This window comes from Streptomyces sp. NPDC001156, from assembly GCF_053598275.1.
The window spans coordinates 1-57,671 of sequence record NZ_JBSFJX010000005.1 but is presented as its reverse complement, the minus strand read 5'-3'; the positions used below and the strand labels follow the sequence as shown (position 1 = coordinate 57,671).

Annotated in this window: 44 protein-coding genes and 1 pseudogene (1 of these 45 running past the window's edge); 26 read left to right on the top strand and 19 right to left on the bottom strand. The window is 71.4% G+C overall.

What is annotated here, in order from left to right; genetic code table 11:
- The 4 genes from ACWDA7_RS04325 to ACWDA7_RS04310 form a co-directional block, all read left to right on the top strand.
- A protein-coding gene (locus tag ACWDA7_RS04325; RefSeq protein ID WP_450602688.1) for a peptidase C39 family protein crosses the window boundary here: on the top strand, positions 1–1,115 show its 3' portion. 247 nt of this gene lie to the left of the window's left edge; 1,115 of the gene's 1,362 nt are visible here — the last part of the coding sequence; the start codon falls outside the window, past its left edge; the stop codon is at positions 1,113–1,115.
- 147 nt (positions 1,116–1,262) lie between these two features.
- Positions 1,263–1,409, top strand: coding sequence for an SCO1431 family membrane protein (locus ACWDA7_RS04320; protein ID WP_450602687.1), 147 nt, complete (start codon positions 1,263–1,265; stop codon positions 1,407–1,409).
- Between the two features lie 128 nt (positions 1,410–1,537).
- The gene (locus tag ACWDA7_RS04315; protein WP_450602686.1) at positions 1,538–2,200 is read left to right on the top strand and encodes a TetR/AcrR family transcriptional regulator; all 663 of its coding nucleotides are present in this window, start codon (positions 1,538–1,540) and stop codon (positions 2,198–2,200) included.
- 281 nt (positions 2,201–2,481) lie between these two features.
- Positions 2,482–3,690: an acyl-CoA dehydrogenase family protein gene (locus ACWDA7_RS04310; protein WP_450602685.1), complete on the top strand. Its 1,209-nt coding sequence runs from the start codon at positions 2,482–2,484 to the stop codon at positions 3,688–3,690.
- 449 nt (positions 3,691–4,139) lie between these two features.
- Here the strand turns inward: ACWDA7_RS04310 and ACWDA7_RS04305 are convergent, their stop codons facing one another.
- A complete protein-coding gene (locus tag ACWDA7_RS04305) occupies positions 4,140–4,568 on the bottom strand; it encodes a hypothetical protein (protein ID WP_450602684.1) in 429 nt (142 codons plus the stop codon).
- Positions 4,569–4,837: 269 nt separating this feature from the next.
- On the opposite strand from ACWDA7_RS04305, the gene ACWDA7_RS04300 reads away from it, so the two are divergent.
- The 4 genes from ACWDA7_RS04300 to fxsA all read left to right on the top strand — a co-directional run bounded on the left by ACWDA7_RS04300 (position 4,838) and on the right by fxsA (position 9,092).
- Complete coding sequence (locus ACWDA7_RS04300) at positions 4,838–5,278, top strand: Lrp/AsnC family transcriptional regulator (RefSeq protein ID WP_359397817.1); 441 nt, start codon at positions 4,838–4,840, stop codon at positions 5,276–5,278.
- A 47-nt stretch (positions 5,279–5,325) separates the two neighbouring features.
- On the top strand, positions 5,326–6,951 hold the full coding sequence (locus tag ACWDA7_RS04295) for an amidohydrolase (protein ID WP_450602683.1): 1,626 nt from the start codon (positions 5,326–5,328) through the stop codon (positions 6,949–6,951).
- Between the two features lie 594 nt (positions 6,952–7,545).
- Entirely contained in the window at positions 7,546–8,340 is a 795-nt protein-coding gene (locus ACWDA7_RS04290) for a polyprenol monophosphomannose synthase (protein ID WP_450602682.1), read from the top strand.
- Positions 8,341–8,516: 176 nt separating this feature from the next.
- Complete coding sequence (fxsA, locus tag ACWDA7_RS04285) at positions 8,517–9,092, top strand: FxsA family membrane protein (protein ID WP_450602681.1); 576 nt, start codon at positions 8,517–8,519, stop codon at positions 9,090–9,092.
- Between the two features lie 125 nt (positions 9,093–9,217).
- Here fxsA and ACWDA7_RS04280 read toward each other — a convergent pair whose 3' ends face one another.
- The 4 genes from ACWDA7_RS04280 to yczE form a co-directional block, all read right to left on the bottom strand.
- On the bottom strand, positions 9,218–9,592 hold the full coding sequence (locus ACWDA7_RS04280; RefSeq protein ID WP_009187548.1) for an RNA polymerase-binding protein RbpA: 375 nt from the start codon (positions 9,590–9,592) through the stop codon (positions 9,218–9,220).
- 255 nt (positions 9,593–9,847) lie between these two features.
- Entirely contained in the window at positions 9,848–11,194 is a 1,347-nt protein-coding gene (locus tag ACWDA7_RS04275) for an MFS transporter (RefSeq protein WP_450602680.1), read from the bottom strand.
- Between the two features lie 46 nt (positions 11,195–11,240).
- Positions 11,241–12,008 carry a glycerophosphodiester phosphodiesterase gene (locus tag ACWDA7_RS04270; protein WP_450602678.1) on the bottom strand — a complete coding sequence of 256 codons (768 nt, stop codon included), beginning with the start codon at positions 12,006–12,008 and terminating at the stop codon, positions 11,241–11,243.
- Entirely contained in the window at positions 12,005–12,658 is a 654-nt protein-coding gene (yczE, locus tag ACWDA7_RS04265) for a membrane protein YczE (protein WP_450602677.1), read from the bottom strand. The genes ACWDA7_RS04270 and yczE overlap by 4 nt, the downstream gene beginning before the upstream one ends.
- Before the next feature lie 111 nt (positions 12,659–12,769).
- Between yczE and ACWDA7_RS04260 the strand changes: the two genes are divergently transcribed.
- Positions 12,770–14,269: an SCO1417 family MocR-like transcription factor gene (locus tag ACWDA7_RS04260; protein WP_450602676.1), complete on the top strand. Its 1,500-nt coding sequence runs from the start codon at positions 12,770–12,772 to the stop codon at positions 14,267–14,269.
- Between the two features lie 46 nt (positions 14,270–14,315).
- Here the strand turns inward: ACWDA7_RS04260 and ACWDA7_RS04255 are convergent, their stop codons facing one another.
- Complete coding sequence (locus ACWDA7_RS04255; protein WP_450602675.1) at positions 14,316–15,869, bottom strand: hypothetical protein; 1,554 nt, start codon at positions 15,867–15,869, stop codon at positions 14,316–14,318.
- A 37-nt stretch (positions 15,870–15,906) separates the two neighbouring features.
- Positions 15,907–16,101 carry a hypothetical protein gene (locus ACWDA7_RS04250; protein ID WP_359397800.1) on the bottom strand — a complete coding sequence of 65 codons (195 nt, stop codon included), beginning with the start codon at positions 16,099–16,101 and terminating at the stop codon, positions 15,907–15,909.
- Positions 16,102–16,438: 337 nt separating this feature from the next.
- Here ACWDA7_RS04250 and ACWDA7_RS04245 point away from each other — a divergent pair, with 337 nt between their 5' ends.
- The 5 genes from ACWDA7_RS04245 (at position 16,439) to ACWDA7_RS04225 (ending at position 21,876) form a co-directional block, all read left to right on the top strand.
- Positions 16,439–16,831: an ankyrin repeat domain-containing protein gene (locus ACWDA7_RS04245; RefSeq protein ID WP_450602674.1), complete on the top strand. Its 393-nt coding sequence runs from the start codon at positions 16,439–16,441 to the stop codon at positions 16,829–16,831.
- A gap of 300 nt (positions 16,832–17,131) precedes the next feature.
- On the top strand, positions 17,132–18,550 hold the full coding sequence (locus ACWDA7_RS04240) for a HEAT repeat domain-containing protein (RefSeq protein ID WP_450602673.1): 1,419 nt from the start codon (positions 17,132–17,134) through the stop codon (positions 18,548–18,550).
- A gap of 139 nt (positions 18,551–18,689) precedes the next feature.
- Positions 18,690–19,817 (top strand): glycosyltransferase family 4 protein, encoded by a 1,128-nt coding sequence (locus tag ACWDA7_RS04235; protein ID WP_450602672.1) that lies wholly within the window; start codon positions 18,690–18,692, stop codon positions 19,815–19,817.
- On the top strand, positions 19,814–21,025 hold the full coding sequence (locus ACWDA7_RS04230) for a glycosyltransferase (RefSeq protein ID WP_450602671.1): 1,212 nt from the start codon (positions 19,814–19,816) through the stop codon (positions 21,023–21,025). Before ACWDA7_RS04235 ends, ACWDA7_RS04230 begins: the two co-directional genes overlap by 4 nt.
- Positions 21,022–21,876 (top strand): SGNH/GDSL hydrolase family protein, encoded by an 855-nt coding sequence (locus ACWDA7_RS04225; protein WP_450602670.1) that lies wholly within the window; start codon positions 21,022–21,024, stop codon positions 21,874–21,876. Before ACWDA7_RS04230 ends, ACWDA7_RS04225 begins: the two co-directional genes overlap by 4 nt.
- A 9-nt stretch (positions 21,877–21,885) precedes the next feature.
- Here the strand turns inward: ACWDA7_RS04225 and ACWDA7_RS04220 are convergent, their stop codons facing one another.
- The 4 genes and pseudogenes from ACWDA7_RS04220 to ACWDA7_RS04205 form a co-directional block, all read right to left on the bottom strand.
- Positions 21,886–22,755 (bottom strand): 5-oxoprolinase subunit C family protein, encoded by an 870-nt coding sequence (locus tag ACWDA7_RS04220; protein ID WP_450602669.1) that lies wholly within the window; start codon positions 22,753–22,755, stop codon positions 21,886–21,888.
- Positions 22,752–23,369, bottom strand: coding sequence for a 5-oxoprolinase subunit B family protein (locus ACWDA7_RS04215; RefSeq protein ID WP_450602668.1), 618 nt, complete (start codon positions 23,367–23,369; stop codon positions 22,752–22,754). The genes ACWDA7_RS04220 and ACWDA7_RS04215 overlap by 4 nt, the downstream gene beginning before the upstream one ends.
- Positions 23,366–24,118, bottom strand: a complete 753-nt coding sequence (locus ACWDA7_RS04210; RefSeq protein ID WP_450602789.1) for a LamB/YcsF family protein — start codon at positions 24,116–24,118, stop codon at positions 23,366–23,368. Before ACWDA7_RS04210 ends, ACWDA7_RS04215 begins: the two co-directional genes overlap by 4 nt.
- 111 nt (positions 24,119–24,229) lie before the next feature.
- Positions 24,230–24,962 (bottom strand): annotated as a pseudogene (locus ACWDA7_RS04205) (MFS transporter); the annotation flags it as partial.
- A gap of 211 nt (positions 24,963–25,173) precedes the next feature.
- Here ACWDA7_RS04205 and ACWDA7_RS04200 point away from each other — a divergent pair.
- From ACWDA7_RS04200 to ACWDA7_RS04185, 4 genes are all read left to right on the top strand, one after another.
- Positions 25,174–25,881: a GntR family transcriptional regulator gene (locus ACWDA7_RS04200; protein ID WP_450602667.1), complete on the top strand. Its 708-nt coding sequence runs from the start codon at positions 25,174–25,176 to the stop codon at positions 25,879–25,881.
- Between the two features lie 179 nt (positions 25,882–26,060).
- Positions 26,061–27,587 carry a hypothetical protein gene (locus ACWDA7_RS04195; RefSeq protein WP_450602666.1) on the top strand — a complete coding sequence of 509 codons (1,527 nt, stop codon included), beginning with the start codon at positions 26,061–26,063 and terminating at the stop codon, positions 27,585–27,587.
- A gap of 37 nt (positions 27,588–27,624) precedes the next feature.
- A complete protein-coding gene (locus tag ACWDA7_RS04190; RefSeq protein ID WP_450602665.1) occupies positions 27,625–28,512 on the top strand; it encodes a hypothetical protein in 888 nt (295 codons plus the stop codon).
- A 71-nt stretch (positions 28,513–28,583) separates the two neighbouring features.
- Positions 28,584–33,227 carry a hypothetical protein gene (locus ACWDA7_RS04185; protein WP_450602664.1) on the top strand — a complete coding sequence of 1,548 codons (4,644 nt, stop codon included), beginning with the start codon at positions 28,584–28,586 and terminating at the stop codon, positions 33,225–33,227.
- A 12-nt stretch (positions 33,228–33,239) separates the two neighbouring features.
- On the opposite strand, the gene ACWDA7_RS04180 is transcribed toward ACWDA7_RS04185, so the two are convergent.
- Positions 33,240–33,812 carry a hypothetical protein gene (locus ACWDA7_RS04180; RefSeq protein WP_450602663.1) on the bottom strand — a complete coding sequence of 191 codons (573 nt, stop codon included), beginning with the start codon at positions 33,810–33,812 and terminating at the stop codon, positions 33,240–33,242.
- A 420-nt stretch (positions 33,813–34,232) separates the two neighbouring features.
- Here ACWDA7_RS04180 and ACWDA7_RS04175 point away from each other — a divergent pair, with 420 nt between their 5' ends.
- From ACWDA7_RS04175 to ACWDA7_RS04155, 5 genes are all read left to right on the top strand, one after another.
- Positions 34,233–37,022, top strand: coding sequence for a nitrate- and nitrite sensing domain-containing protein (locus tag ACWDA7_RS04175; protein ID WP_450602662.1), 2,790 nt, complete (start codon positions 34,233–34,235; stop codon positions 37,020–37,022).
- A complete protein-coding gene (locus ACWDA7_RS04170; RefSeq protein WP_450602661.1) occupies positions 37,019–37,459 on the top strand; it encodes a roadblock/LC7 domain-containing protein in 441 nt (146 codons plus the stop codon). Before ACWDA7_RS04175 ends, ACWDA7_RS04170 begins: the two co-directional genes overlap by 4 nt.
- A gap of 9 nt (positions 37,460–37,468) precedes the next feature.
- Complete coding sequence (locus ACWDA7_RS04165) at positions 37,469–37,864, top strand: DUF742 domain-containing protein (RefSeq protein ID WP_450602660.1); 396 nt, start codon at positions 37,469–37,471, stop codon at positions 37,862–37,864.
- A gap of 195 nt (positions 37,865–38,059) precedes the next feature.
- Complete coding sequence (locus tag ACWDA7_RS04160; protein ID WP_450602659.1) at positions 38,060–41,677, top strand: hydantoinase B/oxoprolinase family protein; 3,618 nt, start codon at positions 38,060–38,062, stop codon at positions 41,675–41,677.
- Positions 41,658–42,263, top strand: a complete 606-nt coding sequence (locus ACWDA7_RS04155; RefSeq protein WP_450602658.1) for a GTP-binding protein — start codon at positions 41,658–41,660, stop codon at positions 42,261–42,263. Before ACWDA7_RS04160 ends, ACWDA7_RS04155 begins: the two co-directional genes overlap by 20 nt.
- A gap of 104 nt (positions 42,264–42,367) precedes the next feature.
- Here ACWDA7_RS04155 and glpK read toward each other — a convergent pair whose 3' ends face one another.
- The 4 genes from glpK to ACWDA7_RS04135 form a co-directional block, all read right to left on the bottom strand.
- Positions 42,368–43,888: a glycerol kinase GlpK gene (gene glpK / locus ACWDA7_RS04150; protein ID WP_450602656.1), complete on the bottom strand. Its 1,521-nt coding sequence runs from the start codon at positions 43,886–43,888 to the stop codon at positions 42,368–42,370.
- Between the two features lie 788 nt (positions 43,889–44,676).
- Complete coding sequence (locus tag ACWDA7_RS04145; protein ID WP_450602655.1) at positions 44,677–46,317, bottom strand: EAL domain-containing protein; 1,641 nt, start codon at positions 46,315–46,317, stop codon at positions 44,677–44,679.
- Between the two features lie 222 nt (positions 46,318–46,539).
- Positions 46,540–47,730, bottom strand: coding sequence for a lipid-transfer protein (locus tag ACWDA7_RS04140; RefSeq protein WP_450602788.1), 1,191 nt, complete (start codon positions 47,728–47,730; stop codon positions 46,540–46,542).
- Positions 47,727–48,152 (bottom strand): Zn-ribbon domain-containing OB-fold protein, encoded by a 426-nt coding sequence (locus tag ACWDA7_RS04135; protein ID WP_450602787.1) that lies wholly within the window; start codon positions 48,150–48,152, stop codon positions 47,727–47,729. Before ACWDA7_RS04135 ends, ACWDA7_RS04140 begins: the two co-directional genes overlap by 4 nt.
- Before the next feature lie 325 nt (positions 48,153–48,477).
- Here ACWDA7_RS04135 and ACWDA7_RS04130 point away from each other — a divergent pair, with 325 nt between their 5' ends.
- Positions 48,478–49,014: an NUDIX domain-containing protein gene (locus tag ACWDA7_RS04130; RefSeq protein WP_450602654.1), complete on the top strand. Its 537-nt coding sequence runs from the start codon at positions 48,478–48,480 to the stop codon at positions 49,012–49,014.
- A 148-nt stretch (positions 49,015–49,162) separates the two neighbouring features.
- Here the strand turns inward: ACWDA7_RS04130 and ACWDA7_RS04125 are convergent, their stop codons facing one another.
- The gene (locus ACWDA7_RS04125) at positions 49,163–51,529 is read right to left on the bottom strand and encodes a glycoside hydrolase family 31 protein (RefSeq protein WP_450602653.1); all 2,367 of its coding nucleotides are present in this window, start codon (positions 51,527–51,529) and stop codon (positions 49,163–49,165) included.
- 213 nt (positions 51,530–51,742) lie between these two features.
- On the opposite strand from ACWDA7_RS04125, the gene ACWDA7_RS04120 reads away from it, so the two are divergent.
- Together ACWDA7_RS04120 and ACWDA7_RS04115 are read left to right on the top strand one after the other, a co-directional pair.
- Complete coding sequence (locus tag ACWDA7_RS04120; protein ID WP_450602652.1) at positions 51,743–53,710, top strand: acetoacetate--CoA ligase; 1,968 nt, start codon at positions 51,743–51,745, stop codon at positions 53,708–53,710.
- A 115-nt stretch (positions 53,711–53,825) separates the two neighbouring features.
- Positions 53,826–54,716: a hypothetical protein gene (locus ACWDA7_RS04115; protein ID WP_450602651.1), complete on the top strand. Its 891-nt coding sequence runs from the start codon at positions 53,826–53,828 to the stop codon at positions 54,714–54,716.
- Between the two features lie 159 nt (positions 54,717–54,875).
- On the opposite strand, the gene ptsP is transcribed toward ACWDA7_RS04115, so the two are convergent.
- On the bottom strand, positions 54,876–56,546 hold the full coding sequence (gene ptsP / locus ACWDA7_RS04110) for a phosphoenolpyruvate--protein phosphotransferase (protein ID WP_450602650.1): 1,671 nt from the start codon (positions 56,544–56,546) through the stop codon (positions 54,876–54,878).
- A gap of 78 nt (positions 56,547–56,624) precedes the next feature.
- Positions 56,625–57,074 carry a PTS sugar transporter subunit IIA gene (locus ACWDA7_RS04105; protein WP_450602649.1) on the bottom strand — a complete coding sequence of 150 codons (450 nt, stop codon included), beginning with the start codon at positions 57,072–57,074 and terminating at the stop codon, positions 56,625–56,627.
- Between the last annotated feature and the right edge of the window lie 597 nt (positions 57,075–57,671).

Sequence of the window (57,671 nt, the reverse complement as noted above, 5' to 3'; positions counted from 1 at the left end):
GCCGCTTCGACTACACCGATCCGCACACCGGCAAGACCGCCACCTGGGAGTACGCCGTCTGGACCTCCCCGGTGCACCGGCTGTCCGTCCCGTCCACCGAGGCCATCGCCTCCTGGAACGCCCAGACCCCGGCCGGCACCTGGCTCCAGGTCGAACTGCAGGGCGGCTACTCCGACGGCACGCAGACCCCCTGGTACGTGATGGGCCGCTGGGCGGCCGGAGACGAGGACATCAAGCGGACCTCCGTCGACGATCAAAAGGACGGCAAGAGCAGCATCTCGACCGACACCTTCGCCATCGCAGACGCGGCATCGGGCCTGCGGCTGGTCTCGTACCAGCTGCGCCTGACCCTCTACCGCACCCCGGGCACCAAGCTCACCCCGGTCGTGTGGCGGCTCGGCGCCATGGGCTCCGACATCCCCGACCGCTTCACCGTCCCCGCCTCCACGCCCGCGCTGGCCAAGGAGCTGATCGTCCCGCGGTACTCGCAGGAGATCCACAAGGGCCAGTACCCGCAGTACGACAACGGCGGCGAGGCCTGGTGCAGCCCGACCTCCTCCCAGATGATCATCGAGTACTGGGGGCGGAAACCCACCGCCGAGCAGCTTTCCTGGGTCGATCCGTCCTATGCCGACCCGCAGGTCTGCCTTGCCGCCCGCTCCACCTACGACCACCAGTACCAGGGCTGCGGCAACTGGCCGTTCAACGCCGCCTACGCGGCGACGTACAAGGACCTGCGCGGGGTCGTCACCCGGCTGTCCTCGCTCACCGATCTGGAGACGCTGATCGCCGCGGGCATCCCGGCCATAACGTCACAGTCGTTCCTCAAGGAGGAACTGACGGGAGCCGGGTACGGCACCTCGGGCCATCTGATGACCGTGATCGGTTTCACCGCCGACGGCGATGTGATCGCCAATGATCCGGCCTCGCCCGGCGACGAGGCAGTGCGCCGGGTCTACAAGAGGCGCGAGTGGGAGAACATCTGGCTCAGGACCAAGCGGTACAACGCCTCGGGCAAGGTCGTCTCCGGCACCGGCGGCGTCTGCTACCTGTACTTCCCGGCCCGTCCCACCGCGGGGCAGCGCAAGGCGCTCGCGGCCGTCGGCGTCCGCTGACGCACGAGGCCCCGGTCACTCGGTGCGGCCCGGGGGACCGGTGGCCGCCGTGTGAGCAAGCTCTCCGCCGCAGCGGCGGATTCCGGTGGCAAGGTGGACACATCGGAGGGGGGATTCCACCGTGCAGCCCTAGACCAGCGAGATGCCATGACCGCCAACTCAGCCAGCGCCGCCCGCGTCCGCACCCGTACGGGCGGTCCCAAGGACGACGGACCGAAGATCCTCGAGCATGTCGCGGGCTGGGCGCTCGTGCTGGTCCTCGCGATGTTCGTCACGCAGCTCGGTCTGCTGTGAGCTGAGTGGCCGGATCGCGCCCTGCTTTCCGAACAGTGTCCGACCGGTCGATCAGAGTCGAACATGATGCCGGTGTGGTTCTGCAATACTGCGGATACCCCGCCGGAAGTCGGAGACCTGGGTAGAAATTGAATATCAGTCAACAGGGAGGTGCGATATCCGCGCAGCCGCGCGGTACCGATCGCTCGCTGGCGCGCCGCGCCGAACTCATCGCCATCGGGCGGAAGTTGTTCGCCGACACCTCCTACGACGCGTTGTCGATGGATGACATCGCGCGCCATGCCCATGTGGCGAAAGGACTGATCTACTACTACTTCAAATCCAAGCGAGGCTATTACCTGGCCATCGTCGAGGATTCGGTGGCCGACCTCGCCACCTCCGCAGCCGGCGGTCTGGAACTGCCGCCGGTGGAGCGGGTGCATCGCACGATCGACCGCTATCTGAGGTACGCCGAGCACAATCAGGCCGCCTACCGGACGATCGTCAGCGGCGGCGTGGGTTTCGACACCCAGGTGCACGCCATCCGGGACGGGGTGCGCGAGGTGATCGTCGCCACCATCGCCGAGGGGGCCTACGGCCGGCGCGACATCCCCCCGCTGGTGCGTATGGGTCTGCTCGGATGGGTGTGCAGCGTGGAGGGCGCGACCCTCGACTGGATCGCCCGGCCGCAGCTGACCCGCGAGACCCTGCGCGACCTACTGGTGAAGACGCTCGGCGGCACGCTGCGCGCCATCGAGGAGCTCGAGCCCGCCTACGCTGCGCCGGCGCCGGCCCGCCGGGACGACACCTGAGGGGCGGCGGAAGCGACGGGCCCGAAATCTCTAAGGGGACTAGACCACTTGGGTGATTGGTTCGGACCAATTTCGGGCTCCGGATCTTTCTTCGAGTAAGCGGTCGTTAACTGGTGACTCGGTGCCTCCGATCGGGCATACTCCAAGCGCCACAACTGCTGGTCAGCCGCCTCCGAGACCCGGAGCGACGAGCATCGGCAAGGCCCAGTGAGACCCGGCGGCGCCACTCCCACCCACGGCAGGCGTCCGTCGATGCGCCCGACAGGGAGGAGAGCGTCGCCATGCCCGACCGCGCCCCGCAGCCGGTGGACCGGCAACTGCCCACGGACGAGTCCCGGGATCTGATCTCGCTCGTCCGTGACATCGCGCAGCACGAGATCGCCCCGAAGGCGGCCGAGGAAGAGGACGCGGGGCGTTTCCCGCGCGAGGTCTTCCGACTGCTCTCCGAATCAGGACTCCTCGGCCTCCCCTACGACTCCGACTACGGCGGCGGTGACCAGCCGTACGAGGTGTACCTCCAGGTCCTCGAGGAGCTTGCCGCGGCCCGCCTCACCGTCGGCCTGGGCGTCAGCGTCCACACCCTGTCCTGCCATGCCCTCGCGCACTACGGCACCAAGGAGCAGCAGGTCGAGCATCTGCCCGCGATGCTCGGCGGCGGCCTGCTGGGTGCCTACTGCCTCTCCGAGGCATCGTCCGGTTCCGACGCCGCAGCCCTGCGCACCAGGGCCGTCCGGGAGGACGGGGACACCTCCGGCGGAAGCGGAGCCGGCCGCGGGGGGGTCTGGTCGATCACCGGCACCAAGTCGTGGATCACCCACGGCGGGATCGCCGACTTCTACACCGTGATGGCGCGCACCGGCCAGGAGGGGCCGCGCGGGATCACCGCGTTCCTGGTGCCCGGTGACGCCGAAGGGCTGAGCGGGGCGGCGCCCGAGAAGAAGATGGGCATGAAGGGCTCGCCCACCGCGCAGGTCCACTTCGACGGGGTGCGCGTGTCCGACGACCGGCGCATCGGCGAGGAGGGCCAGGGTTTCGCGATCGCCCTGTCCGCGCTCGACTCCGGGCGGCTCGGCATCGCGGCCTGCGCCATCGGCCTCGCCCAGGCGGCCCTGGACGAGGCCCTCGCGTACGCCACCGGGCGGCGGCAGTTCGGCCGGCCGATCTCGGACTTCGAGGGCCTGCGCTTCATGCTCGCCGACATGGCGACGCAGATCGAGGCCGGCCGGGCGCTCTATCTGTCGGCGGCGCGGCTGCGCGACGCCGGCCGGCCGTTCGCCAAGCAGGCGGCCATGGCCAAGCTGCACTGCACCGACACCGCGATGAAGGTCACCACGGACGCCGTCCAGGTGCTCGGCGGGTACGGCTACACGGCGGACTTCCCGGCAGAGCGCTACATGCGCGAGGCCAAGGCCCTGCAGATCGTCGAGGGGACGAATCAGATCCAGCGGATGGTCATCGCCCGTCACCTCGCGGGTCCCGAGTCCCGCTGAGCTGCTCCGGGCCCGCAGTGAGCCGCCCCAGGCCTGCCGGAGGCGCCACCAGTCGCACCCACTCCGGGTCGTGGCGCCCCGGCAGCGTACGCCCGCCGTCGGCCCAGGTCCGCATCAGATCGCGGTAGATGGGGGGATCCTGGGGCTGCGCCGGCGCGAGCGTTCGTGTGGGTGTCGGCACGAACACCCGTCGCCGACGCGCGGGCGCCGAATACGTGGCAGTCATGCAGGGGGAACGCCGGTGCCCCTGCGCAGGTCACCGGCCCCGCTAATCGAGAGTGAGTTCCCCTCGGGCCCGTACGGGGGCATGGCGCGCGTTCAAAGGGCACAGCGACGGTATCGGCACGGCGGCCGGCCGGGGCGTGCCCGTTCTGCACCATGGGGGTCTGCGCTCCACGGTGCGGGGCAGTCATCGGGACCAGGTGCGACGCCAGGGGGTGCCGCGTGGGTCAGGCGGCCTGGTGCCGCATCACCGGCATGCGCATCGGGCGCGAACCCGCGCCGCCGACGTGCGAGAAGGGCTGCATCCGCCAGTCGAGCCCCTGAGGGAGCGTCAGCAGCAGGGCCGTGTCCTGCTCCTGCGGTACCGCGGACTCGTCCGCGGGCCGGGCTTCGGACGCCGCGCGCCCGGTGCCGCGGCAGACCGTGAGCCCGAACGGGTTCCACGGCGAGGCGCACAGCGCGTGCTCGGGCAGGAACTCCTCGTCCGCCAGGAGTGCGATGGGCTGCGCGCAGTCTGGGCAGATCACCCGGTACATCTCGAAGGTGTCGTACGCGTCGAGCTCGCCGTCGCCCGCTTCGACGCCCTCCGGCTCGGGCTCGACGACCGGCTGCTGCCGCTTGGACGCAGGACGACCAGAGCGCTTCAGACTGTGCATGGATTCTCCCCCTCGGGCTGGGCCGGCCAGGAGCTGTGGCCTCGACCACAGCAAGCACTTCCCGTCCGGTCCGGGCGGTAATCACGAAGACATCACGAAGCCTGTTCGGACACTGTGGCGTTGGTCACATGCCGTTCGAAGGTGCCGGATGCGACGAGCCCGGCCCCCGCCGGGGGCTCGGACGACGCTCCCTGCACCATCACAAACCGGGCATGACCTGCACCGCTCGGGTATCCGCGGGGAACGGGCGCACTGTAGGTTCTACCGGCATGGAGGAGCTGGACCGACAGATTGTGCAGCTGCTCGTCAAGGACGGGCGGATGAGTTACACCGATTTGGGCAAGGCCACGGGCCTGTCCACATCGGCCGTGCATCAGCGGGTGCGCCGGCTTGAGCAGCGCGGTGTCATTCGCGGGTACGCGGCGGTCGTCGACCCGGAGGCCATCGGGCTGCCGATGACCGCCTTCATCTCGGTGAAACCGTTCGACCCCAGCGCCCCCGACGACATCGCCGAGCGCCTCGCCGGCGTCCCGGAGATCGAGGCCTGCCACAGCGTCGCGGGCGAGGAGAACTACATCCTCAAGGTCCGCGTGGCCACACCCCACGAGCTGGAGGAACTGCTGGCGCGGCTGCGGTCCCTCGCGGGGGTGTCCACGCGCACGACGGTGGTGCTGTCCACCCCGTACGAGTCGCGGCCGCCCCGCATCTGACCGACCTGCGTGCCGGGCGGCAGAAGCGAGGCGCGAGACTGTTCCCCATGAACGAGCGCACCGCCCCGCCGCAGACCGTCCTGTTGCGCCGAGGGGAAGTCCACAGCCCCGCGGATCCCTTCGCCACCGCCATGGTCGTCGAGCGCGGTCAGATCGCCTGGGTGGGCTCCGAGGGCGCCGCGGACGCCTTCGCGGGCGGCGTGGACGAGGTCGTCGACCTGGACGGGGCACTCGTCACCCCGGCGTTCACCGACGCACATGTGCACACCACCGCCACGGGCCTCGCGCTCACCGGGCTCGACCTCTCCGGTGCGCCCTCGCTGACCGCCGCCCTAGAGCTCGTCCGTGACTTCGCCGCCGCCCGCCCACACGACCGCGTCCTGCTGGGCCACGGCTGGGACTCGGCCCGCTGGCCCGAACTCCGGGCGCCCCGGCGGGCTGAACTCGACGCGGCCACCGGTGGCCGTCCCCTCTATCTCAGCCGGATCGACGTCCACTCCGCCGTGGTGACCACGGCCCTGCTGGACCTGGTGCCGGGCGTGCGCGACAGGGCCGGGTTCACGGACGGGGAACCCCTCGTACGGGACGCCCACCACGCCGTACGCGCCGCCGCCTTTGCGGGGGTGACCGAGGCTCAGCGCACCGAGGCCCAGCGTGCCGCCCTCGCGCACGCCGCCTCCCTCGGCATCGGTTCGGTCCATGAGTGCGCCGGCCCGGAGATCTCCTCGGAGGACGACTTCACCGGATTGCTGCGCCTCGCCGCGGAGCAGGCCGGGCCCCGGCTGGTCGGCTACTGGGCGCAGCACGGCGAGGAGGGTGTCGCCAGGGCGCGGGAGCTGGGCGCGATCGGCGCGGCCGGGGACCTGTTCGTCGACGGCTCCATCGGCTCGCACACCGCCTGCCTGTGCGCGCCGTACGCCGACGCCCCCCACACCGGCACCGCCTATCTGGACGCCGCCGCCGTCGCGGCGCACGTCCTCGCGTGCACCGAGGCAGGGCTGCAGGCGGGCTTCCACGCCATCGGCGACGCCGCCGTCGGCGCCGTGGTCGACGGAATGCGCGCCGCCGCCGAGAAGATCGGCCTCGCTGCCGTCCGGGCCGCCCGCCACCGGGTCGAGCACGCCGAGATGCTCACGTCCGAGACCATCGCGGCCTTCGCCGAACTGGGGCTGACCGCCTCCGTCCAGCCCGCCTTCGACGCGCTGTGGGGCGGCGACGAGGGCATGTACGCCCAGCGCCTCGGCGTCGAACGGGCCCGTACCCTCAACCCGTTCGCGGCCCTGCTGCGCACCGGCGTCCCGCTCGCCTTCGGCTCCGACAGCCCCGTCACCCCGCTGGATCCGTGGGGCACGGTCCGTGCGGCGGCCTTTCATCGCACCCCGGAGCACCGGGTCTCCGTGCGCGCCGCGTTCACCGCTCATACGCGGGGCGGCTGGCGGGCGATCGGACGGGACGACGCGGGTGTTCTGGTACCGGGCGCACCCGCGGACTACGCGGTCTGGCGCACCGACGAGCTGGTCGTACAGGCGCCCGACGACCGAGTGGCCCGCTGGTCGACGGACCCCCGCTCCGGCACCCCTGGCCTGCCCGATCTGACCCCCGGCTCCGACCTGCCGGTCTGCCTGCGCACCGTGGTGGGCGGCCGGACGGTGTTCGTGCGTCCGGGCGAGTGATCTCCCGGGTGGCGTTGAGGCCGCCACCTTGCTGCGCGACCTGCGTATCCTCCGCCCTCACCAGGGCATCGGTGGAGAAACCGCTGGTCGAACGGCTGTTGACAGTGAGGCGCAGGGGGCCGGTAGGTTCGGCCGGGTCCACCGACGCCCCGACCGGAGAACCTCCGCGCAGTCGCCGGGGCGCCGCTGGGTCAGGGGTGATGTGCCGCACCGGCGCACCACCGCTGGGAGCCAGGCTCAGCGCCCGCACCACGGCGAGGGCAACGTTCCGGTCGGTCGGCTGGGTGTGACCCGGGTGGGGCCCGGACGTCCAGTAGACAACGGCTTTCGGTCGACCCGCAGCCAGCGGGCCCCAGGTCGGCCCGAAGGGCGCCGGGCCCCGATCCGCAGCGTGACCCCGTCGGCGGCGCGCATCGAATCCCGGTCGCCGCGGCCTTGGCCGCAGGGTGGCATCGGGCCCCGCAGACGGTTACGCAAACCGTCACTCTTACCCGACTCTTGCGGAATCGACACCGCGATACGAACCTGCTGATACGTCGGTGCAGGCCGGGGCCACTATGGTGGACCCCTGCGTACGGACATGAAGGGGCAGTAGTGAACGACGGCGACGGGACCCTTGAGGCAAAGGCCCAGGGGAGGCAGTTCGGTCCGCTCGGCACGTCCTTGGTGATCATTCCGACCTACAACGAGGCGGAGAACATCAAGACGATCGTCGGCCGGGTGCGGTCGGCCGTGCCCGAGGCGCACGTCCTCGTGGCCGACGACAACAGCCCCGACGGCACGGGCAAACTCGCGGACGAGTTGGCGGCCGAGGACGACCACGTCCACGTACTGCACCGCAAGGGCAAGGAAGGCCTGGGTGCGGCGTACCTCGCGGGCTTCCGCTGGGGCCTGGAGCACGACTACGGCGTCCTGATCGAGATGGACGCGGACGGCTCCCACCAGCCGGAGGAGCTGCCGCGCCTGCTGACCGCGCTCAAGGGCGCCGACCTGGTGCTGGGCTCCCGCTGGGTGCCGGGCGGCCGGGTGGTGAACTGGCCCAAGTCCCGCGAGTTCATCTCCCGTGGCGGCAGCTTCTACTCGCGCATGGCGCTCGACCTGCCGTTGCGCGACATCACCGGCGGCTACCGCGCCTTCCGGCGCGAGACCCTCGAGGGACTCGGTCTCGAGGAGGTCGCCTCGCAGGGCTACTGCTTCCAGGTCGATCTGGCCCGGCGCGCCGTCAAGGCGGGCTACCACGTGGTCGAGGTGCCGATCACCTTCGTCGAGCGGGAGCTGGGCGACTCCAAGATGAGCCGCAACATCCTCGTCGAGGCGCTGTGGCGCGTCACGGCGTGGGGTGTGAGCGACCGTGTCGCCAAGGTGACGGGCCGGCGCAAGTCCTCCTGAGTGGTACGGCGGCACCGACCGCCACCCCTGAGGCGGGGACGGAGGAGCTCCGCGTCAACCGGGGGACGTTTCCCGCCGTCGCTCGTACGGGTGGGCACGGCCGGTCCTGCGGGAGCGCGGGGGCGAGTGATCGACCCCTTATCCCGCACTGAGCGCGCTGTGTGCACACTGGGAGCATGACGACTGGCGTACCCGCTCCCCCTTACTCCACCCGGCCCCGGCGTTCGCGGCTGCGCACGTTCCTGCCGCTCGGTGTCGCTGCGTGGCTGGTGCTGGAGATCTGGCTGCTCACGGTGGTGGGACGCGCGGCCGGCGGGCTCACGGTCTTCCTGCTGCTGGTCGCCGGTTTCGTGCTCGGTTCTGTGGTCATCAAGCGGGCCGGACGCCGGGCGTTCCGCAATCTCAGCGCGACGCTGGGGGCCCAGCCCCGGCCGGCCGGGGGCGAGGCGCCCACGGGCGCGCGCGGCAACGGGCTCATGATGCTGGGCGGGTTGCTCCTGATGCTGCCCGGTCTGATCTCCGACGCGGTCGGCCTGCTGCTTCTCATACCGCCGGTCCAGCGGCTGGTGAGCCGCTCCGCCGGGCGCACTCTCGACCGCAAGCTCCGCGGGGTCACACCTGGCAGCTTCGGCGACGCCTTCCAGCAGGCTCGTATTCACCGTCCCGACGGGAAGGTCGTCCAAGGTGAGGTCATCAGGGACGAGCCGCCGTCACGGGCCCCGCAGGACCCGCGGCCGCCACTGACCCACTGAGGCCCGTGCGGGCAGCTTTGCCTGTGCGCGCAGCAAACAAGCGGGCGCCGCACGTCATAGCGACGTACGGCGCCCGCTCATCGCTCGCTCGTGTGCGCGGAGAACCGCCCGAGCCGTGGAGGGTCTTACGCGGACTTTCGGCTGTCCCGCGGATGAACCGCGATGTTCATCGCGCCGGATCGGAGAACGGCCAGGCGTTCCTCAAGGACCTCTTCGAGCTCCTCACGGGTGCGCCGCTCCATCAGCATGTCCCAATGTGTACGCGCCGGCTTGGCCTTCTTCTCTTCCGGGCCGTCGCCGTCCACCAGAAGTGCCGGGGCCCCGCAGACCTTGCACTCCCACTCCGGCGGGATCTCCGCCTCGACGGAGAAGGGCATTTCGAAACGGTGCCCCTTCTCGCATGCGTACTCCACGGCCTGGCGCGGAGCCAGGTCGATACCGCGGTCGGTCTCGTAGCTGGTCACCACGAGGCGCGTGCCGCGAAGAGCTCGCTCACTCATGAATCGTGCCTCCCGGGCTTGTCGCCCACAGGACAGGTGTCGCTGTCGTCGTCATCCGGTCAACGTCCGGTCGGCGGTAAAGATTCCCGTTCCGGGTCATGCGTCGCCGTCGTAGCCGCCCCTTGTTGTACCCACCGGCGCCCGGTTTGTCACATCTGCTCGCAGATGTCACCCAGCGTTTCGGATCCTTTGACGCGCAGTAACGGTACGTCTGGCAGGCCAAACGCGTACACTACAGCGCTTTGCCTTCAGGTGCTAAATCATTCCGGGGACCGGATTGCCCGCGTCGCGCACCGCCTGCCGCACCGGGACCCGGGCCAGCAGCACGAATCCGATGATGAAGAAGGCCACCAGCGAGATGATCGCGTCCCGGTAACTTCCGGTCAGCTGGTAGGTGATTCCGAACAGAAGCGGGCCCAGCCAGCTCATGCCGCGGTCGCTCATCTCGTAGGCCGAGAAGTACTCCGCCTCCTTGCCGGGCGGCACGAGATGCGAGAAGAGCGAGCGGGACAGCGCCTGGCTGCCGCCGAGGACCAGCCCGATACCGGACGCCAGGACGAAGAACCAGACGGGTGCGTGCGCCGGCATGAAGTAGCCGGCGCAAAGTGTCAGGGTCCAGGCGACGAGCGAGCCGAGGATGGTGCGCTTGGCTCCGTACGTACGAGCCAGCCGTCCCATGCCGAGGGCGCCGCCGACCGCCAGCACCTGGACCAGCAGCACGGCGGAGATCAGCGTCGACTGGCTCAGTCCCAGTTCCTCCGAGCCGTACACCGACGCCTGGGAGATGACCGTCTGGATGCCGTCGTTGTAGATGAGGTACGCCAGCAGAAAGGCGAGCGTGAGGGGCTTGCCGCGCATGTCGCGGAGGGTGGCCGCCAACTGCCGCCAGCCGTGCACCGCGGGTCGCGCGGACGTCGTACGGCGGTCGCGCAGCCGTCTGAGCGGCACCAGCGTGAAGGCACCCCACCAGATGCCCGCCGAGGCCAGGCAGATGCGCACCGCGGTGGTCTCCGAGACGCCGAAGGAGTCGTGTGCCGTGAACAGGACCAGGTTCGCGATCAGGACCAGCGAGCCGGCCGCGTAGCCGAAGGCCCAGCCGCGCGAGGAGACCGCGTCGCGTTCCTCGGGCGGCGCGATCTGCGGCAGATACGAGTTGTAGATGACCATCGAGACGGCCACCGACGCGTTCGCGACGACGAGGAGGAAGCCGCCGAGCAGATAGCGGTGCCCGTCCAGGAAGAACATGCCCGTGGTGGCCGCGGCGCCCAGATACGCGCAGAGACCGAGCAGCGGCTTCTTGCGCCCGGTGCGGTCGGCCGCCGCGCCCGCGAGCGGCATGACGAGGATCGCCACGATGACGGAGGCCGAGACCGAGTACGCGAAGAACGAGCCCGCGCGAACGGGGACGCCCAGCGGGTACACATAACCGTCGGCGTCCGCCGCCGACTTGGCCACCGAGGTGAGGTAGGGGCCGAGAAACACGGTCAGCACGCTCGTCGAGTAGACGGAGCACGCCCAGTCGTAGAAGTACCAGCCGCGCTGTTCGCGCCGCCGCTCGGCGACGCCGCCGTCTCCCCGTGCCTGCACGGTGTCGGTGCTCACCCGTGCCCCTCGCTTCCCCGTGGAACGTGGTTGTGCGCGGGGGCGTTCAGGCCCAGGAGCCCCGGTCCTCGAGGACCTTGCGCAGCGTGTCGATGTGATCGGTCATGATGCCATCCACACCCAGGTCCAGCAGCCGGTGCATGCGATCGGGGTCGTTGATCGTCCAGACGTGCACCTGGAGGCCGAGTGCGTGGGCCTTGCGCACGAAGCGGCGGTCGACCACGGGGATTCCCCACTGGGACTCGGGGACCTGGGCGGCGACCGCCGAGCGGCGCAGCTTCGCCGGCATGCCCCAGGAGCGCAACCTGAGGCCCAGGACACCGCGGGTGCCGTACGACGTCGCCAGGCGCGGCCCGGCCAGGCGCTGGGCGCGCACGACACGCGACTCCGAGAACGAGCCGACGCAGATCCGGTCCCAGCCGTCGATGCGCTCGATCAGGTCGAGCAGGGGGTGCAGGGCCGGCTCCGCCTTGATGTCGACGTTCCAGCGCACCTCGGGGAACTCCTCGAGCAGGTCCTCGAAGAGGGGCACCGGCTCGCTGCCCGCCACGCGCGCGTGCCGCACGTCCTCCCAGGGCAGATCGGCGATCCGCCCGGCCCCGTCCGTCACCCGGTCGAGCGTCGAGTCGTGGAACGCCACGAGTTTGCCGTCGGCGGTGGCGTGCACGTCCGTCTCGATATAGCGGTAGCCCGCCGCCACGGCGCGCCGGAACTGGGTGAGGGTGTTCTCCAGACCGTCCGCGGCCCCGCCCCGGTGGGCGAAGGCGATCGGGCCGGGGTGGTCGAGATAGGGATGGCGTATGAGCGTGGTCACTGGGGCAGTATCGCTCCCTCCGGTTGCCCGGCGGCAACGACCGTGCTGCGCTCCGATGCCGAGGGGACGGCGAACACACGCAGGAAGAGCTGGACGAGCGGGCCGATGGACAGCGCGTACAGCAGGGTCCCGGCTCCGACGGTGCCGCCGAGGGCGAACCCGGTCGCGACGACGGCGACCTCGACCCCCGTGCGGATCAGCCGGACCGAGCGCCCGGTGCGCCGGTGCAGTCCGGTCATCAGGCCGTCGCGCGGGCCGGGGCCGAAGTTCGCCGCGATGTAGAGGCCGGTCGCGGCACCGTTGAGCACGATGCCCGCGAGGAGAAGGGGAACCCGTACCGTCAGGGCGCGTACGTCGGGGAGTACGGCCAAGGTGGCGTCCATGGCGGCACCGATGACGAGAACGTTGGAGACGGTGCCGAGACCGGGGTGCTGGCGCAGTGGGATCCACAGCAGCAGCACGATGGCGCCCACGATCGTCAGTACCACACCCATGCTGAGACCTGTCAGCTTCGCCAGGCCCTGGTGGAGGACGTTCCACGGCTCGAGGCCGAGGCCTGCCTCGACCAGGAGGGCGGAGCTCGCGCCGTACAGCGCGAGACCTGCGTACAACTGGATCAACCGCCGTCCGAGCCGGCTCTTCGTGGACATGCCAGTGAACAAAACGGACCCCCCTGTGGTGACAGTGGCCTGACGCATGTCACTCTGTGGCTTGGAAACAGAAGCCATCCATGGCCAATTCCGGGAAGGTGGACTGGGAACATGGCGCACTGGACCTCAGCGATGGGTGCGGCACAGCTCGCGCGGCTGCTCAGCTCCCAGCAGGACCGTCCCGCAGGCCCAGGCACCCGCCGCCCGGCCGCTTACCGCGCGCTCGCCGACGGCATCCGGCTGCTCGTGCTCGAGGGCCGTGTCCCCGTCGCGGCCCGGCTGCCCGCCGAGCGGGAACTGGCGCTCGCCCTGTCCGTGAGCCGTACCACGGTCGCGGCCGCCTACGAGGCGCTGCGCACCGAGGGCTTCCTCGAGTCCCGCCGCGGAGCGGGCAGCTGGACCGCCGTGCCGGCCGGGAACCCGCTTCCGGCGCGAGGGCTCGAGCCGCTGCCGCCGGAGGCGCTGGGCTCGATGATCGACCTGGGCTGCGCGGCGCTTCCCGCACCCGAGCCCTGGCTCACCCGCGCCGTGCAGGGCGCGCTGGAGGAGCTGCCTCCCTACGCCCACACGCACGGCGACTATCCCGCGGGCCTGCCCGCACTGCGTTCCATGCTCGCCGACCGCTATACGGCGCGCGGCATCCCGACGATGCCCGAGCAGATCATGGTGACCACGGGAGCCATGGGCGCGATGGACGCGATCTGCCATCTCTTCGCCGGTCGCGGCGAACGCGTCGCGGTGGAGTCGCCCTCGTACGCCAACATCCTCCAGCTGATGCGGGAGGCGGGCGCCCGGCTGGTCCCCGTGGCCATGGCCGAGGGGCTCGGCGGCTGGGACCTGGACCGCTGGCGCCAGGTGCTGCGGGAGGCCGCACCACGACTCGCCTATGTGGTGGCGGACTTCCACAACCCCACGGGCGCGCTGGCCGACGAGGACCAGCGCCGCCGGCTGGTGGAGGCGGCCCGCTCCGCCGGGACGGTCCTGGTCGTCGACGAGACGATGAGCGAGCTGTACCTGGAGGACGGCCTGGAGATGCCGCGCCCGGTGAGCGGCTTCGACCCGGCGGGCTCGACGGTGATCACCGTGGGCTCGGCGAGCAAGGCCTTCTGGGCCGGTATGCGCATCGGCTGGGTGCGGGCCGCCCCCGATGTGATTCGCAGCCTGGTCGCGGCCCGTGCCTACGCGGACCTGGGCACACCGGTGCTGGAGCAGCTCGCCGTCAACTGGCTGCTCAGCACCGGAGGCTGGGAACAGGCCGTCGACCTGCGCCGCAAGCAGGCCAGGGAGAACCGGGACGCCCTTGTCGACGCGGTGCGCACCCAACTGCCGTCGTGGGAGTTCTCGTTGCCGCAGGGCGGCCTGACGCTGTGGGTGCGCACCGGCGGCCTGTCGGGGTCCCGTCTGGCCGAGGTGGGGGAGCGGGTCGGTGTCCGGGTGCCGTCCGGGCCGCGTTTCGGCGTGGACGGCGCGTTCGAGGGATATGTGCGGTTGCCGTTCACGGTCGGCGGCGCGGTGGCGGAGGAGGCGGCGGTGCGCCTCGCGGCGGCGGCCCGCCTGGTGGAGACGGGCGCCTCGGGTCCGGCCGAGGCGCCGCGCAGCTTCGTCGCCTGACCCGGCCTCGCCCCGGGGTGCCGAGGCGGCGCCCCCGGTGGTCCGCTCAGCCCTCCGCGGCCACGGCTTCCGCCGTCACCGCACGGGTGGACGTGCCGCGCCCCGGCAGAAGCCCCAGGACCGCCTGCCGGTGGTGTTCGCTGGTCGCGTCGTCGTACGGGTCCGGGGTGGCCGGCACCTGGAGGCGGTGGACCGGGCCCGAGCCCAGGCGGGCGTAGCCGCGGCCGGGCGGTACCTCCTTGGTGGGTGTGGTGTGCGGCGGCGCGCCGAGGACGGCCTCCAGTTCCTCCCTGGTCGCGGGGCCCAGCGTGACCCGTGCGCGGGTGTACTGGCGCACCACGTTGGACAGGCTCTCGAGCCCGTCGAACTGCTCGGCGACCACGACCGTGACGTTCGCCGCGCGGCCGTGCCGCAGAGGCACCTGGAGCAGCGTCTGGGGATCGTCCCGCCCGCCGGCCGCCGCGAGATGTCCCAGCACGCTCGGCCGGTCCAGCAGGATCCACAGCGGGCGCCTGACGTCGTCCGGTGCGGCTTGTCCGGACTGCCGGGCCCGGTTCGCCGCGATCAGCCGCCGCTCGGTTTCATGGGTGGCCCACTCCAGGCTCGCCGCCGCGCCGGCGAGACCGGACTCGACCGCGAGTACGCCGTCCCGGCCCGTCAGGCACGCGTACTCGCCGGTGGCACCGCCCTCGATGATCAGGATTTCGCCGTGCTGCAGGGCCTGGAGGGCGATCGAGCGCACCAGCGTCGTCGCACCGCTGCCGGGTGCCCCGGCGATGAGCAGGTGAGGCTCCGTTGAGCGCGTCCCCGTGCGCCAGACCACCGGAGGAACGTCACGCTGCTCGTCGCCATGGGTGAGGGGGAGGGTGCGCTGGACTCCGGTGGGGTCGGTGAAGCCGAGTACCGTCTCGCCGGGCGCGGTCACGAACCGCTGCGCGGCGATGTCGGTGGGCAGCGGGGGTAGCACGGTCATGGTGAGCTCGTTGCCCTCCTCGTCCCACTGGAAGTGGTACTCGCGGCCCCGGCCGGACTTGACGTGCACGATCTGCTCGATCCGCGCCCGCGATTCGGCCTCGCCGTCCTTGAAGTAGGGGGGGTAGCGGATGCGGAGCTGTGAGATGCGGCCTGTCTCGTCGAATGCGAACGAGGACAACGTCTGGGTCCAGTCCCCGCCGGGCGAGTACAGCGGAGCCGGGTCGCCGGCGACCGAGAAGTACGGCGCCAGCGCCTCGTACAGCGACCGCAGACGCTTGGTCTGGGCGTCGTCCGGACCTGTCGGCCGCGCCGGTCCGCGGTCGCGGCCCCGCCAGCCCGCCGCCGCCATGAGGGCGATGCCGGCGAGCAGCGGCCCGTACGGCACCAGGGCCACGACCAGGATCACCGAGGTGACCAGGAAGAGGAGCGGTCCCCGCCGGTCCTTCGGTGTCTCCGCCCACTTGCGCCGCCCGGCCAGGGCCAGCCGGCGCAGACCGCGCGAGATGGTGATCAGCGGGTGGAGGACATCGGTGGCGCCGCCCGCCGCCGTCCGGGCCAGCTTCCGGCCGCGGGCGATCTGGGCGCTGCCGTTGCTCAGAATGCGAGGGAGGGGGCGCCGGGACACGTCTTGCTCCAGGGGTGCGTGCGAAGGGGCGGCGGATTCAGAAATTGATCCCGCCCAGTAGGCTCGCGAGGCTTGCGCCCCCGGCCTTGATGCTCGGGGCCACGGCGGTGCTCGAGAGGTAGAACCCGAAGAGCCCGCACACCGTCGCGTGCGAGCTCTTCAGCCCGTGGTTGCGGCAGAACAGGAAGACGACGCTGCCGAGCAGCACAACGCCCGAGATGTTGAGGATCATTGCTCTCTCCTGGTTCACGGGGGACAGTCACCATGAGTTCTTCCAGGTTCACAGAATGTATCCATAGGATAAAAGCTGCAACTGGGTGAAATTGCACAGATTTCCCCCGAACGGCGGAGCTGCCCCGCGTTCTCCGGGCACGTCTGTCGCGCTCGCCGGGGCCTGTAGTGATCTTCGCCTCGTGCGGTGCCCGACATGTGCCGCCGAAGCCAGTACGCTGGCGATTCACCCGTACGACGTCACCGCTCGTCGCCGTACGAGCCGTGTGCGACCGCCCCGCTCGCCGTCGCATGCGCCCGCAGTTCCCCAGCAGCAGTAGTGAGAGGCGGTCCGGCCGATGAGCGAAGCCCCCGACCCCGAGGTCGTGGCGCTGGCGACCAAGATCTTCGATCTTGCGCGCCGAGGCGAGACCGAGGCGCTCGTGGCGTACGTCGACGCGGGTGTTCCGGCCAACCTCACCAACGACCGCGGCGACTCCCTGGTGATGCTCGCCGCCTACCACGGCCACGCCGACGCCGTCCGCGCCCTGCTGGAGTGCGGCGCCGAGGTCGACCGCGTCAACGACCGGGGTCAGACTCCGCTCGCCGGCGCGGTCTTCAAGGGTGAGATCGAGGTCATCCGGGCGCTCCTGGACGGCGGTGCCGACCCGGCCGCAGGCACCCCCTCGGCCATCGACACCGCTCGGATGTTCGGAAAGAACGACTTGCTCGAGTTGTTCGGCGCACATTGATGCGACTGCTCTGACCAGCGAAAACAACGAAAAAGGGGGAGGCGGTACGGGGCCGCCTGAAATAAGGTCGCGGCAGCGCGAGACGCCGGGTCATCATGACGTCGTGATTCACGGACGCGATGGCTGGGCAGGTGTTGCCGCACCGCGCGGGCCGTGATCGGTCCGCATGGGCCACCGACGAGAGGCAGAGGAAGATGGTCTACAGCAAGCAAGAGACGGCGGGCGCACCGACGTGTTGTCACGCGACCAGGTAGTGCAAGTCCCCCGGTTGCGTCGACGCTTGATGTGAGGCTGTTTCCCATGTTCGAACCGGTCATAGCGCCCAGCGGTACGCTGCTCGGCCTCCTCCAGAGGGGCCGCGGCGACGGCACACTGCACGCGCTCACCGCGCCGCGGGCCGAGGCGCTCGCGGCTCTCAATCACTGTGTGCTGCGGGATCCCCGCCACGACTGGCAGGTGGAGAACCGCTCCCTCTACTACGCCCGGCTTTTCCTGGACCTGAACGGCGAGCTGGACGAGATCGAGGCGCACCTCTTCGGCGCCGAGGACGTCCTCGACACCGACGAGTGCCGCACCGGGCTCGCCCTCGCGGTTCTCGGGCACCTCGCCTCGTACGGCAGGCTGGACGCGCTCCACCTGCTGCGCAGGTACGCGGCCTCGGGCACCAACTGGGCCTGGGCCCTGGACGAGCTGGCGCTGCGTGACGACGACGCGGGGCTGCGTTCCCTCGCCACGCCCGTGCTGGCGCGTTTCCCGGCCGACGCCGAGGGCGAGGCCGAACTCGCCGCCGCCGTCCGGGACGCCTTCGAGCCACGGCCCTGGCGGCTGTGGGCCGAGGACCCTCGCGAGTCCATCGCCACGCGGGTGCGTGCCGCCCAGGAGGCCGGCTGTTTCGACCGCTGGCAGCGGCAGTTGCAGGCAGGCGGCCCCCGGCCGGGATGGAGCGTGCAGGCCGTCTTCGACTGGGCCCAGCAGGGCATCGAACGCGGTGCCGTGCTCCATGTGCCCGCCGCCCGATGTCTCACCGCCGTAGCCGGCCCCGAGGACCGGCCCGAGATCGTCGAGGCCGCCCGCGCCGGCGGCGACGGAGCCCGCTGCACCGCCCTGCGCTATCTCGCCGACGGAAACGATCCGGACGCCCTCGACCTGATTGAGGGCGCCGTGTCCACCGGGTCCGCGCTGGTCGTCGACGCGGCCCTGGACGCCTTCGAACGCATGCGCAGTGTCGCTGCCGTCGACCGGGCGCGCGGCTGGGCGCACCGGCCCGACGCACTGGGTGGGGCCGCCGGGCGCATGCTCGCCTGCCGCGGTGGCGCACAGGACAGCGACCTGGTGCTGGCGGCCCTGCGGGAGGCGGTACGCGGCGAGGGCCCGGACGCGGCGACGCTGTGGACCCTCGTCGACGGCGCAGGACGGCTTGAAATCGCCTGTGCGGCGCCGGTTCTGCGCCATATTTACCGTGAGACCGCCTCGTCCCACCTCCGCGGCCGCGCCGCCCGCGCCCTGGCCGCGGCCGACCCCTCATTCCCGGCGGGCTTCGCCGTCGAATGCCTCTGGGACTGCGAAGAGTCCACCCGGGAGATCGCCGCGCGGCACGCCGAGACGGGTGACACCCGTGTCGTCGAGCGGCTTCGCCGGCTGGCGGCGGATCCGGCCGAGGAGGCCGAGGTGCAGACCGCCGTTCGCAGCCGGATCGGGCCCGACATGCCCACCGTATGAACGTTCGGTGACTGTGAAGTCAGGAGAGTGTGGACACAGGCTGGCTTGCCCACCTGTGCAGCCCAACGCTCATGGGACGTTCTCCGTCCGGAAAGATCGACGTTGACGCGGCCACGTCCGGTACGGCGACAACACGGGTATGCGTGTCGTCATCGTGACCGAATCCTTTCCCCCCGATGTGAACGGCGTGGCCCATTGCGCGCTCCAGACCGCCCGGCACCTCGTCGATCGCGGTCACGCTCCCCTCGTCGTCGCCCCGGCCACCGGCGCCGGGAGCGGGCCCGACGCCCATGCGCCGTGGCCCATCGTCCGTATCCCCTCCCTACCGCTCCCCGGGTATCCCCAGGTACGGGTGGCACTCCCCAGCCGACGCGTCGCCGCGGCCATCACCGAACACCGCGCCGACATCGTGCATCTGGCCAGCCCCTTCGTTCTCGGCGTCCGTGGCATGGCGGCCGCCTCCCGGCTGGGCATCCCGGCCGTCGCCATCTACCAGACCGACCTGGCCGGATACGCCCGTACCTACATGGGCGCCGGTGAGGCCGCGGCCTGGCGGCGCATCCGCTCCGTGCACGCCGCCGCCGACCGCACCCTCGCGCCCTCCAGCGCGGCCCAGAAGGACCTGGAGGCGCACGGCGTGCCCCGGGTGCAGCTGTGGCCCCGCGGCGTCGACACGGAGCGCTTCCGCCCCGACCTGCGGGACGAGTCGATCCGCCGGGAGCTCGCCCCGAACGGCGAGCTGATCGTCGGATACGTCGGCCGCCTCGCGCCCGAGAAGCACGTCGAACTCCTCGCCGGTGCCTGCGGCCTCGACGGCGTACGCGTCGTCGTGGTGGGCGACGGGCCGAGCGAGGCCACCCTGCGAAACGCCCTGCCCGGCGCCGCCTTCCTGGGTCGTCGCACCGGTGACGAACTCGCCCGGATCTTCGCCTCGCTGGACGTCTTCGTGCACACCGGCCCGTTCGAGACGTTCTGCCAGACGGTGCAGGAGGCCATGGCGAGCGGTGTGCCCGTAGTCGCGCCCGCCGCGGGCGGACCGCTGGACCTGGTGGACCACGGCCGCACCGGGCTGCTTGTGCCGCCCGGTGACGCGGACGGCTTCCGGGACGCAGTGGGGACGCTGGCCGCGGACCCCGCGCTGCGGGCGGAGTACGGGGACACCGCGCGCGCCACCGTCGAGGGCCGCACCTGGGCGGCTGTCGGCGACCTGCTCATCGGGCACTACACGGACGTGCTCGCCGCGCGCCGGACGGCGGTGGCGGCATGAGCTTCGCCACCGAGCGGGTCGGCGGCTCTCTGCGCATCGTGCGCCTCGCCAACTTCGTCGCGCCCTCCTCCGGAGGCCTGCGCACCGCCCTGCGCGAGCTGGGCAAGGGCTTCAAGGAGGCCGGCCACAGGCCGGTGCTCATCGTGCCCGGCGAGCGCTACAGCGACTGCGAGACCGAGCAGGGACGGGTCATCACCCTGCCCGGGCCGCTGCTGCCCGGTACCGGCGGCTACCGGGTCCTCACGGACAAGCGGCGGCTCACGGCCCTCCTCGAGGACCTGGACCCCGACCGGCTGGAGGTCTCCGACCGGACCACGCTGCGCTGGACCGGGAAGTGGGCGCGGCGCGCCCGGATCCCCGCCGTGATGGTCTCCCACGAGACCGCCGACGGCGTCCTGCGCACCTGGGGCCTGTCCGAGGATCTGTCCCGGCGCGCCGCCGACGCGCTCAACATCCGTACGGCGCACACCTACGCGCGCGTGGTGTGCACCACCGAGTTCGCCGAGCGCGAGTTCGTGCGGATCGGGGCCCGCAACGTCGTACGGGCCCCGCTCGGCGTGGACCTGGAGGAGCGGCACCCCTCGCTCAAGGACGACGGGCTGCGCGACCGTTATGTGCGCGCGGACGAGACGCTGCTCGTCATGTGCTCCCGTCTCTCGGTGGAGAAGCGGCCCGGAACGGCTCTGGACGCCCTGGAGGCGCTGGTGCGCCGGGGACGGCGGGTCAAGCTGGTGATCGCCGGGGACGGGCCGCTGCGGGCCCGACTCGAACAGCGTGCGCAGGAGCGGCGGTTGCCGGTGACCTTCCTCGGCCACGTCGGCGACCGTACCCTGCTCGGCGCGCTGCAGGCCTCCGCTGACGTGTGCCTGGCCCCCGGGCCCGCCGAGACCTTCGGGCTCGCAGCCCTGGAGGCCATGGCCTGCGGTACGCCGGTCGTGGCCAGTTCCGCCTCGGCGCTGCCCGAGGTGATCGGCTCCGCGGGCGCCACCGCCGTGAACACCGGCGAGGCCTTCGCCGACGCCATCGACCAGTTGATGGAGCGCTCGGAGTGCGAGCGCCGGCAGGCGGCACGCGGGCGTGCCGAGTGCTTTGGCTGGAAGACCGCCGTGGACGCGTTCCTGGCGGCGCACGACGCGCTACCCAGTGTCCCGCCGTCGGTGGCAGCCGACGGCCTGATACGAGACATCGCCCGGGAGGGTGTGGCATGAGACCGCTGCGTTTCGTCGCGCTCGGCGACTCGCTGACGGAAGGGGTGGGGGACCCCGTCGGGGACACCTGGCGGGGTTGGGCCGCGCTGCTGGCCGGCGGACTGGCCCCCATGACCACCCCTGCAGAGTTCACCAATCTCTCGTTCAGCGGCGCCCAGACCCGGGATCTTCTGGAACGTCAGACCCCTCAGGCGCTCGAGATGCGTCCGGATGTCGCGTCCGTCCTCATCGGCGTCAACGACACGCTGCGCTACACCTTCGACATCCACGCGGTCGCCGCCCGGCTCGACAAGGTGTACGCGGCCTTCCGGGCCCAGAACACGGTGCTGTTGACGGCCTGTCTGCCCGATCCCGGGTCGATGCTCCGGCTGCCCGGAGCGCTGGCCCGTCCGCTGGCCCGGCGGCAGCGTGCCGTGAACACGGTGGTGCACGCCCTGTCCGAACGGTACGGGGCCGTGCATCTGCACGCCGAGGGGGGTGCCTGGATCAGCGACCGCGCCATGTGGAGCGCGGACCGGCTGCATCCCGGTGAGCGCGGGCACCGGCAACTCGCCCGGCGCTTTCACGCGCTGCTCGCCGAGGCGGGTGTCGCGACCGGCGCCGCGCCGGCGGCCGAGCCGGAGTTCCCCCCGCCGACCCGCTCGGCCAGCCTGCTCTGGCTGGCCACCGCAGGTACGGCCTGGGTGGTGCGGCGATGCACCGACCTGCTGCCGCAGTTGCTCACCCTGGCCGCTGCCGAGGTGCGCCACAAGGCCAGGGGCACCAGCGCACGGCTGGACCTGAGCGCGTCGGCAGCGGTCGCGTCCGCGCTGGCCTCGCTGTCGGTGGCCGAACAGCCGGATGCGGCGTGATCCGGTCGCCTAGCGGCGGCTGACGGAAGTGAACCGGATGGGGGTACCCGGAGTCGCCTGGGCGGTCGCCGCGAGATCGGCGGACCGGACGACGGCAATCACCGGGTACCCCCCGGTCGTCGGATGGTCGGCGAGGAAGACGACAGGTCGCCCGTCGGGCGGTACCTGGACCGCTCCCAGAACCATTCCCTCACTGGGCAGTTCACCGTCCCTGGCGCGCGCAAGGGGAGGGCCCTCGGTGCGCAGGCCGACGCGGTTGCTCGCGGGCGACACGCGGTACGCGCGCGTGAGGAGGGTGCGGATCGCCTCCGCCGTGAACCAGTCGTCGCGTGGCCCGGGCGTCACACGGAGCACCAGTTCGGAAGGCGGACCCGGCTGGGGAGCGACGTCCACGCACGCGTGGCCGGCGGCCGGCCGGCCCAGGGGCAGCACCGCACCGTCCGTCAGCGGTGGCGGACCGAGGCCGGACAGCAGATCCGTGGACCGGCTGCCGAGGACCGGCTCCACCGCCACACCGCCGGAGACTGCCACGTAACCGCGCACTCCGGACAGCGCGGCCCCGATGTCCAGCAGCGCGCCGGCCGGGACGCGCACCGGCGCACCCCAGGGCGCGGGACGGCCGTCCACCGTGACCGTGCAGGGCGCCCCGGCGACCGCCACGGTGACCGCCGAACGCGGCCGAACGGCACATCCGTCGACGGTGGTCTCCAGCACGGCCGCCTCCGGAGGATTGCCGACCAGCCGGTTCACGAGCGCCGCCGCGGGCGCGTCGAGCGCCCCCGAGGGCGGCACACCGAGATGGGCGTGGCCGGGCCGTCCTCGGTCCTGCACGGTCGTCAGCGCCCCGGCCCGTACGACGCACAGCGCGCGGTCCGTCATCCGGGCCCCACCGGGACGAAGCGGACGCGGGCGCCCGGGGTGAGCAGCGCGGCCGGAACGCGCGCGTGGTCCCACAGGACCGACTCGGTCGTGCCGATGAGCTGCCAGCCGCCCGGCGAGGAGCGCGGGTACACACCCGTGTACGGGCCCGCGAGCGCCACCGCGCCGACCGGGACGGCGGTGCGCGGGGTGTCCCGGCGGGGTACGCGGTAGCGGTCCGGCAGACCAGTCAGATAGCCGAAGCCCGGCGCGAACCCGCAGAACGCCACACGGAACTCGGCCGCGGAGTGGATCCGTTCGACCTCGCGGAGCGGCACGCCCCACAACGCGGCGACGTCCGGCAGATCGGGACCGTCGTACCGTACGGGGATCTCGACCTCCTCCTGGACGCACGCGGGGGCCGGCGGGATCTCCCAGCCGGCCAGCCGCTCAGCGAGCCGGGAGGGTTCGCGCAGGCCGTCGAGCAGGACCGTACGGGCCGCCGGCACGATCTCGCGCACCGCCAGTTCGCCGCCGGCCCTGCGGCGCAGCAGTTCGGCGTGCAGGGCCTCGACCTCCTCACCGGAAGCGACCTCCAGAAGCAGGGCGTCGTCGCCGACGGGCAGCGCCCTCATGCGAAGGCCTCCACGCCGATGCCCGCGGCCTCCAGCTCGGTGCGCACCCGGCGGGCCAGGTCGACCGCTCCCGGCGTGTCCCCGTGCAGACACAGGGACCTCGCCCGTACGGGGATGTCGTGTCCGGAGTGCGCCGCGACGACCCCGAAGCGGGCGAGACTCACCGATCGCTCCACCACCGTGTCGGGATCGGTGACCACCGCACCGTCCTGACCGCGCGGCACGAGCGTGCCCTCCTCGGTGTACGCGCGGTCCGCGAACGCCTCCGTGAAGACGGGGAGCCCGGCCTTCTCGGCCACCTCGAGGAAGCGCGAGCCGGGCAGCCCGAGCACGGGCAGCGCGGCATCGGCGAGCAGCACGCCCTCGACCACGGCCTGAGCCTGCTCCTCGTCGTGAACCACCCGGTTGTAGAGCGCGCCGTGCGGTTTCACATACGACACGCGGGAGCCCGCGGCGCGTGCGAAGACCTCCAGCGCGCCGATCTGGTAGGCGACTTCGGCAGCCAGCTCCGCGGGCGGCACGTCCATCGCACGCCGCCCGAATCCGGCCAGGTCACGGTAGGAGACCTGGGCTCCGATCCGTACACCGCGGCCGGCCGCCAGCTCACACACGCGCCGCATGGTGACCGCGTCGCCCGCGTGGAAGCCGCAGGCCACGTTGGCGCTGGTGACGACCGACAGCAGCCGCTCGTCGTCGGTGAGCCGCCAGTGGCCGAAGCCCTCGCCGAGGTCGGCGTTCAGATCGATCATGGTCCCTCCTGGTCGGGCGACGTCAGGCGACGCGGTACTGCTCGTGTCGGGCGTCGATGACGAACATCTGTCCCGGTGCGTGCGTGATGGCGAAGGGCGGGCGCGAGGCCGTGTGCCGGGCTGGAAGATGGCCGCGAACGACCCCTTGTCCTCGCTGCGTTCGCGCTCGGCCAGCGCGCCGGGTGCGTCGTGCACCCGTCGGCGCATCCAGATCACCAGCAGCGGGCAGCGCTCCGGTCCAGAACATCACGCGCCAGGCCAGGTCGTCGCCCACGAAGGAGAAGACCAGCGTGTAGACGACGGCGGCCAGCGCCCAGCCGACGGCCCAGGAACTCTGGATCGCGCCGAGCGTTCGCCCCGGGTGCCTGGCGCTCGCGTACTCGGCCACCAGGATGGCGCCGACCGCCCACTCGCCGCCGAAGCCGAGGCCCTGGAGCGCGCGGAAGACCAGCAGCGTCTCGTAGTTGGGGGCGAAGCCGCACGCGACCGTGAAGACGGCGTACGTGACCACCGTGATCATCAGGGCCCTGACCCGTCCGACACGGTCGGCCACCACGCCTGCGGCGGCACCCCCGACCGCCGACACCACCAGGGTGACCGTGGTGAACAGGCCGGTCCGGCCGCTGTCCAGGCCGAAGTACGCCGCCAGCGCGACCATGCTCAGCGGCAGCGTGAAGTAGTCGTACGAGTCGAGGGCGTAGCCGCCGAAGGCGCCGGCGAAGGCCCGCCGGCCGCGCGGGCCGAGTGCGCGCAGCCAGCCCAACGCGCCGACGTCGGCGCTGCGTTCGACCGCGTCGGAGGGGGCGTCGGCGGTCAGGTGCCTGGAGGGAGGGTTCGTGCTCATGGGCACCTCGCAGTGAGGGATGGAGGGTGCTTGCTGGATGAGCAGTGCTGCTCGGGACGGACTGGTCGTGGGGAAGTGACCGTGCCGAGCGGAAGCCGCGGCATCGCGGTGAGGAGCGGAGCGGTGCCGTGCGTAGCAAGGTAGAGGATCGTTGAACGATCCTTCAATACCCATGTTGTTTCGTTCTTGTATCTGCGATTGAATTCCGGGCATGGCAGAGCAGCTGACGGGACTGGCCGACGACCGCGCCCTCCTGGGGCGCACCAGCACGGCCGAGCGGGTCTCGGACATCCTCAGGAGCCGGATCGCCGAGGGCTTCTTCCCGCCCGGCACCCGGCTGTCGGAGGACGGCATCGGCGGCGCGCTCGGTGTCTCGCGCAACACGCTGCGCGAGGCGTTCCGCCTGCTCACCCACGAGAGGCTGCTCGTCCACGAGTTGAACCGCGGGGTCTTCGTACGGGTGCTGACCGTTGAGGACGTCGAGGACATCTACCGCACCCGCAGCCTGGTCGAGTGCGCGGTCGTACGCGGTCTGGACGAGCCGCCGTACGCCCTCGACGGTCTCGCCGGGGCTGTCGAGGAGGGGCAGCGGGCCGCGCGCGAGGGTGACTGGAAAGGGCTGGGTACCGCCAACATCCACTTCCACCGCGAACTTGTGGCGCTCGCCGGAAGCGAGCGGACGGACGAGCTGATGCGCAGCGTCTTCGCCGAACTGCGGCTGGCCTTCCATGTCGTGGACGACCCGCGGCCGCTGCATGAGCCGTATCTCGCGCGCAACGAGCGGATCCTCCAGGCTCTGCAGACGGGGGACCGGACCGAGGCGGAGCAACTGCTCGCGGTCTACCTGGCGGACTCGCTCGAACGGGTCGTGGAGGTGTACCGGCGGCGGGTTGCCGGCGGGGAGCAGACGACCGGCTGAGCGCAGCTCCGGGCGCCAGTGGGGGAGGGGCGCGACCTTCCCGGACACGGGGCACCTCGCGAGACCGGTCACGCACGGTCCGCGGAACGATCTCAGCCCTGGCCCGCCCGGACCGCCCTGGCGGGGGCGCATCCGCGCCGTTTGGGTCGTTGTCAGACCAAGGACCTAATCTGTGCACCGTGACTTCGCTTGCATCGACGGACAGTGTGCCGCCCCAGTTCAGTGCGGGGCCGCGCCCCGCACTGGGGCCGGCCGCCGACGAGGGGCTGGCGCGGCGGCTGCGCGCGCTCGCCTGCACGGCGCCGCTGCACGACCTGGACGCACGCAAGGCGAACCTCGCGGGCGAGTACTCGGTGTACGGGATGGCGGAGATCGCGCTCGCCGCCATCGACCTGGTCACGCTGAACATGGACTTCGACACCGGCGCCGACCACGACCAGATAGTCGCCCGGCTCATCCCGCGCATCGCCGCCCAGGCCCCGCGGCGCCCGGTGGCCGAACACGAGCGCGTGGCCCGCTGGGTCCTGGAGAACCTGATCAACGTCGGCAGTGTCGACCGCGGCTTCCGCGCCGTTTACGGCACATTCGCACCAGACGGCACCTATGTCCGCCGGGACTACGACTTCAAACTGATCGAAGAGGTGCCGGGATACGGCGGAGGCGTCTACCTCAGGACGACGGACGAGGCGGTCAACGTCCTCGTCGGCGCCCTCGACACGGACGTCACCAGCGCCCAGATCGCCGCCGAGGTCAAACTGGAGGTGCTGATCAGCCGCGGGCGCCTCGCCGACGCCCAGCTCGCCGCCGAGCAGGCGCGTTACCGCACCGTGCAGTACTCGGAGTCGCTGCGCCGGGCACTGGAGGCCACCCGGCGCAACGTCCGGGCGGTCGACTGGCTTAACGCGGTGCCGGACATGATCGCCGAAGCCCTCGACCACGTCGCCGACCGCTACCGTCACGAGAACGCGATCCTCACCAACATCCGCAGGGCCCGCGACGAGTCCGAGGACCCCGACCAGAAGCGGCGCGCCGCCGAGCTCGTCGACATCGTCAAGGACTGCATCCGCCGGCACACCCAGTTGCAGTCCCGGCTCCTGGAAGCGGGCCCGCTGTTCCGCGCCGAGCAGGACCGGCAGGCGTTCGCCACCCCCCTCGCGACCTCGGGCACCGACCTGTACGGGCATCTCCTCGCTCCGCTGCTGCCGCTCCCGCTGGAGCATGCGATCCGCGTCACGGACGCCTTCTTCGCGCACGGCACGGGGCTGCGCACGCCCGGGTCCGTACGGGTCGCGGACCTCGTCGAGCTGCTGCTGACCCCTCCGGTCGAGCGTGAGCACCTCGGGGCCGAGATGCCCGAGCCCGATCTGATCGCCACCCCGGACGACAGCCGGTTCAGCGAGGAGCAGCTGGCCGCCGCGACGGAGCTGCTCGACCTGCCGGCGGACGCGCCGCGGCGACTGTCGGGGCTGCTCGCACAGGCGCGCCGCCAGGACCCCGAACTTCCCTACCTCGTGGCCCTGCTGGCCGTGCACGCCGCGAGCCCGCCGGTCGGCACCGCCTATCGGCAGGGCGAGGAGAAGCTGCTGTTCGCCGTGGACGACGGCACGGAGCTGGACGATCCCGAGTTCGGCGGTGCGGATCTCATCGTCGGTACGGCGCTGCTGGATGCGGCCGGCATGGCGGCGGACCGGACGGAGGCGGCATGACCGGCCATCAGTACCAGTACAGCAAGGAGACCCGACCGTGACCGAGCACGTCGAGTGGAGTGAGCCGCAGCCCACCGCCGCACGGGCGAGTGCCGCCGTCACCCCCGCCGACGCCGCCGACGCCGCCCGGCTCGTCGCCTTCGGTCTGCAGCCGAGGCTCCAGCCCGCCCGCGACCAGGAGTACACGGAGCTGCTGCGCCGTTACCGCGAGGACCCGCCGTTCGCGCGGCTGGCCGACGCCGTCGCGACGGGGCTCGGTCTGGTGGTGCTGGAGGTGTCTCCGCGTGCGGGGATGGCCGTGACCGCCGCCGAGGACTCCGTGTTCGCGGTCCGCATGGGTGAGTACGCGCGTCGGACCTCGACCGACTCCGCCGACCGTTTCCTGCACGGCCTCGCCCATCTCGCGGTGGCCGCCCTCGCCTTCCCGCGCCCCGACGACCTGGCCGACGACGGCTACATCGGACGCGTCTCGGTCCACGGCGTCGATGCGTTCGTGCGCCAGGCCTGCCGCCGTCTCGAGGAGCGGGCCGAGCAGCAGGGGGAGAACACCGACCCCTCGACGGACGCGCCGGGCCTGGAGGCGGCCTGGCGGATCTGGGCCAGACGCACCGCCACCGGCGCCACCAAGGACGCCCGCAGACTGGCGGGATCCACCACCGGCATCGTCGGCAAGGCCGTCGCGTTCCTCACGGACTCCGGGTTCCTGCAGCGCACCGGCGACGACAACGGCGGCACCTACCGCACGACGGCCCGCTACCAGCTCCAGGTACGTGACATGGCGGGCAGCGCGGCCATGGCCGAACTCCTCGAACTGGGCATCGTCCCGGTCACCGACGGCACGGCCACCCTGCTGCCCGCCGAGGACACCGACGACCTGGAACTGGTGGCTGACGCCGGACTGCCGTTCCACTCCGGAAGCTCCTGAAGCCCCGCGCCTTCCCGAACTTCCGCACGTTTCCCACGACTCAGCAAGACTTACGACGAGAGTCCGCCGCCATGTACGAGCTGTCCCGGGTCCGCCTCTACTCCATTGGTCCGGCCGGTGCGCGCTATGCCGACACCGTCCTGGACCTTCGGGGTGTGGGTGATCCGGTGCCCGACCCCGCGCCCACCCAGGCGGAGTTCTTCGAGGAGGAGCCCCAGGGCCCGCCGCGTCGGCCGGCCCCCGCCGGCGTGCTCTTCCTGGAGAACGGCGGCGGCAAGTCTGTTCTGCTCAAGCTGATCTTCTCGGTGATGCTGCCCGGTCACCGCAACACCCTCGGCGGCGCCAGCTCGGGCGTGCTGCGCAAGTTCATGCTCGCCGACGACTGCGGACACGTGGCGCTGGAGTGGCAGCACACCCTGACCGGCGAGTGCGTCGTCGTCGGCAAGGTGAGCGAATGGCGGGGACGCCAGGTCTCCAGCGATCCGCGGAAGTTCGCCGAGGCCTGGTACTCCTTCCGGCCGGGCCCGGGGCTCAGCCTCGACAACCTGCCGGTGGCCGAGTCCACCGCCGTACGGCCGCCCGCCGAAGGCACGTCCGGTGCGCGGGGACGGCGCCGCACGATGAAGGGCTTCCGGGACGCCCTGACAGAGGCGGCCAAGGCGTACCCGCACCTCGAAGTGCACTGGGAGGAGATCCACGATCGCTGGAACGAGCATCTGACCGACCTCGGCCTGGATCCCGAACTCTTCCGCTACCAGCGGGAGATGAACGCCGACGAGGGCGAGGCCGCCGGACTCTTCGCGGTCAAGAAGGACTCCGACTTCACGGACCTGCTGCTGCGCGCGGTCACCGACACCCGGGACACCGACGGACTCGCCGACCTGGTCAGCGGTTTCGGCAACAAGCTGGGACGCCGCTCCGAGCTGATGGCCGAGCGGGACTTCACCGCCGGTTCGGTGGACCTGCTCGGGCGCATCGTCGACGCCGCCGAGACCCGGTCACGGGCTCGGGACATCCACGCGGGCGCGGAGCGAAGGACCCGGACCCTGGCCCGGCGACTGGCCGCGCGCGCCGTGCGTGAGCGGGTACGGGCCGCCGACCTGGCCCAGCGCGTCACCGCCGCCGCGTACGCCGTCACCCATGCCGAAGGCGCCCGCGAGCGCAGTGCGCTGATCGCGGCGGAGCTGGCCTACCGGCACGCCTCGCTTGCGCTCGCCGAAGCGGAGAAGGCCGCGGCAGCCCAGAAGCGCGAGCTGGCCGACGCCCGCCAGCTGTACTCCGCGTGGCAGGCCGCCGAGGCCGTGCTCCGGCACCGAGCGGCCGCCGACCGCTCCGCCCGCGTGGCGGCCGCCATCCGCGAGGCCGAGCGGGACGCCGCGCCGGCGCTCGCCGCCCGCGCCAAGGCCGCCGTCGATCTCGTACGGGCGCTGCACGCGGCCGCCGATAGCGCCGAGACCCTCGCCAACGAGGAGGAGGAGCGTTCGGCCGCGCTCCAGGAGGTGGGCGAGTCCGCCTACCGGGACTCGACCGCCGCCGCCACGGACGCCCAGCGTGCCCGCAGCGAGGCCGGACATCTGCGCCAGCGGCTCGCCGAGGTGGAGCAGGAGACTGCCGAGGCCGTGCGAGCGGGCTGGCTGGACGGCAGCGCCGCGGACGCCGACCCGGCGCGGGTCGCGCTCGACGCGAGCGACGCCGAGAAGACGGCCGTCGCGGCCTGGGACACCGCACGCGAAACCTCTCACCGGGCCTCCGAGCATGCGCGCGAGGCCGCGTCGGCCGAGACCCGCGCGGAACTGACGGCGGCGCGCGCCGCTGATGCGGCCATCGCCGCCGAACGGGCCTACGACGCGGAGCGCCGCACAGCTCAGGCGCTGGCGGCCGAGCAGAGGCTGGCCGAACTGCTGAGCCTGTCCGGCACCGGCCCGGGCCCCCGGGTCCCCGACCCCCGCCGTGACGAGGCGAGCGGCACGGCGCAGGCACCGGACCCGGAAGAAGGGGCCCTAGCCCCCGAGGAGCTGGACCGTTTCGCCGACGAACTGCGTGAGCTGCTCGACGAATTCGTCTCCTCTGCCGAGCGCCAGCTCTTCGAACTGCGGACCGCTGCGGCCGACGACGCCCGCATCCTCGGTGCGCTCGGTGACGGCGGGCTGCTGCCACCGGGACCGGACGTGCTGGCGACCGTGGAGTTCCTCGGCGAGCGCGGCATCCCCGCGCTGCCCGGCTGGCGCTATCTCGCCCAGGCCGTCGACCCCGCCGACCACGCACGTGTGCTGGCCGCCCGGCCCGAACTGGTCGACGGCGTGATCATCACCGACCCGGCCTCGCACGCCCGGGCCCGCGAGGCGCTGAGCGACGCCGCGCTGCTGCCGCGCTCCGCCGTCGCGGTCGGCACGGCCGCCGCACTGCTCGCCCCGGCTCCGGCACTCGCCGAGAGCGACGGCGGGGACGTCTTCCTGGTACCGCCGAACCCGGCCATGCACGACGAGCACGCCGCCGACGAGGAGCGCCAGACGCTGCGCGCGCGGGCCACCGAGCGGGACGAGGAGATCCGCGGGCTCGCGGCACGGCTCGGCAAGGACCGCGAACTGGCGGCGCGGCTGGCGTCCTGGCGCACCGGCTGCCCCGCGGGACGGCTCGCCGAACTCGCCACGGCCGCCTTGGACACATGCGCGTTCGCCGAGGAGGCCGAGGCAGACCTGGCCGAGGCGCGCACCGTCCGCGCCGAAGCCGACGAGGCGGCGGCCGAGGCCGCCCAGGTGCGCGACGAGCGGCAGGAGGCCGCGCAGAAGGCGCGGCGCGCCGCCGACGCGCTCGCCGGGCTCGCCTTCCGGTTGCGCGAGCGCGCGGGCTGGCAGGTCAAACTGCGGGAACTCGCCGACGACGCCGTCGAGTCGGAGGCCCGCGCCCAGTCCTGCCTGGAGCGTGCCCGCGCCGCCGACGAGGACCGGCGCGGCGCCCAGCGCGCCGCCGACGACGCCCGCCGTACCGCGCGTGCGCTGCGCGCCGAGCGCGCGGAGATCGCGGGCGCTCCCGACGACGTGCCGGAAGGCGACGCGGAGCCGTCCAAGAGCTCCCTGCCCGCTCTGCGCGAGGCCTACCGGGCCGCCTCCCAGCTGTACGAGAAGGTGGGCGTGGGCGCCGACCTGCGGGCTGAACAGGCACGGGCCGAGAGCGACGAGTCCGCGGCGCTCGCCGAGCTGGAGCGGCTCAGCAACAAGGTCCGCACCCGCGCCGAGCAACTCCTGCAGTCACCGGACGGCTCCGACGGCCCGTCCCGGCAGGCCGCCGCCGCACGTGCGGAGGAGCTGGTGCAGCTGCTGGAGGCGCGTATGTCCACGGCGAGCGAGCAGCTCGGGCGGTTGCGGGGCGAGGCCGAACGGCACGCACCCGGGAACGGCGAGGCGCACACCGAGCTGCCCGGGGAACTGGTCCCCCGGGACACCGAGCACGCGCAGGCCCTGCTGCGCACGGCGAGCGGTGAACTCGCCTCCCGCGTCGATGCGCTCGCCGAGGCCCGCGAGGCCCATGCTGAACTCCTCGGGACCCACCGCGCCGCCGAGGACGCGGCGGGCGGCTTCGACGAGGTCGCCGCCATGCTCCGCGACCTGCTGCGCGAGCACGCCGCAGACGAGGAGCAGGAAGAACCGGAGCCCTACCCGGGCACGCTCGAGGAAGCCCGGCGGGCCGCCGCCGAGATGCGCCGTTCGCTGCGCGGCTGCGCCGCCGACCTGTCCGCCGCCGAGGCGGCCGTGCGCGAGGCGAGCGACGTCCTCGTACGGCATGCCAACTCCACCCGCTACGAGCAGGTCCGCACCCCCGCCCGGCAGCAGATCCGCGAACTGCCCGCCTCCGCTCTGCCCGAGCACGCACAGCGCTGGGCGCAGGCCTTCGCCCCCCGGCTGCGCGTGCTCACGGATGAACTGGCGCAGCTGGAACGCAACCGCGACTCCATCGTGGACCGGCTGCGGGGCCTGGTCGAGACGGCGCTCGCCACGCTCAGGTCGGCCCAGCGGCTGTCCCGGCTGCCCGAAGGTCTCGGTGAATGGTCCGGGCAGGAGTTCCTGCGGATCCGTTTCGACGAGCCCGACCCCGCCACGCTCAGCGAGCGGCTCGGCCAGGTCATCGACGAGGCGACCCGCGCGGCCGTCAAGAAGAACTCGGACCTCAGGCGCGACGGCATGTCGCTGCTCCTGCGAGGAGTGAGCGCGGCACTCCAGCCGAAGGGCGTCGCCGTGGAGATCCTCAAGCCCGACGCCGTACTGCGCGCCGAGCGGGTTCCCGTCGGTCAGATGGGCGACGTGTTCTCCGGTGGACAGCTGCTCACCGCCGCCATCGCCCTGTACTGCACGATGGCGGCCCTGCGCAGTAACGACCGCGGCCGCGACAAGCACCGTCACGCCGGAACGCTTTTCCTGGACAACCCCATCGGACGCGCCAACGCGACCTATCTGCTGGAGCTCCAGCGGGCCGTGTCGGACGCGCTGGGCGTACAACTGCTGTACACCACCGGGCTGTTCGACACCACGGCGCTCGCCGAGTTCCCGCTGGTGATCCGGCTGCGCAACGACGCCGACCTGCGGGCCGGCCTCAAGTACATCCGCGTGGAGGAACACCTCCGTCCAGGACTGCCGCAGCAGCTCCAGGCCGAAGAAACGGTGCACAGCGAGATCACGGCGACACGGATGTTCAAGCGACCGGCCGTGGGCGCACCGTAGCCCGCTGGGCTGTCAGGGATGGGAGAGCTGCCCGGCTCCGCCTTGCCTGGGTATGCGTTCCTGCCGCTGCTCGACGGCCCGCGCCTGGCGGTGGGCCGTGCGGCGCTCCCGGCGCAGGGCACGTGCCGTGCTGCTCGGGACCGACACCACTCCGTGGCGCTGGTTCCACACCTGCCGTGTCACCCAGACGTCCAGCACGCCCCAGGTCGCCACCACCGTGCTGGCCACGCTGCTGAGCACCATGGGGAATGCCAGCCAGGAGCCCGCCAGCGTGCACAGAAAGGCGATTACCGCCTGGATCAGCGTCACCGAGATGATCAGCACCGCCCGCACTGCCGCCGTGCGCACGGGATCCGGCAGCCGCCTGCGGCGCGCGGGCTCCTCGACCCACAACGGCCGGTAGTTCGGCGCCTCGTACCGCTCTTCACCCGGCGCGGGGACCGACTCGCCGACCGGGCGGCGCCCGGACGGTATCTCCAGGCGCGCGTCTGCCGGAACGGCGCGTTCCGGTGCCCGCGGGTTCCCTCGCTCCACCCTGGGCGCCGGGGCCCCCGTCCCGTGCGTCTCCCGCTCCGCCGTGCCCATCAATGCGTCACTCCCCACCGCCCGCAGCCCTCTTGCCCGGTGTCATCTGACCCCGGCTCCCCATTGGCTGCCCGGCTTGCGCTGTTTTACGCCACCTGAGTGCGGCATGCGGTGCCTGTGACCGAATCCGCCCCCGTTTCCCGTAGAGGAAGACGATCGATGTCGACCGATGATTCCCGGTGAACGAAAATTTCCGGCCAAGAGACCCGGGTTCCCCTCGCACGACTTCTTACGCCGGACGCCGGTTTCGGGTAGGCAATCTCCCGTAATGGCGTGACAACGGCCCATCTCCCGTCGGCAGTCCAGGGGCCGGCGCACACGGCCGGCCCTTCGAGATACGCCTGTGTCGGTAGTAGGCTCGCGCCGTTTGTTGACGCACATGTGTACCCCCGGACCGCGGGGGCCGAGCTGGGGGAGGCCATGCGCTTTCGCGGGAAGTCCATCCGCCGGAAGATCGTGGCGCTGCTTCTCGTGCCGCTGCTGTCCCTGACCGCCATCTGGGCCTTCGCGACGGTGCTCACCGGCCGCGAGGCACAGTCGCTGTTCACGGTCTCGGACGTCGTCGAGAAGGTCGGCTACCCCACCGAGGACACCGTGCGCGTTCTGCAGCAGGAGCGCCGCCAGGCCCTCGTCTACCTCGCCGACCCGCGCGCCTCCGACACGCTCGCCGCGCTCCGGCGCAGCCGCGCCGCCACCGACGAGATGGTCGACAAGCTCCGTCGCGACGGCAAGGACACGGACCTGCAGGACGAGATGGGACCGGGCACCGCCGATCGCCTCAGCTCGATCCTGGACGCCCTGGACGGCATCGACTCGCTCCGGCGCAGCGTCGAGGAAGGCACCGTCAACCGCGCCCAGGCCCTGGACCTCTACGACCGTCTCGTCGACCCCTGTTTCACGCTCCTCGCCAATCTGCAGGTCCTCGACAACATGGAGATGGACAAGGAGGGCCGCGCCCTCGTCGAGGTCTCCCGGGCCCGCGAACTGCTCTCCCGCGAGGACGCCCTCCTGGGCTCCGCGCTCGTGGCCGGCCGGATCACCCGTGACGAGATCCACGACGTCTCCGATCTCGTCGCCCAGCGCGCCGTGATGTACGACATCAGCCTGTCGGTGCTGCCCGAGTCGGAGAGCGCACGCTTCCAGCGCTATTGGAGCAACGCCGACACCGCCCCCCTGCGCGTGGCCGAACGGGCCGTCGTCACCGGCGCCCCCGGCACACCGCACGGGGTGACCGCCAAGAGCTGGGACGAGACCGCCGGGCGGGTTCTGAGTGGCCTCGACACGATGAACACACAGGCCGCGGACCGCTACCAGGACCGCGTCCGTCCCCTGGTCGTCAACGTCATCGTGAAGGCGTGCGTGGCCGGGGTGCTCGGTCTCGTCGCCCTGCTGGTCTCACTGATCCTGTCCGCGCGTATCGGCCGCGGGCTCATCCGCGATCTGCGCCAGCTGCGCCTGGAGGCCCATGAGGCGTCCGGGGTGCGACTGCCCAGCGTGATGCGCCGGTTGTCCGCGGGTGAACAGGTGGACGTCGAGACAGAAGTGCCGCGGCTGGAGTACGACAAGAACGAGATCGGCGAGGTCGGGCAGGCCCTCAACACCCTTCAGCGTGCTGCCGTGGAGGCCGCCGTCAAACAGGCCGAGTTGCGCGCCGGGGTCTCCGAGGTCTTCGTCAACCTCGCCCGCCGCAGCCAGGTACTGCTGCACAAACAGCTCACCCTGCTCGACACCATGGAGCGCAGGACCGAGGACACCGAGGAACTCGCCGACCTCTTCCGCCTCGACCACCTCACCACCCGCATGCGCCGCCACGCCGAGGGCCTGGTCATCCTTTCCGGCGCCGCACCCTCCCGGCAGTGGCGCAAGCCCATTCAGCTCATGGACGTGGTGCGCGCCGCCGTCGCAGAGGTCGAGGACTACGAGCGCATCGAGGTGCGCCGGCTGCCGCGCGTCGCCGTCACCGGCCCCGCGGTCGCCGACCTCACCCACCTCGTGGCCGAACTGCTGGAGAACGCCACCGTGTTCTCGCCGCCGCACACCGCCGTCCAGGTCGTCGGCGAACGCGTAGCCAACGGCTTCACCCTGGAGATCCACGACCGCGGCCTCGGCATGACGGCCGAGACGCTCCTGGACGCCAACCTGCGGCTGGCCGAGACCCCCGAGTTCGAACTCTCCGACACCGACCGGCTCGGCCTGTTCGTGGTGAGCCGGCTCGCCCAGCGGCAGAACGTCCGTGTCTCCCTCCAGCCGTCCCCCTACGGCGGCACCACGGCCGTCGTCCTCATCCCCGACGCGTTGCTGACCGAGGACGTGCCGGACACCAACGGGATCGGCTTCCGCCTCGACCGTCCGGTGCCCCCGAAGGACGCCGGGCACGAGGGGGAGGGCACGGCGCAGCTGTCCCGGGGGACCGCCAGGCTTCCCGGCATTCCGGCCTCCATCCTCAACGGCCCGGTCGAACTGGAGGCACCGGTCGACCTGGACGCGCTCGACGACTTCCCCGACGCCCTGGAGGACGAGGACCGTGAACGAGGTGGCCTGTTCCGCCCCCGCCCTCTCGTGGAGGTCCCGGTCGAGCAGCACCAGCAGGCCCGCGACATCCGGCGGGACGCGGCCCGTTCCGGCAAGAGCGACCACCTCGATGCTCCCGTCCCGCTGCCGCCCCGGCGGACCCCTAAGCTCGTCAGCTCGCACGGCCGCCCCGTCACCGGGCAGGGATCGCGGCGCCAAGGGGCCGATGGGGAACCGAGCGCGCTGGAGAGGCGTGTGACGGGGCTCCAGGGGGCCGAACGCCCGGCGGGCCGCCCGGGAGAACTCCCCGAAGGCGCCGCACGTTCGGTCGGCGACCAGGCCGAGGCACCGGCCTTGCCCCGGCGCCGCCGTACCCCGGCCCCGGACGCTGCGCAGGGGACCACCGCGCACCGGGAATCGGCGGACGGAACGGAAGAGTCCAGTGCGGGCGCGCTGCCCCGCCGTGTACGCCAGGCCAGCTTGGCCCCGCAGTTGAAGGAAGGCCCCGACCGGCGCCGCGAACGCGAGCGATCCAGCACGGCGGACGCGGCGCAACCCGCCGAGCGCGACGCCGATGAGGTACGCAGCCGCTTCGCCTCGCTCCAGCGAGGGTGGCAGCGCGGGCGCGAGGAGAACGCCACGGGCGACGAAGCCCGGGACGGCTCAGCACGAGGAACGACAAAGGGGGACGGTCGATGACCGCACCGAATGCCGCAGGGTCCAACGCGATCAATAAGGGGTCGGGAGAGCTGAACTGGCTCCTCGACGACCTGGTGGAGCGCGTCGCCAGCATCCGCAAGGCGCTCGTGCTGTCGAGTGACGGCCTGCCCACCGGAGTCTCCAAGGAGCTGAGCCGGGAGGACAGCGAGCACCTGGCCGCGGTCGCCTCCGGGTTCCACAGCCTCGCCAAGGGCGTCGGCCGGCACTTCGACGCGGGCGGGGTCCGGCAGACCATCATCGAACTCGACGAGGCGTTCCTGTTCGTCACCGCGGCAGGCGACGGCAGCTGCCTCGCTGTTCTGTCGGACTCGGAATCCGACGTCGGCCAGGTGGCGTACGAGATGACCCTCCTGGTCAAGCGGGTGGGAGTACATCTGGGCTCCGCTCCGCGCACCGATCTGCCCTCGGGTGGGTAGTGGGATGACATGAGCGGAGACGATCAGGGAAGAAGCCGCTGGTTCGACGACGAGGCCGGACCGGTGGTCCGTCCGTACGCCATGACGCGCGGCCGTACCAGCCATGCCGCCCAGCACCGCCTCGACCTGATCGCGGTGGTCGTCACGGAGCCCCATGCGGACGATCCCGAGGCGGATCCGTCGCTGTCCCCGGAGCACGTGGACATCGTCGGCCTGTGCCGCGAGGCGCCGCAGTCGGTCGCCGAGCTCGCCGCCGGACTCGACCTGCCCATCGGCGTGGTGCGCGTCCTCGTCGGGGACCTGGTGGACGAGGAACTGGTGCATGTCACACGGCCCGTGCCGCCCGCCGAACTGGTGGACGAGAGCATTCTGCGGGATGTGATCGACGGCCTGCGGGCCCTGTGACCCCGGCTTTCCGCGCGCTCCGGGCGAGCACACGGGTCCTGCCGCCTGCCTCACGGGTGCCGGCCGCACCTCCGGCCTGCGGACCGGCACGGTGACCACCCGCCCGTTATGATCTGACCGGTCGTCGACCACCGTCCGCAGTTCGCCGACGATCCTGCGGACCCGGTTCCGAGCAGTGCGATCGGAGAGACGGACGTGACCACGGGCTGGCAGTTCTGGGTCGACCGCGGCGGCACCTTCACCGACATCGTCGCGCGCCGCCCGGACGGCCGCCTGCTCACCCACAAACTGCTGTCGGACAACCCCCACCGCTACGCCGACGCCGCCGTCGCGGGCGTACGCGAACTCATCGACGGCAACGAGCCCATCGAAGCGGTCCGTATGGGCACCACAGTCGCCACCAACGCCCTTCTCGAGCGCAAGGGCGAACGCACACTCCTCGTCATCACCCGCGGCTTCGGCGACGCACTGCGCATCGCCTACCAGAACCGCCCGAAGATCTTCGCCCGCGCCATCGAACTGCCCGAACTGCTCTACGAACGGGTCGTCGAGGTCGACGAGCGCATCGCGGCCGACGGCACCGTCCTGCGCGCCCCCGACCTCGAGGCTCTCGCGAGGCCGCTCAGGGAGGCGTACGACGACGGGATCCGCGCACTGGCCGTGGTCTGCATGCACAGCCATCTGCACCCCGCCCATGAGCAGGCGATCGGCGAGCTGGCCGCCCGCATCGGCTTCCCGCAGATCTCGCTGTCGAGCGAGGTCAGCCCCCTGATGAAACTGGTCCCGCGCGGCGACACCACCGTCGTCGACGCCTACCTCTCGCCCGTCCTGCGCCGCTACGTCCAGCACGTCGCCGACGAACTCGAAGGCGTGCGCCTGATGTTCATGCAGTCCAACGGAGGACTCGCCGAGGCCGGGCAGTTCCGCGGGAAGGACGCCATCCTCTCCGGGCCGGCGGGTGGGATCGTGGGCATGGCACGGATGTCGCAGCTCGCCGGATTGCACCGGGTCATCGGCTTCGACATGGGCGGCACCTCCACCGACGTCTCGCACTTCGCCGGCGAGTACGAACGCGTTTTCACCACGCAGATCGCCGGCGTCCGGCTGCGCGCCCCGATGCTCGACATCCACACGGTCGCGGCGGGCGGCGGCTCGATCCTGCACTTCGACGGGTCCCGCTACCGCGTAGGGCCGGACTCGGCGGGCGCGGAGCCGGGGCCCGCCTGCTACCGCGGCGGCGGCCCGCTCACCGTCACCGACGCCAATGTCATGCTCGGCCGTATCCAGCCGGCCCACTTCCCGCGGGTCTTCGGCCCCGACGGCGACCAGCCCCTCGACGACGCCCTCGTCCGCGAACGCTTCGCCGCCCTCGCGACGGAGATCGGCGAGCGGACCGGCGACGACCGCACCCCCGAGCAGGTCGCCGAGGGCTACCTGCAGATCGCCGTCGCCAATATCGCCAACGCGGTGAAGCGGATCTCGGTCCAGAAAGGGCACGACGTCACCCGCTACGCGCTCACCACGTTCGGCGGGGCGGGCGGTCAGCACGCGTGCATGGTCGCCGACTCCCTCGGCATCCGCACCGTCCTCGTGCCGCCCATGGCCGGGGTGCTCTCGGCCCTCGGCATCGGGCTCGCCGACACCACAGCGATGCGCGAGCAGTCCGTGGAGGCGCCCCTGGAGCCCGCCTCGATGCCCGGCGTTCTGGAGACGGCCGACGACCTGGCGGCCACCGCCCGCGCCGAACTCCTGGCCGAGGACGTGCCCGAGGACCGCATCCGAATCGTCCGCCGGGCCCAGCTGCGCTACGACGGCACGGACACCACCCTCACCGTCGAGCTGGCCGACCCCGACGAGATGAGGCGAGCTTTCGAAGAACGTCATCGCACCATGTACTCCTTCACGCTCGACCGCCCGATCGTGGTCGAAGCCCTCTCCGTGGAAGCCATCGGCATCACCGAACCCCCCGATCTGTCCGCCCTCGCCCCGTACGAAGGCCGCCCCGCCGCCCCCGAGACCGCCCGTCTCCACACGGGCGGCACCTGGCGCGACGTACCTCTGCACCGCCGCGAGAACCTGCCTCCCGGCGACACCGTCACCGGCCCCGCGATCATCACGGAGGCCAGTGCGACGACCGTCGTCGACGACGGCTGGCGGGCCGCGGCGACCGACGACGGGCATTTGCTCCTGGAACGGGCGGCGATTACGGAGAGTTCCGATCTCGACACAAAAGCCGACCCCGTCCTGCTCGAGGTCTTCAACAACCTGTTCATGTCCATCGCCGAACAGATGGGCGCCCGCCTGGAGTCCACGGCCCAGTCCGTCAACATCAAGGAGCGTCTGGACTTCTCCTGCGCCCTCTTCGATCCCGAGGGCAACCTGGTCGCCAACGCCCCCCACATCCCGGTGCACCTCGGGTCGATGGGCACGAGCGTCAAGGAGGTCGTGCGGCGGCGGGCCGGCCGTATGCGCCCCGGCGACACCTACGCGGTCAACGACCCGTACCACGGCGGGACCCACCTGCCCGACGTCACCGTCATCACCCCCGTCTTCGACACGGAGGGTGAGCAGATCCTCTTCTATGTCGCCTCGCGTGGCCACCATGCGGAGATCGGCGGCATCGCCCCCGGTTCCATGCCGGCGCACAGCAGCACCATCGAGGAGGAAGGCGTCCTCTTCGACAACTGGCTGCTCGCCGAGAACGGGCATCTGTGCGAAGAGGACACGATGCGTCTGCTGACCGAGGCGCCCCACCCGTCACGCAACCCGAGGACCAACCTCGCCGACCTGCGCGCCCAGATCGCCGCCAACCGGAAAGGCGTGGACGAAGTCGGCCGCATGATCGAGAACTTCGGGCTCGACGTCGTCCAGGCATACATGAAGCACGTCCAGGACAACGCCGAGGAGGCCGTCCGCCGCGTCATCGACGCCTTGGACGACGGCGACTACGCCTACGAGACGGACTCCGGCGCCGTCATCCGCGTCCGCGTCCGGGTGGACCGCGAAAGCCGCTCCGCGACCGTCGACTTCACCGGCACGTCCCCGCAGCTCGCCACCAACTTCAACGCGCCTTTCTCGGTTGTCAACGCGGCCGTGCTGTACGTCTTCCGTACCCTCGTCGCCGACGACATCCCGCTCAACGACGGCTGCCTGCGCCCCCTCGAGATCGTCGTGCCGTCCGGCTCCATGCTCGCCCCCGAGCCCCCGGCCGCCGTCGTCGCAGGCAACGTCGAGACCTCCCAGGCCATCACCGGCGCCCTGTACGCAGCCCTGCGGGTGCAGGCCGAAGGCTCCGGCACCATGAACAACGTCACCTTCGGCAACGACCGGTACCAGTACTACGAGACGGTCGCCTCCGGATCGGGCGCCGGCGACGGATTCCCGGGGGCGCCCGTCGTGCAGACGCACATGACCAACTCGCGCCTGACCGATCCCGAGGTACTCGAGTGGCGACTGCCGGTCCTGCTCGACGAGTTCGCGGTACGGTACGGCAGCGGCGGTGCCGGTCGCTGGCGCGGGGGAGACGGCGCGGTCCGCCGCATCCGTTTCAAGGAACCCATGACCGTGTCCACGCTCTCCCAGCACCGCAGGGTCCCGCCCTACGGTATGGCGGGCGGGAAGCCGGGGGCGCTCGGTGCCAATCGCGTGGAGCGCGCGGACGGGACTGTGCTCCCTCTTCAGGGCAGCGATTCGGCAGACGTGGGCCCCGGCGACGTACTGGTCGTCGAAACCCCAGGCGGCGGAGGCTACGGACCGCCGCCGACCGAACCCCATCGAGCAGGAGACGAGAACGATGATCTTCGGGCGCAGTGAGCGTGGGATGCCGCCGGTGGAGCCCGTCACGCTCAAGATCCTCGTGGCCGGTGGTTTCGGCGTGGGCAAGACCACCCTCGTCGGCGCGGTCAGCGAGATCAGGCCGCTGCGCACCGAGGAGGTGCTCACCGAGGCAGGCCGCCCGGTCGACGACACCAGGGGCGTGGAGAGCAAGAACACCACCACGGTCGCGATGGACTTCGGCCGCATCACCCTCCGCGAGGACCTGGTGCTGTACCTGTTCGGTACGCCCGGCCAGGACCGTTTCTGGTTCCTGTGGGACGAACTGGCCACCGGCGCCCTGGGCGCCGTCGTCCTCGCCGACACCCGCCGACTGGAGGACTGCTTCGCCGCCGTCGACTACTTCGAGCGCCGCTCCATACCCTTCGTGGTAGGTGTCAACTGCTTCGACGGCGCGGCGCGTTATCCCGCCGAGAACGTGCGCCAGGCCCTCGACCTCGACGACGGCGTCCCGGTCGTCCTGTGCGACGCCCGCGAGCGGGAGTCGGTCAAGGAGGTGCTCATCGAGGTCGTCCGGCACGCGATGACGCACGCGGCGGCGGCCCGCGAGAACGTCGCCACCTGAGGCTTCGCGCGCACGGGCGGCCCGTACCCCCGCCGACCGGGGTACGAGCCGCCGCGCTCGCGCGCGTGGTCCACGAGTGACGCACGCGCACGCGGAGGGGGAGATCAGCCCACCCCGTCCTCCTGCCAGCCGAAGCTCTTCTCCACGGCCTTGCGCCAGTTGTGGTACTCGCGGTCGCGCTCCGGCGCCTGCATCGTGGGCGTCCACTCGACGTCCTTCTGCCAGTGCGACTTGAGCTCATCGAGGTCGTCCCACACTCCGGTCGCGAGGCCGGCCGCGTACGCGGCGCCCAGGCAGGTCGTCTCGGAGACCTCCGGGCGGATGACGGGGACGCCGAGCACATCCGCCTGGTGCTGCATGAGGAGGTTGTTCTTCGTCATGCCGCCGTCGACCTTCAGGCTGGTGATCTTCACCCCGGAGTCCTGGTACATGGCGTCGACGACCTCCCGCGTCTGCCAGCTCGTCGCCTCCAGCACCGCCCGCGCCATGTGTGCCTTGGTGACGTACCGGGTCAGGCCGGTGATCACACCCCGCGCGTCCGAGCGCCAGTAGGGGGCGAAAAGGCCGGAGAAAGCGGGCACGATGTACGCCCCGCCGTTGTCCTCGACGCTTGCCGCCAGGGTCTCGATCTCGTCCGCGGTACGGATGATGCCGAGCTGGTCGCGGAACCACTGCACCAGAGCGCCCGTGATCGCGATCGACCCCTCCAGACAGTAGACGGGCGCCTCACCGCCGATCTTGTAGCCCATCGTCGTCAGCAGTCCGCTCTTGGACGGCACCGGACGGTTCCCGGTGTTGAGCAACAGGAAGCTGCCGGTGCCGTACGTGTTCTTGGCCGTGCCCACCTCGTAGCAGGCCTGCCCGAACACGGCCGCCTGCTGGTCGCCCAGCGCCGATGCCACAGGCACCCCCGCGAGCCCGCCGACGGCGGTGCCGTACACCTCGGCGGAGGACCTGATCTCCGGCAGCACCGATTCCGGGACGTTCATCGCGGACAGGATCGAGGGGTCCCACTGGAGGGTGTCCAGGTTCATCAGCATCGTGCGGCTCGCGTTGGTGACGTCGGTGACATGCCGTCCGCCGTCGGTGCCTCCGGTCAGGTTCCAGATGAGCCAGGAGTCGATGGTGCCGAAGGCGATCTCCCCGCGATCGGCGCGGGCCCTGAGACCGGGCACGTTGTCGAGCAGCCAGGCCACCTTGGGTCCGGAGAAGTAGCTGGCGAGGGGCAGTCCGGTCTCCTCACGGAAACGGTCCTGCCCGTCGGAGTCGCCGAGTTCCCTGCACAGCGCGGCCGTCCGGGTGTCCTGCCAGACGATGGCGTTGTGCACCGGCTTGCCCGTGGCGCGATCCCACAGGACCGTCGTCTCACGCTGGTTGGTGATGCCGAGCGCGCCGATCTGGTCCGCGCGCAGCCCGGCCTTGGCGATCGCGCCGGCGACGACCGCCTGGACCTTGGACCAGATCTCCGTGGCGTCGTGTTCCACCCAGCCGGGCTTGGGGAAGATCTGGCGGTGTTCGCGCTGGTCGACGGCGACGATCGCGCCGCTGCGGTCGAAGACGATGCAGCGGCTGGACGTGGTGCCCTGGTCGATCGCGGCGACGTACTTCTGGCCGTTGTCCGTCATGACGTCCCCTTCGTCAAAGGGTCAGGAGGCTGCGTTGTGCACAAGGGCCGTGAGCGCCCCGCCGATCAGTGGTCGCACCACCGGTGTCCAGGCTCAACCCCGGCGCGGGGTCTCCGTCTCCGGTGCGGGGAGCGGGGAGTGGGCGATGCGTGGGCCGAGTTCGCGGGCGGGGTTGATCGCATGGCCGCTCGAGTGCGGACAGTGCCTCGTCCTCGTCGGCGCTGGTTCGGAACCGCGTGATGAGGACCCGCCCGGCGCCCTTGGCCTTCGAGCACTCGAGGGTGACGGCGCCACGGACACCCGCGCTGAACAGGATGAGGACAGCCGATCCGATCAACTCGCCGACGAAGATGCCTTCTTGCGTCATGGCGGCTCCTGGCCCTCGTCCGGGGCGGTTCCGCCCCGTGTCCGTCCTCCGTGCAGGGTGCGTTTCCCTTGGCGACTTCAGTCGAGGGCAGGAAAGGTCCCCGCGCCCCGCCCGGCGTCCGCGACGAGCGTGCCTGCGCAGTGGAATCGCCTGTCATGGCTGACTCGTCGTACGGGCATGGGCCTCAGGGGGCGCACTACCCGAATACGGCCGAATGCGGCGATGCCGACTGACATCCGGAAGTTTTCACCGGCGTCCCGAGAGCGTCAAGGTCGGGGACGGCAATGTTTGAGGCAGGCAGCAGCGCTGCTGCGCGAACGTGGGCCGGGAGACACACGATGGCGAGATGCCGGCCGCGCTGCCGCGGACTTCGGCACCGCGAGAACGCCGCGGATCTCCGCGACGCCCCGGACGGGGCCGGTCAGCCCCGCGCCGGACCACCGGCCCGGGCCGGCGTCGGGGTCACACCGCGGCGGACCTCGTGCCCCGGCAGACCGGCCTGTCCGAAGACCCAACTAGCCCCGCTCAGCGCCTTCGCGGCTTGCTTCAGGGGCGCGAGACACGCCGCCGCCTGGCGGTGGTCGCTCACGCTTCCCGGTGCGCACAGGACCGTGGCCAGCGACAGGGTCACGGGGCGCCCGCCTGCCGACCAAGGCACGTCCAGCACCGAGGCCACGAGGCGATTGAGGCCTTCAAGATCCGCCAGCAGCAGGAAGTCGTCCCCGCCGATGTGCCCGACGCGTGTGCTCCCGGACGCGGCCCCTTGCAGGGACTGCCCCACCGCGCGGATCAGTTCGTCACCGGCAGCGAAGCCCGCCCCGTCGTTTACCTGCTTGAAGTGGTCGATGTCGAGCCAGCCCAGCGCGAACAACCGTCCGTCCGCGATCCGTCGGTCCACCTCGGCGGTGATCGCATCGGAACCGGGCAGCCGGGTCAGCGGATTGAGCCCCGCCGCCTCCTCCACCCGACTCTCCGCCAGCGCTCGTACGAGGTCGGCGAGCCTGACGACGCCCACGCACCGCCCGGCCCGGTCGACCACCGCCACATCGTCGGAGGTACGGTCCCGCTCGCCGTCCGCCACCACGTCGAGCACCTCCCAGGCCGTGGCGTCGATACCGACGGCGCGTGGGGGGTCGCCCAGCTTCGCGGCCGGACGGTCGGCGTACAGCGCATGGCCGTAGCGGCCTGACATCGACAGCAGGAAGCGTGAGCGGTGAATGGACCGGACGGGCACCCCGGCCCGGTCCACCAGCAGTACCCCGGACACGTCGGGCGAGCCGGTCAGCCGCGCCCGCACCTGTGCGGCCGAGGCCGTGGTCGGCAGCAGCGCGGCAGGCCGGACGAACTGCCGCACTGAAGGACCGGTGGGCGGCGCCGGATCGGCCGAGGCAGGAAGCGGCGGAACGTATACGTCAGCGGCGGGACGCCGGGACGGCGGTGCGAACAGGTCGCCCTGGGCCAGTTGCGCGCCAGCCGATCTCACGGCTTCGCACTGCAACTCCGTTTCCACGCCCTCGACCGACAAAAGCGCGCCCAGTTCCTCGCACAGCGTGCGCATGGCCCGCACCACGGCCGGCCGGGACAGCAGCGACACATCGAGCTTCACCACGTCCGGTGCCATGTCGGAGAGCAGCCGCAGCGGTATGTCGCCGTCGCCGACGCCGTCCGCGCAGATCCGGAAGCCTTCGCCGCGCAGCGCGTCGACGGCCTCCAGCAGAGCCCGGTGCGGCACGTGCGTGAACGGAGGACCGATGTCGATGGTCACCTCCCACGGCAGCCGGCCCGCTTCACGCACGGCGTTCCGTACGGCGGTGAGGCCACCGAGGTCGGCGAGAGTGCCGGCGAACACATTGACATGCAGCGGAAGCAGCGCCTCCCTGTGTGCCGCCGCGGCCACCGCCAACGCGGCCAGGTTCCCGTCGAGTTCGGGGTCCCGGCGCGCCTGGGCGAGGATGTCGCCGGTCTCCGGGCGTGCGAGGATCTCCAGCGCTGTGACCCCTCCGGTCGTCAGATTGACCACCGGCTGGAAAGCGAAGCGGAGAGTATCCGTCCAGGAGGGCACGGGAGCATAATGACGCCAACGGGGCACGCCGAGAAGCAGTTCACGACCTGTTCACACAGCATTCCCGGGTGAACACGGAGCGTGTGAACACCGGCGGCGGAAGCAGTGAGGCCCAGGGACGCGTGAGAGACGTGGGTGACTGACGTACGTGGGTGCGTGATTGCCGTGGTCCCCGTGCCCCAAGTCGACCGGTGTGACGCCGGTGCCCTGCGCCTCGCCCCCTCACCGCACCGCCACGACCGCGGACCCATGCCCGAACAGCCCCTGGTTCGCGGTGATTCCGACCCGCGCACCGGCCACCTGCCGGTCGCCCGCTGCGCCACGCAACTGCCAGGTCAGCTCGCACACCTGGGCGATCGCCTGCGCCGGAACGGCTTCCCCGAAGGAGGCCAGTCCACCACTGACGTTGACGGGTATCCGTCCGCCCAGCGCAGTGGCCCCTTCCCGCAGCAGTTTGGCCGCTTCCCCCTCCTGGCACAGCCCCAGATCCTCGTACCACTGCAACTCCAGAGCGGTGGACAGGTCGTAGACCTCGGCGAGGGAGAGGTCCTCGGGACCGATCCCCGCTTCCTCGTAGGCGTTCCGCGTGATCGAGGCGCGGAAGGTCTCGCCGGGGGCCTCCGCCCCCAGCGCCGAGTCCGTCGCGATGTCGGGCAGATCGACCACGGTGTTCGGATAGCGGGGAGTCACCGTGGACACCGCGCGTATGCGCACCGGTTCCGGCATTCCGTGCCGTCGCGCGAACTCCAGGCTCGACAGGACCAGGGCCGCCCCGCCGTCCGATGTCGCGCAGATGTCGAGCAGCCGCAAGGGATCGGCGACCACCGCGGATGCGGCGACTTCCTCAACGGTGACCGGCTTGCGGTAGCGGGCGTTGGGATTCAGCGCTCCCATGGCCGCGTTCTTCACTTTGACCTGGGCGAAGTCGTCGACCGTGTCGCCGTGGACGGCCGTCCGCCTGCGCGCGTACAGCCCGAAGTACACCGGATTCGTCGCTCCCAGGACCCGGAACCGCAGCCAGTCGGGATCGTCGGGCCGGTCACCGCCGGCGGGACGGAAGAACCCCTTGGGCGCCGAGTCCGCCCCGACCACGAGCACCACCTCGGCGAGCCCCGAGAGGATCTGCGCCCGCGCCGCGTCGAGGGCCTGCGCGCCCGATGCGCACGCCGCGTACACGCTCGCCACCCGTGCACCCTGCCAGCCGAGGGCCTTGGCGAACGTCGCCCCTGCGACGTACCCCGGATAGCCGCCCCGCACCGTGTCCGCGCCCACGATCGAACCGACGTCCCGCCAGTCGACTCCCGCGTCGGCGAGCGCCGCGCGCGCCGCCGCCGTCCCGTACGCGACGAAACTTCGCCCCCATTTGCCCCAGGGATGCATGCCCGCGCCGAGCACCGCCACATCCTCCGTCATATCGCCACCCCCGTCGGCCGCCAGTGCCATGTCGTCCACGTCGTCTCCGTGTCCTCGCTCAGCACACCGGGGACGACCTCGACCTGACCGCCCACCTCCAGATCGGCGACGGTCACCCCCGGAACCGCCTGCCCGAGCACCACGATGCGCTCCGCTTCCAGTTCCACCGCGACCAACGTGCAGGGCTCCCATGGAAGTTCCGGATTGGTCACATAGGGTGACGGAGGGCGGTACTGGGAATCGGTGTATGACCAGATTCGCCCGTATCTGGACAGTCGCACAGTGTGGAGCTGACCGTCGGTGCAGCCCGGGTTGCGGCAGAAGGTGTCCTCTCGTGGAAAGAACACCGACCCGCAGGCGGAGCACCGTGTGCCGACGAGGTGGAAGTCCTTCCCCTCGCCGGCGAACCAACCCGCCACCACGGGTGTGCGGACACGCGGCATTGTCCCTCCCGAGTCATCTGACGAAACGTCAGGAGTGTGTCACGGCCGATCGGAAAGCGGCAGGCATCGCGAAGAACCGCACGCGCCCCTGCCGGCGTCGGACCAGAGATGGGGGCGGCCGGGGCCCACGGGGGTGGTTCCGGCCGTCCCGGTCCTCGATCGGGCCGAAAGCCCTTGTGCGGCGGGGCGGAAACGGCACACACCGCGACACCCCCGCCCACACCGACGCCGCTTCGGCCTCCGCATGGCCATACCGCCCTGCCCCCGGAAGACGCCCTCCCCGTGATCGGATACAGTCCGCCCCGTGTCCGAATCCCCGTTCGCATCCGCCGACTCCGTGCCGGGCTCGCATTGTTCGAGCTGCGGAGCGCCCTACGGCGAGGGCGTCTCCGACTGGCCCCGCACCTGCACCGCGTGTGGCACGGTGGCCTATCGCAATCCGCTGCCCGTGGCGGTGGCCCTCCAGCCCGTGTACGACACCAAGGGAACAGCCCTGGTGGTCATCACCCGAACCATTCCTCCCGCCCGCGGCGGTACCGCCCTGCCCGGAGGCTTCATCGAGTACCGCGAGGACTGGCGGAACGCCGTCGTCCGGGAACTCAAGGAGGAGACGGGCATCGACGCGGCCGCCCGCGATGTGCGGCTCGTCGACGCGATGAGCTCGCCCGACGGCCACCTCCTGCTGTTCGGGGTGCTCCCCGAGCGCCCGGCCGCCGACCTCCCGCCGTCCGCCGGTACGGACGAGACGGAGGGCTGGCACCTCCTGCGCCGTCCGGCCGAACTCGCCTTCCCGCTGCACACGCTCGTCGTACAGGGATGGTTCGAGGGCCGCTACGTGTGAGACACGGGCGGGACGGCCTCCGAGCACGTCCCGCCCGGACCGAACCGCCGGGCAGCGCGGGCGGCCACCGCTCGACTCGCGCACGCCGGGAACGCCGCGCCCCGTGGCCGGCACGCGGCGGAGACACCACGCGCGCGTGCCGCCCGGCTCACCCGGTGCGCAGGCCTCGTAGGCGGACCGGATACGTCGGCTCGTCCTTGCCGTCGTCACCGTCCCGCCGGACCACTACTTTGCGGCCCTTCCATCGGGTCACATACCGCTCCGTGGCCGCCTCGGCCCATCCGTCGCCCGGGTCCGGCACCACCACCCCGCCTCCCGAACGTCCCCGTGCGGGTGCCCACACCTCCAGCTCCAGACCGCCGTCCTCGGCCCGCACCGGCAGGACGGCTCCCGCGCGGGCGAGCACCGGAATCCGCCCCAAGGGGGCGTCGATCCGCACATGCCCCGGCCCTTGGTACGCCTCCTCGGTCGTCGTGTCGTACCAGCGGCCCCGCGGCAGGACCACCGTCCGCCGGCGCGCTCCGGCCTCCAGTACCGGAGCCACCAGGAGGCTGTCGCCCAGCAGGAAGGCGTCCTCGCAGTCCCTCAGCGCCCGGTCCTCGGGCGTGCCCCACCACAGCGGCCGCACGTAGGGGGCGCCCGTGCGGCGCGCCATGTGCGCCAGCGTGACGAAGTACGGCAGCAGTCGCCGCCGCTCGACGAGCGCCACGCGCGCGTGCTCGAGGACCTCATCGCCGAACTCCCAGGGCTCCCGGCGGCCGGCCCGCAGACTCGCGTGCGTACGGAACAGCGGCAGATACGAGGCGAGCTGGAACCAACGCAGATACAGCTCGGGCGACGGAGTCCCGTCGAAGCCGCCCACATCCGGCCCGGAATACGGGATGCCGCACAGACCCAGCCCCACCACCAGCGCCAGTGAGGCCCGCAGGCCGGGCCAGCCCGTGGCCACGTCCCCGGACCACGTTCCTCCGTAGCGCTGCATCCCTGCCCATCCCGAGCGCGAGAAGAGAAACGGTCTCTCGTGCGGGACGAGTCGGCGCAGCCCCTCATGTGCGGCCCGGGCCATGCACAGGCCGTACACATTGTGGGCTTCCCGGTGGTCGCCGCCACGGCCCTCCAGCGCGTGCCGGGCCGACCGGGGCAGGGTGTTCTCGCCGAAGGCCGTGAAGGACACCGGTTCATTCATGTCGTGCCAGAAACCCGCGAAGCCCTGCGCGAGGCGCTCTTCGTAGAGACCGCCCCACCATTGCCGCACACGGAGGTCCGTGAAATCCGGGTAGACCACCTCGCCGGGCCACACCACCCCTTTCACGAGCCGGCCCGCCGCGTCCCGGACGAACGCGTCCTCGTCAGTTCCGCTCTCGTAGACGGCGTTGCCCGCGACGGCCTCGACCGCAGGGTCGACGATCGACACCAGACGGATTCCGTCCTGGCGCAGGTCCTCGGCGAGCGCCGGCAGCTTCGGGAAGCGGTCCCGGTCGACCGTGAACACGCGGTGGCCGTCGTAGTGGTCGATGTCCAGATGGACCGCGTCGAGGGGAAGCGCGCGCTCCCGGTAGCCCGCGACGATCCGGCGCACTTCGTGCTCGCTGCCGAAACCCCAGCGCGCATGATGGTGCCCGAGGGCCCAGGCCGGCGGAGCGGCGGGCGCCCCGGTCAGTGACGCCCAGACGAGCAGCACGCGCGCGGGGGTGCCCACCATGACCCAGCACCGCAGCGGCCCGCCCTCCATCCGCAGCTCACTGGCGCCCACCCGGTCGTGCCCGGAGCCCGCGCCCTCCTCGCCCTCCCGCAGCGTCACCGTGCCGTCCCAGGAGGTGTCGTGGAACACCAGATGCGTGGCCGCGTCGGCGACCACCATCTGCACCGGCATGGTGATGTACAACGGGTCGTCGCCGGGCCCGAACGGCTGTCCCGGATCCGTGTTCCACAGCCGGTACGTCCCGTTGCGCAGCCGTGGTCCCGACGCCCGGCCGCCGAGCCCGAAGAACCGTGCGTCCGGCGCCACTTCGGACCGCTGCATCCAGCGGGCGACGCCGCCGTTCACGGGCTCCCACCACCGGGGCGCGAGATCGCGGCGCAGAGTCACTCCGCCCGGCGTGCGTACCTCGATGGCGCCGTGCCGTGAGACCGCGACCGTGACGCGCTCCGCCACGACCCGCCAGCCGCCGTCCTTGTCGGGCTCCAGTACGGCCCGCGGATCGGGCTCGGGAGTGCGGTCGGCGAGTGCGTACGACGGCTCGGGCCCGGCTCCGTCCCAACCCCAGAACACCGCTCCGTTCACGGCCACCGTGATGCGCAGCTCGGCCCGGGCGAACCGTACGAGACCGCCGCCGGGGCCAGGCTCCACCTCCCGCACGGCACCGGGCACCCGGGCCCGTTCCGCACCCCGCCGCGGCAACCCGGTGGCGTCGGTACGCCTCCTGCGCCATGCGGCGCGAACCGTGCGCAAGCCCTGCGCCGCACCCCCCGAACCGACCGCCTTCACCGAACGCACCAGGTCACGACCGTCCATGCTGCTCACCCTGCCATTGACATCCCCGTTGAGGTGTGCCGTTCAACTGCCGTTCACCAGTGGTGAGAGCACATCTTCACGCCGGCGACTATGTGTGGCGCACCCTGGTGCAGAAGTCGATCACATGGCATCGTCCGTGTCATCCGCGTGACGCGCACACCCCAGCCCGTGCGCGGTCCACGCACACGACGCGCACAGCCCGGGAGCCGCCCCATGACCTCAGCGAACCCCAAGCCGCTCTGGCAGCCCGACGCCGACCGCATCGCCCGGGCGCAGATCACCAGGTTCCAGGCCTGGGCGGCCGAGCACCACGGAGCACCCGCCGAGGGCGGCTACCCGGCCCTGCACCGCTGGTCGGTGGACGAGCTGGACACGTTCTGGAAGGCCGTCACGGAGTGGTTCGACGTACGGTTCTCCACCCCCTACGCGCGCGTGCTCGGCAGCCGCGCCATGCCCGGCGCCGAGTGGTTCCCCGGGGCGACCCTCAACTACGCCGAACACGCTTTGCGCGCGTCCGCGACCCGGGCCGACGAGCCGGCTCTCGTGGCCGTCGACGAGACGCAGGAGCCGCGCCCCGTCACCTGGTCCGAACTGCGCCGCCAGGTGGGCTCCCTCGCCGCGGAACTCCGTGCCCTCGGCGTGCGGCCGGGGGACCGCGTCAGCGGCTACCTCCCGAACATCCCGCAGGCAGTCGTCGCCCTCCTCGCCACGGCAGCGGTCGGCGGCGTGTGGACCTCCTGCGCGCCGGACTTCGGTGCCCGCAGTGTCCTGGACCGCTTCCAGCAGGTCGAACCGGTCGTCCTGTTCACGGTCGACGGCTACCGCTACGGCGGCAAGGAGCACGACCGCCGCGAGATCGTCGCCGAGCTGCGCCGGGAACTGCCCACCCTGCGCGCCGTCGTCCACATCCCGCTGCTCGGCACCGAGGCTCCCGAAGGCGCCGTGGAGTGGTCGTCGCTGACCTCGGCCGACGCCGAGCCCGTCTTCGAACAGGTCCCGTTCGACCACCCGCTGTGGGTGCTGTACTCCTCGGGCACCACCGGTCTGCCCAAGGCCATCGTGCAGTCCCAGGGCGGCATCCTGATCGAGCACCTCAAGCAGCTCGGCCTGCACTGCGACCTCAGCACCCAGGACCGGTTCTTCTGGTACACCTCGACCGGCTGGATGATGTGGAACTTCCTGGTCTCCGGCCTGCTCACGGGCACCACCATCGTTCTGTACGACGGCAGTCCCGGCTACCCCGACACCGGCGCCCAGTGGCGCATCGCCGAACGCACCGGCGCGACCCTCTACGGCACGTCCGCCGCCTACGTCATGGCGTGCCGCAAGGCCGGCGTGCGTCCGGGCCGCGACTTCGACCTCTCCCGCGTGCAGTGCGTGGCCACGACCGGCTCGCCGCTGCCGCCCGACGGCTTCGGCTGGCTGCACGACGAGGTTCGCGACGATCTCTGGATCGCCTCCGTCAGCGGCGGCACGGATGTGTGCTCCTGCTTCGCGGGAGCGGTGCCGACCCTCCCCGTCTACATCGGCGAACTCCAGGCGCCCGGCCTCGGCACCGACCTCCAGGCCTGGGACCCCAGCGGCAAGCCCGTGATCGACGAGGTCGGCGAGCTGGTCGTCACCCACCCGATGCCCTCCATGCCGATCCGCTTCTGGAACGACCCCGACGGCAGCCGCTACCACGACAGCTACTTCGACATGTACCCCGGAGTCTGGCGGCACGGGGACTGGATCACGGTCACCTCCCGCGGATCCGTGATCATCCACGGCCGCTCCGACTCCACACTGAACCGCCAAGGCGTCCGCATGGGTTCGGCCGACATCTATGAGGCCGTCGAGCGTCTCCCCGAGATCAAGGAGTCCCTCGTCATCGGCATCGAGCAGCCCGACGGCGGCTACTGGATGCCCCTCTTCGTCCAGCTGTCGCCCGGAGCCGCCCTGGATGAAGCCCTCCTGAACCGCATCAAGCAGACCATCCGCGAACAGCTCTCACCACGCCACGTCCCCGACGAGATCATCGAGGTCCCCGGCGTCCCGCACACCCTGACCGGCAAGCGCATCGAGGTCCCCGTCAAGCGCCTGCTGCAGGGCACACCGCTGGAGAAGGCCGTCAACCCGGGCTCCATCGACAATCTCGAACTGCTGCACTTCTACGAAGAACTGGCCCGAAAGCGCCCCTGACGCCCTCCGCGGCCACGACGAAACCCCGCGGCGGCTGGGCAACCGCGGGGAGCGGCGTTGTCAGTGGTCCCCATTACTGTGGGTGACGACTGATCAACTGCATGTAGGGGGAACCATGCCGCACACCGACCAGACCATGCGACGTGTCCTGCGCCGTGAAATCGCGGGCACGATCGGGCTGTTGACCGACGAACACGACTTCACCGCGATGCAGCGCTACCGCACCTTCGCCTTCGACGACCACACGACCTACCTCCGGCAGGTGGAAGCCCTGCTCAGGACCCTCGCAGAAGAGGGCAGCCACACCGCGGTCGCCCTCTTCGACCCGGAGGAGTACGCGGAGTTCTGCGCCGAGACCGGCCTGGAACCGGACGCACAGGCCAGCCGCACCCGCTTCACGGCCGAACTGGCCGCCACAGGACCGACCATCCCCTACGACGGGCAGCCACTGGCCGAACTCCTCCCGGACCTGGTCGACGAAGCCGTACGCCAGGCCACCTGGCAGTACGCCACCGCGGTCCTCGCCCGGCTCGACGCCTGTGCCTCCTGCGGCGAGGACATCGGACGCACCGCCTTCGCCCAGGCCACCCAGCTCCTCACCCGCATCCTCGACACCGCCGGCCCCGGCCACCGCCACCTGGTCTGCAGCGTCTCGGCCCCGGCGGAAACCCTCCTCGCGGTGCTCCACGCCGACGAGGACCCCGACGGAACCACCCGCCTCGACGAGTCGGAGGCCCTGGAGTTCACCAGCGTCCTCGCCCTCGGCATCGCCACCCCCAGCGCCGGCGGACTCGTCATGCGGACCACCGCGCCCGACGGGACGGACCGTGTCTACGGCTGGCGTCTGCGGGGCGAAGGCCTCGAACCGCTCACCGCAGGAGAGGTCTTCGACGCCTACTGCACCGACGTCGAATCCGGCGACCTCGTCTCCCCGGAATCCGGCGTGGACTACTGCGCTCCACCGGATCTCGGGGACTACGGACCCCCGACGGGCCATACCCACTGAACTCGCGCGGGGGCAACGATGTCGGGGGTGTGAAGGGAATCGGAACAGCCCGTAAGAGCCGTAAGCGCTGAGCGAGGGGGAGGCTGAACGGCCGAGGGGCACCCCATCAGCAGATGGAGTGCCCCTCGCCGCACGACGGGTGAGTCCCGCCGCCCCGGATCACTCGCCGGACAGCACCGCCTGAGCCGCGAGGCGCGCCTCATCGGCGGAGTCCGCGGCACGCGCGGCCGCCGCGGCGCGCTCGCACTGCGCCAGCGTGTACTTCGCCAGGGTCGCCCGGACATAGGGAAGCGACGCGGCACCCATGGACAAGGAGGTGACGCCCAGACCGGTCAGCACACACGCCAGCAGCGGGTCCGACGCGGCCTCGCCGCAGACGCCGCAGCTCTTGCCCTCGGCCTTCGCCGCCTCCGCGGACAGCGCGACCAGGTCGAGCAGCGCGGGCTGCCACGGGTCCTGCAGGCGCGAGACCGCGCCCACCTGGCGGTCCGCGGCGAACGTGTACTGGGCGAGGTCGTTCGTACCCAGCGACAGGAACTCGACCTCCTGGAGGATCGAGCGCGCCCGCAGTGCCGCGGAGGGGATCTCCACCATGGCGCCGAACTTGGCCTGCAGCCCGGCCTCACGGCAGGCGTCCGCGAACGCCTTCGCGTCGGTGCGGTCGGCGACCATGGGCGCCATGACCTCGAGGTAGACCGGGAGACCCTCTGCGGCCTTCGCGAGTGCGGTCAGCTGGGTACGCAGCACCTCGGGGTGATCGAGCAGCGTGCGCAGACCGCGCACACCGAGCGCCGGGTTCGGCTCGTCCGCCGGGGTCAGGAAGTCCAACGGCTTGTCCGCACCCGCGTCGAGCACACGCACCACGACTCGGCCCTCGGGGAAGGCCTCGAGGACCTGGCGGTAGGCCTCGATCTGCTTCTCCTCGGATGGCGCGTTCTTGTTGTCGTCCAGGAACAGGAACTCCGTGCGGAACAGACCGACACCCTCGGCCCCGGCCTCGAGAGCGGCCGGCACGTCCGCCGGACCGCCGACATTCGCGAGCAAAGGCACCTTGTGACCGTCGGCCGTGGCACCCGGCCCGGTCGAGGCGGCCAGAGCGGCCTTGCGCTCGGCGGCCGCGGCCTCGAGCTGCGCCCTCTTCTCGGCGCTCGGATTCACGAAGATGTCACCGGTGCTGCCGTCGACGGCGACCACAGTGCCCTCGGCGAGCTCGCCCGCCCCCGGGAGCGCCACGACGGCCGGGACCCCGAGAGCTCGGGCCAGAATCGCGCTGTGGCTGGTCGGGCCGCCCTCTTCGGTGACGAAGCCGAGAACCAGGGCCGGGTCCAGCAGGGCCGTGTCCGCCGGCGCCAGGTCACGAGCGACCAGGACGTACGGCTCGTCGCTGTCCGGTACGCCGGGCATCGGCACCCCGAGCAGGCGGGCGACGATACGGTTCCGCACATCGTCGAGGTCGGCCACACGCCCGGCCAGGTACTCCCCGGCGTTCGCCAGCAGCTCGCGGTACGAAGCGAACGCGTCGTACACCGCGCGCTCCGCCGTGCTGCCGACGGCGACACGACGCTCCACATCGGCCATCAGCTCGGGGTCCTGCGCCATCAGGGCCTGTGCCTCCAGCACCGCCTGGGCCTCGCCCCCCGCCAGGTTGCCCCGCGCTATGAGGTCGGCAGCGACAGCGTCCACGGCCTGTCGTGCGCGGCCCTGTTCACGCTCCGCGTCCTCCACCGGAATCTGCTTCGCCGGGGGTTCGAGCACTGCCGTCCCCATGTGCCGGACCTCGCCGATCGCCACCCCGTGGCTCACACCGACGCCTCGCAGCGTTGTCTCCATCTCACCCGTCTCCGAATCATGCGGCAGGTCCCGCCACCGCGCTGGTTGTCTGTAATGCCGTTCAGAACGGCGCCGGCATCACTGCCAGGAGAAGAGCTGGTCGCCCGCCTTCACGTCGCCGTCCTCACGGAGACCGGAGAGGGATTCGGCCGTGGCCTCGAGCGCCACCACAGGGCACACCGGAGACTTGCCGGCCTGCTCGACGGCGGCCGGGTTCCAGCGCACGATCGCCTGACCGCGCGTGACGGTGTCGCCCTTGTTGACGAGCAGCTCGAAGCCCTCACCGTTCAGCTGGACCGTGTCGATGCCCAGGTGGGTCAGCACACCATGGCCCTCTCCGTCCACAACGACGAAGGCATGCGCGTGGAGCGAGATGATCACACCGTCCACGGGCGCGACGGCCTCCGAGGGCTCGCGCGCGGGGTCGATCGCCATGCCGGGCCCGACCATCGCTCCTGAGAAGACGGGGTCGGGCACTGCGGCCAGTGCGATCGCGCGCCCGGCGATAGGGGACGTCACGGTGGTCATGGGAAGCCTCCCGGGGGTGGAGATCCGAATGGGCCGTCACTACCTGTCCCGGACGGCGCACTGGGCAGCAGGGTATGTCATATGAAGTGCCGGTTCCGCATGAGACGGAGGGGGTTGAAGACCCTGGACAACGGCCCGAACGGTTTGCGCCCGGCTCAGGCTGCGTGTACAGTCGTATCCCTGCCTGCGGCGGACTGACGCGACCAAGCGTCGTTGCCCGGCAGCACCCAAACTTTGTCGGATCCTATCTCGGGGTCCCGTTCTGCATGTCTGCGGGGCGGCGGTCAGAGAGACGGAAAATCACTGATAGAGTTTGAAACACCGAAGGGAAGCGCCCGGAGGAAAGCCCGAGAGGGTGAGTACGAAGGAAGCGTCCGTTCCTTGAGAACTCAACAGCGTGCCAAAAGTCAACGCCAGATATGTTGATACCCCGTCCGTCGGAGATATTTCCGATGGTCGTGGTTCCTTTGAAGAATACACAGCGAGGACGCTGTGAACGGTCGGATTATTCCTCCGACTGTTCCGCTCTCGTGGTGTCGCCCCGATCACGGGGAAGCATTCACGGAGAGTTTGATCCTGGCTCAGGACGAACGCTGG

Excerpts from the sequence above, each read along its gene's own strand:
- ACWDA7_RS04175 (WP_450602662.1), top strand. The coding sequence starts at position 34,233 with ATGCGCTTTCGCGGGAAGTCCATCCGCCGGAAGATCGTGGCGCTGCTT.
- glpK (WP_450602656.1), bottom strand. The coding sequence starts at position 43,888 with ATGACGGACAACGGCCAGAAGTACGTCGCCGCGATCGACCAGGGCACC.
- ACWDA7_RS04250 (WP_359397800.1), bottom strand. The coding sequence starts at position 16,101 with ATGATCCTCAACATCTCGGGCGTTGTGCTGCTCGGCAGCGTCGTCTTC.
- ACWDA7_RS04170 (WP_450602661.1), top strand. The coding sequence starts at position 37,019 with ATGACCGCACCGAATGCCGCAGGGTCCAACGCGATCAATAAGGGGTCG.
- ACWDA7_RS04180 (WP_450602663.1), bottom strand. The coding sequence starts at position 33,812 with ATGGGCACGGCGGAGCGGGAGACGCACGGGACGGGGGCCCCGGCGCCC.
- ACWDA7_RS04225 (WP_450602670.1), top strand. The coding sequence starts at position 21,022 with ATGAGACCGCTGCGTTTCGTCGCGCTCGGCGACTCGCTGACGGAAGGG.
- ptsP (WP_450602650.1), bottom strand. The coding sequence starts at position 56,546 with ATGGAGACAACGCTGCGAGGCGTCGGTGTGAGCCACGGGGTGGCGATC.
- ACWDA7_RS04115 (WP_450602651.1), top strand. The coding sequence starts at position 53,826 with ATGCCGCACACCGACCAGACCATGCGACGTGTCCTGCGCCGTGAAATC.
- ACWDA7_RS04295 (WP_450602683.1), top strand. The coding sequence starts at position 5,326 with ATGAACGAGCGCACCGCCCCGCCGCAGACCGTCCTGTTGCGCCGAGGG.
- ACWDA7_RS04300 (WP_359397817.1), top strand. The coding sequence starts at position 4,838 with ATGGAGGAGCTGGACCGACAGATTGTGCAGCTGCTCGTCAAGGACGGG.
- ACWDA7_RS04235 (WP_450602672.1), top strand. The coding sequence starts at position 18,690 with ATGCGTGTCGTCATCGTGACCGAATCCTTTCCCCCCGATGTGAACGGC.
- yczE (WP_450602677.1), bottom strand. The coding sequence starts at position 12,658 with ATGTCCACGAAGAGCCGGCTCGGACGGCGGTTGATCCAGTTGTACGCA.
- ACWDA7_RS04240 (WP_450602673.1), top strand. The coding sequence starts at position 17,132 with ATGTTCGAACCGGTCATAGCGCCCAGCGGTACGCTGCTCGGCCTCCTC.
- ACWDA7_RS04280 (WP_009187548.1), bottom strand. The coding sequence starts at position 9,592 with ATGAGTGAGCGAGCTCTTCGCGGCACGCGCCTCGTGGTGACCAGCTAC.
- ACWDA7_RS04320 (WP_450602687.1), top strand. The coding sequence starts at position 1,263 with ATGACCGCCAACTCAGCCAGCGCCGCCCGCGTCCGCACCCGTACGGGC.
- ACWDA7_RS04210 (WP_450602789.1), bottom strand. The coding sequence starts at position 24,118 with ATGATCGATCTGAACGCCGACCTCGGCGAGGGCTTCGGCCACTGGCGG.
- ACWDA7_RS04120 (WP_450602652.1), top strand. The coding sequence starts at position 51,743 with ATGACCTCAGCGAACCCCAAGCCGCTCTGGCAGCCCGACGCCGACCGC.
- ACWDA7_RS04215 (WP_450602668.1), bottom strand. The coding sequence starts at position 23,369 with ATGAGGGCGCTGCCCGTCGGCGACGACGCCCTGCTTCTGGAGGTCGCT.
- ACWDA7_RS04185 (WP_450602664.1), top strand. The coding sequence starts at position 28,584 with ATGTACGAGCTGTCCCGGGTCCGCCTCTACTCCATTGGTCCGGCCGGT.
- ACWDA7_RS04105 (WP_450602649.1), bottom strand. The coding sequence starts at position 57,074 with ATGACCACCGTGACGTCCCCTATCGCCGGGCGCGCGATCGCACTGGCC.
- ACWDA7_RS04310 (WP_450602685.1), top strand. The coding sequence starts at position 2,482 with ATGCCCGACCGCGCCCCGCAGCCGGTGGACCGGCAACTGCCCACGGAC.
- ACWDA7_RS04245 (WP_450602674.1), top strand. The coding sequence starts at position 16,439 with ATGAGCGAAGCCCCCGACCCCGAGGTCGTGGCGCTGGCGACCAAGATC.
- ACWDA7_RS04220 (WP_450602669.1), bottom strand. The coding sequence starts at position 22,755 with ATGACGGACCGCGCGCTGTGCGTCGTACGGGCCGGGGCGCTGACGACC.
- ACWDA7_RS04125 (WP_450602653.1), bottom strand. The coding sequence starts at position 51,529 with ATGGACGGTCGTGACCTGGTGCGTTCGGTGAAGGCGGTCGGTTCGGGG.
- fxsA (WP_450602681.1), top strand. The coding sequence starts at position 8,517 with ATGACGACTGGCGTACCCGCTCCCCCTTACTCCACCCGGCCCCGGCGT.
- ACWDA7_RS04230 (WP_450602671.1), top strand. The coding sequence starts at position 19,814 with ATGAGCTTCGCCACCGAGCGGGTCGGCGGCTCTCTGCGCATCGTGCGC.
- ACWDA7_RS04305 (WP_450602684.1), bottom strand. The coding sequence starts at position 4,568 with ATGCACAGTCTGAAGCGCTCTGGTCGTCCTGCGTCCAAGCGGCAGCAG.
- ACWDA7_RS04155 (WP_450602658.1), top strand. The coding sequence starts at position 41,658 with ATGATCTTCGGGCGCAGTGAGCGTGGGATGCCGCCGGTGGAGCCCGTC.
- ACWDA7_RS04260 (WP_450602676.1), top strand. The coding sequence starts at position 12,770 with ATGGCGCACTGGACCTCAGCGATGGGTGCGGCACAGCTCGCGCGGCTG.
- ACWDA7_RS04165 (WP_450602660.1), top strand. The coding sequence starts at position 37,469 with ATGAGCGGAGACGATCAGGGAAGAAGCCGCTGGTTCGACGACGAGGCC.
- ACWDA7_RS04200 (WP_450602667.1), top strand. The coding sequence starts at position 25,174 with ATGGCAGAGCAGCTGACGGGACTGGCCGACGACCGCGCCCTCCTGGGG.
- ACWDA7_RS04140 (WP_450602788.1), bottom strand. The coding sequence starts at position 47,730 with ATGACGGAGGATGTGGCGGTGCTCGGCGCGGGCATGCATCCCTGGGGC.